This is a genomic window from Streptomyces sp. NPDC058701 (genome assembly GCF_042715295.1).
Lineage (GTDB): Bacteria > Actinomycetota > Actinomycetes > Streptomycetales > Streptomycetaceae > Streptomyces.
In genome coordinates this window covers 1-56,386 of the sequence record NZ_JBHXSY010000019.1, presented here as the reverse complement: position 1 = coordinate 56,386, position 56,386 = coordinate 1, and the positions used below count along the sequence as shown (strand labels likewise).

Genomic DNA, 56,386 nt, shown 5'->3' with positions numbered 1-56,386 from the left:
ACCACGTCGAGCAGTCGGGCGCGCAGATCCAGGCCCTCTTCAGCGCGGCCCGGCGGCGCTCGCACCGCAACACACTGCCCGCCTGAGCCGCCGCCGAGCCCGGTCCACCGTGGGGAATAACCTCCCGACGACGCCCTGTTGTCGGGGATCATGAAGGCCATCACGTACAGCTCATACGGAACTCCCGCCGAACTGCAGCTCGTTGACCTACCCCGGCCCAAGGTCGGACCGGGTGAGGTCCTCGTCCGCGTCAGGGCCGCCGGGGTCAACCCGGTCGACTGGAAGCTCGCCGCCGGATACCTCGACCCCATCCTGGAAGTCCGCCACCCCGTCATACCGGGCTGGGACGTCGCCGGGACCGTCGAGGCCGTCGGCGACGACACCTTCGACTACGCGGTGGGCGACGAGGTCTACGGCTACGTCCGCAAGGAGTGGGTCGAGCTCGGCACCTACGCCGAGCTGGTCTCCGCCCCCGTCCGCACGCTCGCCCGCAAGCCCCGCGAGCTGAGTTTCGAGCAGGCCGCCGGCATCCCGCTGGCCGGGCTCACCGCCTACCAGTCGCTGACCCGCGCGGGCCTCAAGGCGGGCGAGACCGTGCTCATCCACTCCGCGGCCGGCGGCACCGGCTCCTTCGGCGTGCAGATCGCCGTCGCCCTCGGCCTGCGCGTCATCGGCACGGCCGGCGCGCACAACCACGACTACCTGCGCTCGCTCGGCGCCGAGCCCGTCCTGTACGGGGAGGGCCTGGCCGACCGCGTCCGCGCGCTGGCCCCCGAAGGCGTCGACGCGGGCCTCGACTTCTACGGGGACGGTGTGATCGAGGTGCTCCAGTCGCTGGTCAAGGAGCGCCACCGGGTGGTGTCCATCGCCGACTACGAGGCCGCGGCCAAGGGCGCGCACCAGCTGTGGGTACGCCCGGACCACGCCGACCTCACCTTCCTCGCCGGGCTCGCCGACGCGGGGCGGCTCACGGTCAACGTCGAGCACGCCCTGCCGCTCGCGGAGGCGGCGCGGGCCTGGGAGCTGAGCGCCGCGGGCCGCACCCGCGGCAAGATCGTCCTCACGGTCTGACCGGTCACCGCGGCGGGGGCGGGACCGCACCCGCCCCGCCACGGCTCAGCAGGCCCGCCGCGCCTCAGCAGGCCCGTCCGGTCATGCGCCCGCCGGTGCGTGGCGGTTGGCGGGACGCGGCAGTCCGTAGTTCTCGCGCAGGGTGCGGCCGGTGTACTCGGTGCGGAAGAGCCCGCGGCGCTGGAGGATCGGCACGACCTGGTCGACGAAGTCGGTCAGGCCCGTGGGCAGCACGGGGGCCATGATGTTGAAGCCGTCGGCGGCGCCCTGGGTGAACCACTGCTCCAGCTGGTCGGCGACCTGCTCGGGGGTGCCGGCGAAGACCCGGTGGCCGCGTCCGGCACCGAGGCGGGCGATCAGTTCCCGCAGGGTGAGTCCGTCGCGGCGGGCCAGTTCGGCGACGAGGGTGAAGCGGCTCTTGTTGCCGTTGATGTCCCGCTCCTCGGGGAGCTCGGGCAGCGGGCCGTCGAGCGGGAGGTCCGACAGGTCGGTGCCGAGCATGCCGGAGAGCTGGGCGAGGCCGTACTCGGGCACCTGGAGGTCGGTGAGCTGCTGTTCCAGGGCCTTGGCCTCGGCCTCGGTGGACCCGATGACGGGCGCGATCCCGGGCAGGACGAGCAGGTCGCCCTCGGCGCGGCCGTACCGGGCGAGGCGGGACTTGAGGTCCTTGTAGAAGGTCTGGCCGTCGGCCAGGGTCTGCTGCGCGGTGAACACGGCCTCGGCGTACTGGGCGGCGAACTCCTTGCCGTCCTCCGAGGAACCGGCCTGGACGAGGAGCGGGTGACCCTGCGGGGAGCGCGGCACGTTGAGCGGGCCGGCGACCCCGAAGTGCTCGCCGCGGTGGGCGGCCGGGTGGAGCTTGTCGGTGTCGGCGTAGATTCCCCGCTCCTTGTCGAGGACGATCGCGTCGTCCTCCCAGCTGTCCCAGAGCTTGGTGGCGACGTCGAGGAACTCGCGGGCGCGCTCGTAGCGCAGCCTGTGCGCCAGGTGCTCGTCCCGGTTGAAGTTGCGGGCCTCGTCGACGGTGCCGGACGTGACGATGTTCCAGCCCGCCCGGCCGCCGCTGATGTGGTCGAGGGAGGCGAACTTCCGGGCGGTGTGGAAGGGCTCGTTGAAGGTGGTGGAGACGGTCGCGATGAGCCCGATGTGCTCGGTGACGGCGGCGATCGCGGAGAGCAGGGTCAGCGGCTCGAACCCGCCGAGGGCGTTGTAGCGGGCCTTGCCCCAGAGGGCGAGGCCGTCGGCGAAGAAGATCGAGTCGAGCCGGCCGCGCTCGGCGGTACGGGCCAGTTCCTGGAAGTAGCGCAGGTCCGTGACGCGTTCGGGGGTGCTGTCGGGGTGGCGCCAGGCGGCGTCGTGGTGGCCGGCGTTCATGAGGAAGGCGTTGAGGTGCAGGGTCCGGGGCGTGCTCATGGCGGGTCCTTGGGTTCGGGGGCGGGGCCTGCGGCTCCGCGGGTGGTGACGGCGGGGGCGGCCTCGGGGGCGGAGGCCGGGAGCGGAGCTCAGGAGGGGACGCGCCAGACGCTGAGACGGCGCTCGACGGTGACGAGCAGCTGGTTGAAGGCCACGCCGATGGCGGAGATGGTGACAATGCCCGCGTACATCTCGGGGATCGCGAAGTTGAACTGCGAGGCGTTGATCAGATAGCCGAGGCCCGCCTTGGCGCCGATCATCTCGGCGGCCACGAGGACCAGGATGGACACCGCCCCGGCGAGGCGGATGCCGGTGAAGACGGCCGGTACGGACGCCGGGAGGATCACTTTCTGGAAGAGCCTCGGGGTGGACAGGTCCATGGAGCGGGCCAGTTTGACGAGCGTGGGGTCGGCGTTGGACACCGCGCTGATGGTGTTGAGCAGGATCGGCCACACGCAGGCGTAGACGACGATCGAGACCTTGGAGGTCTCGCCGATGCCGAGCAGGAGCACGAAGACCGGCAGCAGGGCGAGGGCCGCGGTGTTGCGGAACACCTCCAGCAGCGGGCCCAGGAACGCGGCGACCGGCCGGTACCAGCCGATGAGCAGTCCGAGCGGGACGGCGACGGCGACGGCGATCCCGAAGCCGCCGAAGGAGCGGACCAGGCTGGCCGACACGTGCGTGCCGAGCTGGCCGTTGCCCAGCAGCTCCCACCAGGCGACGGCGACCTCGCTCACCGGCGGGAGGAAGGTGGCGTCCACCAGGCCCAGCCGGGGTGCCGTCTCCCACACGGTGAGGAGGGCGAGGAGGGCCGCCGACCGCAGGGCGGCGGCGCGGAGCCACCGCCCGAGGACCCGCACGGGGCGCCGGGCGGGGCGCGCCGCCGGGGCGGTCCGGTCGCGTGGAGCGGCGGGGGCGAGGGTCCCGGGTGCGGCGGTCCCGGGTGCGACCCCGGGCGCGGCGGTCCCGGGAGGAGCCGCGTCCGCGGGGACTGCCGGGGGCGCGGCGGCGCGTACCGCCGCCCCGGGCGCGGCGGGGGCGACGGCGGTGTCGGCCTGCGTGCTCATACGGTGGCCTCTTCCTTCTCCAGTTGCTGGGCGCGGGCCACTTCGTCGTGGAGCAGGCTCCAGACGTCGTGGCGGTAGCGGGCGAACTCCGGGCTGGAGCGCAGGTCCTCGCCCTGGAGGCCGGCGCCGCGGTCGCCGAAGGTGACCGGGACGACCTCCTTGACGCGGCCGGGGCGGGAGGTCATGACGGCCACGCGCTGCCCGAGGTAGACGGCCTCCTCGATGCCGTGGGTGATGAACACGACGGTCTTGCCGGTGCGCTGCCAGATGCGGCGCAGCTCGTCCTGAAGGGATTCGCGGGTCTGCGCGTCGAGGGCGGCGAACGGCTCGTCCATCAGCAGTACGTCCGGGTCGTAGGCGAGCGAGCGGGCGATCGCGACGCGCTGGCGCATGCCACCGGACAGTTCGTGCGGGTGCCGGTCCTCGAAGCCCGTGAGACCGACCAGGTCCAGGAACTCCCGTGCTCTGGCGTCGCGTTGGCGGCGCGGTACGCCGGTCGCCTCCAGGCCGAAGGCGACGTTCCCGAGCGCCGTCCGCCACGGGAGCAGTGCGTACTGCTGGAAGACGATCCCCCGGTCCAGCCCCGGGCCGGTGACCGGCTCGCCGTCCAGCAGGATGCGCCCGGACGTGGGCCGCGTCAGTCCGCCGAGGAGGTCCAGGAGGGTGGACTTGCCGCAGCCGCTGGGGCCCACGACGACCACGAACTCCCCCGCCCCGATCTCCAGGTCGATCCCTTCGAGGGCGGTGAACTCCCCCTCGCCGCGGTGCTTGTGCTTGGTCGGGAAGGTCTTGCCCACTCCCTCGAACACGATCTTCGCCATGCCGGTCAGCCCTTCCCGTACCCGTTGAACTCGTTGGTGTAGAGATCGGCGGCCTTGAGCCGGCCCGGCTCGATCTCGCCCCGCTCGCCGAGCCAGTCCAGCCAGAGCTGGAAGGACGTGTCGGATATCCGGCCACCCGTCTCGGCGACCCCGTACGAGTGCCAGTACCGCAGGGTGGCGGTGTCCTCGTTGCGGCCGCGCTTCTTGACGATCTCCGTCATCCGGGCGATGACCTCCTCGCGCGGGGTGGCGCGGGACCACTCGATGGCCTTGGCCACCCCTGTCGTGAAGGCCCGTACGGTGTCCGGGTTCTGCTTGATGAAGCGCTCCGTCATGATGTACGTCCCGGCGCTGAACGGGCCGAGCAGCTCGACGTCGGTGAACAGCGGGCGGATGCCGCCGGTCGCGAGGGCCTTGTCGCGCAGGACGCCGGTGAGCACCCCGACCTCGATCTGCTTCTGCCTCAGCGACTGCTCGGTGTTGACCGGCGGCACCACGAGCGGCTCGACCTTGCCGGCGTCGGCCTTGGAGAGGCCGCCCCGGCTCAGGTAGATGTCGAGCAGCGCCTGGTAGTGGGCGCCCAGGGTGTTCATGCCGACCTTTTTGCCGATCAGGTCCCGGGCCGAGCGGATCGGGCTGTCCTCCAGGACGTAGTAGCCGCCGTAGGAGTGCTGGTCGGACCCGTAGGAGGAGATGACGGCCTTGATCGGGGCCTTGCTGCTCGCGAGCTTGATGACCGCGCCGTTGAAGGCGCTGCCGAAGTGGGTCTGGCCGGTGGCGGCGGACTGGATGTCCTGCGGGCCGCTGATGGTGTTCCCGACCCACTCCAGCTTCAGGTCGCCGAGGTGGCCGAGATCCGCGGCGAGTTCGGGGAGCGTCACGGCGCCGACCGCCCCCTGGTACTTGAGGGTGGAGACCTGCGCGCCGGAGCCGCCGCCGTTCGCGGTGGCCGTGCCGCAGCTCACCGCGGCCGCCGAGATGCCGAGCAGGGCGAGGAACTGGCGTCGGGAGGTGGTGGTCGGGGTGGGGGCTGCCATGGCGGGTCCTTGTCGGTACGGGGTGCGGGGTGCGGAGCGGGGCTTCGGCGTCGTTACGGTGCGGTCGTCAGCGCGGCCCCGGCGCCGTGGGCGGCGCGCAGGGAGTCGGCGAACTCGTCGACCGCCTGGAAGAGGTCCAGCTCCGCCTCGGGCCGCAGCCGGTCCGGACCGTTCCCGCGCTCGACGGAGGAGTCCAGGACGAACCGGCCGGCGGTGACGTGCCGGGCGCCGAGGGCGGCGAGCACGGGGCGCAGGGCGTAGTCGATGGTCAGGACGTGGGCCAGGCTGCCGCCGGTGACCAGCGGCAGAACGGTCTTCCCGGCGAGGCCGTCCTGCGGGAGGAGGTCGAGGAAGGCCTTGAGGAGGCCGGTGTACGAGGCCTTGTAGACGGGGGTCGCGATGATCAGGCCGTCGGCCTGGGCGACGGCCTCGACGGCCCGGCGGATCCCGGGCTCGCCGCGGCGGGCGGAGAGGAGGTCGGCGGCGGGGAGTTCGCGCACGGAGAGGTGCGCGGTGTCGAAGCCGGCGTGGGAGAGGCGGCGGAGCACGTGGTCGGCGACGACGGCGGTGCGGGAGTTGACGGAGGGACTGCCGGTGATGGCGAGCAGCTGGGGCACGGGGGGCTCCTTGATCGTCGTACGGGAGCGGGCGGGGTTTTCGGGAGCGGGGTGTTCGGGAGCGGGGTGTTCGGGAGCGGGCGGGCGGCCGTCCGGACGGGCGCCGTCGGGCGGCGGGGTCAGTTCCCGTTCGGGGTGGTGGAGGCGCCGGAGGGGATGCCGAAGGCGGGGGCCGGGACCGCCTCGGGGCTGATCAGGCGCGAGGGCGCGCCGTCGGGGCCGACCGGGACGTCGCCGTCGATGGTGACGCGGCGCAGGGTGCGCTCGTGGTCGTCGGAGTCGTCCACGCCGTAGTGCTGGGTGGCGCGGTTGTCCCAGATCGCGACGTCGCCGGCGCGCCACTGCCATCGGACGGTGTTCTCGGGGCTCTCGATGTGGGCCTGGAAGAGGTCCTGGAGGGCGCGCGAGTCGCGGCCGGTGAGACCGCTGATGCGCTGGACGAAGTTGCCGAGGAGCAGGGAGCGCTCACCGGTCTCGGGGTGGACGCGGACCACCGGGTGCTCGGTGAGGAACGTCGTGGAGGTGAAGACCTCGCGGTACTGGGCCAGGGCCTCGGGGAGGGCGTCGGGCTTGAGGGCGGCGTAGTCGTACTCGTTGGTGTGCACGGCCCGCAGGCCGTCGGCGAGGGCCCGCAGCGGCTGGGGCAGGTGGTCGTAGGCGGCGGCGGTGTTGGCCCAGAGGGTGTTGCCGCCGTACGGGGGGATGGTGACGGCGCGCAGGATGGAGAAGGCCGGGTAGGCGGGGACGAACGTGACGTCGGTGTGCCACTGGTTGGCCCGGGCGCCGTGGTCGGAGTCGATGCCGAGGGCGTACCGGCCGTCGGCGGAGGGGACGGTGGGGTGGGCGACGGGGGCACCGAGCAGCTGGGCGAAGGCCTCGTGGCCGGCCTCGTCGAGGTGGTGCTGGTCGCGGAAGAACACCACCTTGTGGGCGAGGAGCGCGGCGCGGATCTCGGCGACGGTCGCCTCGGACAGGTCGCCGCCGAGGCGGACGCCGCCGATCTCGGCGCCGATGCGGCCGCCGATCCTGGTGACGGTGGTGGTCGCGGCGGTGTGGGTTGCGGTGGCCATGAAGACTCCTCGGGCAGGCCGCGGCATTTATTTCCGCAGCGGAAGAAATAGGCGTACGGGTCGGACGCACGGGTACGGCGCGACGTTCGGGGTGGGTGCGGTGCCGCGGCGGGAGGGACGGACCGCGGACGCGGAGGTCTTACCGGTACTGGTCCTCCCGGCGCGGAGCGGGCGCCGCGCCCCGCGCCGGACGCGGCTCACCGGCGGCGCGGGGTGCGCGGGACGGCGTGCCGACGACTACGGCGGGGAAGCGGTGCGGTGCTGACGCGGCGGCCCGCAGGCGCCGTGGGGCGCACACGCGGGGGGGCGGCGGAGCTCAGACTCGGCGCGGGGCCGGACAGCGGCCCGGACACTCGCCCGGCGCGGTACAGGGGCTGGGGGTGTGGAGCCGCGGGACGAGGTGCTCGATCGCGGACATGGCTCGGAGCCTGTCAGCGGCCGCGCCGCCGGTCAACCCCCGCCGGCGCCCTCTCCCGATCCACCGGCCGACTCCCCCACCACCCCCCGCACACCCCTCCCGACCTGCCCTTTCCTCACGACGCGAGGCCTCGACGCCCCTCCCCCGGCGGCTGAATCCCGTGGCCGGATTTCACGGTCCCGCAACGCGACCGCCACGCCCCCGCATCGCACCGCCCCACCCCGGCGCCCGGCCTCGGCACGGCAGGGGCCGAGCCGCGTGCGCACGGCACGGACCGGGGCGGGCGGGCACGGCAGGGGCCGGACCGCGTGCCCACGGCACGGGCGGGGCGTGCAGGCACGGCGCGGACCGGACCGCATCCCACGGCGCGGGCGGGGCGTGCGGGCACGGCGCGGACCGGACCGCGTGCCCACGGCACGGACGGGGCGGGCAGGCACGGCGCGGACCGGACCGCATCCCACGGCACGGACCGGGGCGGGCAGGCACGGCAGGAACCGGACCGCGTGCCCACGGCACGGGCGGGGCGTGCGGGCACGGCGCGGACCGGACCGCATCCCACGGCGCGGGCCGGGGCGGGCAGGCACGGCACGGACCGAGGCGGGCAGGCACGGCGCGGGCCGAGCGGGGCGGGCAGGCACGGCGCGGACCGGACCGCGTGCGCACGGCGCGGGCCGGGGCGGACCGCGTGCGCACGGCGCGGGCCGGGGCGGGGCGCGTGCGCACGGCGCGGGCCCCGACGCCCGGCCTCGGCACAGCGCGGGCCCCGGCCGCGGCGGCAGCGGCAGCGGCGGGGCGTCTTCAGGGGCTCCGGCATGATCAGGGGGACGCCCGCGCCCCCGAGGAGACCCCGTGACCCGTATGGCAGGTGACAGCCGGGCCGCCGCCAACGCCGCCACCGTGCTGCGGACGGTCCTGGACCACGGGCCGGTCGCGCGGAGCGGGATCACCGGGCTGTCCGGGCTCAGCCCCGCCGCCGTGTCCCGGCAGACCGCCGGGCTGCTCCGCGCCGGGCTGCTGCGGGAGTTGCCCGGCCCCGCCGACGGCGCGGGACGGCCGCGGATCCCGCTCGACCTGCACACCGGGGCCGTCGGCGGGCCGGTCGCCGCCGGGCTGCACATCGGGGTGCCCCAGTCCCTCTTCAGCCTCGTCGACCTCCGCGGCCGCCTGCTGGCCCGGCGGTCCTTCCCCCACCCGGACCCCCGCTCCCCCGGACTCGGCCGGGAGATCGCCGACCGGCTGGGCCGGTTCCTGCGCGAGTCCGACACCGGCCGGCCGCTCCTCGGGGTCGGCGCGGCCCTCGGCGGCTGGGTCCGCCCGGGCGGACCGGGCGGACCCGGCGGACCCGGCGGACCCGGCGCCGGGGTCGTCGTACGCCACGAGGCGCTGGGCTGGCGGGACCGGCCGCTCGGCGCCGAGCTGTCGCGGGCCCTGGGCCTGCCCGTGTCCGTCGACAACCACGCCCGCGCCGTCGCCCACGCCGAGATCCTCTTCGGCCGCCCGGAGGCCCGCCGCAGCCTCGTCCACCTCTTCATCGGCAACGTCGTCGACGCCGCCTTCGGCATCGAGGGCACCGTGCACCAGGGTCCGGGCGCGGCCGCGGGCGACGTCGCGCACCTCCCGGTGCCCGGTTCGGACGCGCCCTGCGCGTGCGGCCGTACGGGCTGTCTCCAGGCGACCGCCTCCGACACGGCGCTCGGCGCCGAGGCCGTGCGCCGCGGGATCGTCCCCGACCCGTCCGTCCCGATGCTCGTGGACGCGGCCGCCACCGGCGACCCGCGCGCCGACCGGCTGCTGCGCGAGCGCGCCCGCGACGTCGGCCGGGCCGCCGCCCTGCTCCTCGACGTGTTCAACCCGGCCGTCATGGTGGTGACCGAGCTGTCGAGCGTGCTGCACGACGGCTACCTCGACGAGATCCGCGACGCGGCCGCGGCCCTCGCCCGCGCGCCGGGAGACCCCGGGCGGATCGTCCCGCCGCACGCCGGTCCCGCCGTGCTCCCGGGGGCGGCGGCGACCGTCCTGCTCGGCCCGCTCTTTCGTGACCCCTCCCACCTCACATGAGAGGGGGAGATCACATCGGGTGGTCCTGGTTGTTCCCTGGGCGCCCCCCTAGCATTCGAGCCATGACGGTCCTGCCTGATGACGGGCTCTCCTTGGCCGCCGAATTCCCTGACGCGACGCATGAGCAGTGGCAGCGCCTGGTAGAGGGCGTGCTGCGCAAGTCGGGCAAGGAAGTTTCCGGCGAGGCAGCGGAAGACGCGTTGTCCACCACGCTCCAGGACGGGCTCACCACCCGCCCGCTGTACACCGCGCCCGAAACGGCTCCCGACACCGGCTTCCCCGGCTTCGCCCCCTTCGTACGGGGAGGCAGGGCCGAGGGGAACGCCGCGAACGGCTGGGACGTGCGCCAGCGACACCTGGGCACCGACCCCGTACGGGTGAACGAGGCGGTCCTCGCCGACCTGGAGAACGGGGTCACCTCCCTCTGGCTCGCCCTGGGTGACGGCGGCCTGCCCGCCGAGGCGCTCCCCCGCGCCTTGGAAGGCGTCTACCTCGACCTCGCGCCCGTCACCCTCGACGCCGGCGCCGACTACGCCCGGGCCGCCCGCGCGCTGCTGGACCTGTACGCGGCGCGCGAGGTGGCCCCCGCGGCCGCCCGCGCGAGCCTGGGCGCCGACCCGCTGGGCCACGAGGCCCGTACGGGTGAGGAGCTCGGCCTCGCCGACGCCGTCGAGCTGGCCCGGGAGGCCGCCGGCTACCCCGACGTGCGCGCCCTGACCGTGGACGCGCTGCCGTACCACGAGGCCGGCTGCTCGGCGGGCGAGGAGCTGGGCCTGTCCCTGGCCACCGGGGTCGCCTACCTGCGCGCCCTCACCGACGGCGGGCTGGACACCGAAGCGGCCCTCGGCCAGCTGGAGTTCCGCTACGCCGCCACCGCGGACCAGTTCCTCACCATCGCCAAGCTGCGTGCCGCCCGCCGCCTCTGGGCCCGGGTCGCCGAGGCCTGCGGGGCCGCGGAGGCGGGCGCCCAGCGCCAGCACGCCGTGACCTCGCCGGTGATGATGACCCGCCGCGACCCCTGGGTGAACATGCTGCGCACCACCGTCGCCTGCATGGCGGCGGGCGTCGGCGGCGCGGACGCGGTCACCGTGCTCCCCTTCGACCACGAGCTGGGCCTGCCGGACGCGTTCGCGCGCCGCATCGCCCGCAACACCTCCACCATCCTGCTGGAGGAGTCGCACCTGGCCCGCGTGATCGACCCGGCCGGCGGCTCCTACTACGTCGAGCGCCTCACCGACGAACTGGCGCACGCCGCCTGGGAGTTCTTCCAGACCGTGGAGAAGGCCGGCGGCCAGGCCGCCGCCCTGCGCTCCGGCCTGGTCGCCGACCGGATCGCCGCCACCTGGGCCGAGCGGTCCGAGAAGCTGGCCAAGCGCCGCGAGCCGATCACCGGCGTCAGCGAGTTCCCGCTGCTGTCGGAGAAGCCGGTCGTGCGCGAGCCCGCGCCCCCGGGGCCCGCCGGCGGCCTGCCCCGGGTCCGCCGCGACGAGGCGTACGAGGCGCTGCGCGCCCGCAGCGACGCCCACCTGGCCGCGACCGGCGCCCGGCCGCGGATCTTCCTCGCCGCGCTCGGCCCGGCCGCCGCGCACACCGCGCGCGCCACCTTCGCCTCGAACCTGTTCCAGGCGGGCGGCATCGAACCGGTGCACGACCCCGTGTCGGTGACGCCCGCAACGGCCGCGGCGGCCTACGCGGCGAGCGGCGCGGACGGCACCGCCGTGATCTGCTCCAGCGACGTACTGTACGAGGAGCAGGCCGAGGCGGTGGCCGCCGCCCTGCGCGAGGCGGGCGCCACGACGGTGTTCCTCGCCGGAAAGCCCGGTACCGCCGCGGAAGCGGTGGACGCGTACGTCTTCGCCGGCTGCGACGCGGTCGCCGTGCTGTCCTCCGTACTCGACCGGATGGGAGTCACGTCGTGAGCGGCATCCCCGATTTCTCCGAGCTGGCGCTGGACGGCGCCGGCCCCGCCGCCGGCTCCGAGGACCAGTGGCGCGCCTCCGTGAAGGAAGGCACCGGTACCGCCCCCGGCGACCTGCTGTGGGAGACGCCCGAGGGCATCGGCGTACAGCCGCTGTACACCGGGCGCGACCTGGAGGGCCTGGACTTCCTGCGGACCTACCCGGGCGTGGCCCCGTACCTGCGCGGCCCGTACCCGACGATGTACGTGAACCAGCCCTGGACGATCCGGCAGTACGCCGGCTTTTCCACGGCCGAGGAGTCGAACGCCTTCTACCGGCGCAACCTGGCCTCCGGCCAGAAGGGCCTGTCCGTCGCCTTCGACCTGCCGACGCACCGCGGCTACGACAGCGACCACCCGCGCGTGACCGGCGACGTCGGCATGGCGGGCGTGGCGATCGACTCGATCTACGACATGCGGCAGCTGTTCGACGGGATCCCGCTGGACAAGATGTCGGTGTCGATGACGATGAACGGCGCGGTGCTGCCCGTCCTCGCGCTGTACATCGTGGCGGCGGAGGAGCAGGGCGTCTCCCCCGACAAGCTCGCCGGGACCATCCAGAACGACATCCTCAAGGAGTTCATGGTCCGCAACACCTACATCTACCCGCCCAAGCCCTCGATGCGGATCATCTCCGACATCTTCGCGTTCACCTCGCAGAAGATGCCGCGGTACAACTCGATCTCCATCTCGGGCTACCACATCCAGGAGGCCGGGGCCACGGCCGACCTGGAGCTGGCGTACACCCTCGCCGACGGCGTGGAGTACCTGCGGGCGGGGCAGGCCGTCGGGCTGGACGTGGACGCGTTCGCGCCGCGCCTGTCGTTCTTCTGGGCGATCGGCATGAACTTCTTCATGGAGGTCGCGAAGCTGCGCGCCGCCCGCCTGCTGTGGGCGCGCCTGGTCAAGCAGTTCGACCCGAAGAACGCCAAGTCGCTGTCGCTGCGCACCCATTCCCAGACCTCGGGCTGGTCGCTGACCGCGCAGGACGTCTTCAACAACGTGACGCGCACCTGCATCGAGGCGATGGCCGCGACCCAGGGGCACACCCAGTCGCTGCACACCAACGCCCTCGACGAGGCGCTCGCCCTGCCGACGGACTTCTCGGCGCGCATCGCCCGCAACACGCAGCTGCTGCTCCAGCAGGAGTCGGGGACCTGCCGGTCCATCGACCCGTGGGGCGGCAGCGCGTACGTCGAGAAGCTGACGTACGACCTGGCGCGGCGGGCCTGGCAGCACATCGAGGAGGTCGAGGCGGCCGGCGGCATGGCGCAGGCCATCGACGCGGGCATCCCGAAGCTGCGCGTGGAGGAGGCCGCGGCCCGTACGCAGGCGCGGATCGACTCCGGGCGGCAGCCGGTGATCGGCGTCAACAAGTACCGGGTCGAGACCGACGAGCAGATCGACGTCCTCAAGGTCGACAACTCCTCCGTGCGCTCCCAGCAGATCGCCAAGCTGCGGCGGCTGCGCGAGGAGCGCGACGAGGCCGTCACCCAGGACACCCTGCGGGCGCTGACGAACGCGGCGGGCAGCGGCGAGGGCAACCTGCTGGCCCTCGCGGTGGACGCGGCGCGCGCCAAGGCGACCGTGGGCGAGATCTCCGACGCCCTGGAGAAGGTCTACGGGCGCCACGCCGGCCAGATCCGTACGATCTCGGGTGTGTACCGCATGGAAGCAGGCGAGTCCCCGTCCGTGGAGCGCACCCGTGCGCTCGTCGACCGGTTCGAGGAGGCGGAGGGACGGCGTCCGCGCATCCTGGTCGCCAAGATGGGCCAGGACGGCCACGACCGCGGCCAGAAGGTGATCGCCACGGCCTTCGCCGACCTGGGCTTCGACGTGGACGTCGGCCCGCTGTTCCAGACCCCGGCGGAGGTGGCCCGCCAGGCCGTCGAGGCGGACGTCCACGTGGTGGGCGTCTCGTCGCTGGCGGCCGGCCACCTGACCCTCGTACCGGCGCTGCGCGAGCAGCTGGCGGAGGAGGGCCGCGAGGACATCATGATCGTCGTCGGTGGGGTCATCCCGCCCGCGGACGTGCCCACCCTCCTGGAGATGGGCGCGACGGCGGTCTTCCCGCCCGGCACGGTCATCCCGGACGCGGCCCACGACCTGGTGACGCGGCTCGCCGCGGACCTCGGACACGAGCTGTAGGCGGGCGTCGATGCCGAAGATCGACATCGAGGCCTACGCGAAGGGGGTCCTCGACGGGAGGCGCGCGTTCGTCGCGCGCGCCATCACGCTCGTCGAGTCCACCCTGCCCGCCCACCGGGCGCTGGCCCAGACGCTCCTGACGGAGCTGCTGCCGCACGCGGGGCGCGCCCGCCGGATCGGCATCAGCGGGGTGCCGGGGGTGGGCAAGTCCACCTTCATCGACGCGTTCGGCACGATGCTCACGGCGCTGGGCCACCGGGTGGCGGTCCTGGCCGTGGACCCCTCCTCCACCCGTACGGGCGGCTCCATCCTCGGCGACAAGACCCGGATGGAACGCCTGGCCGTGGACCCGGCCGCCTTCGTCCGGCCCTCACCGTCGGCGGGAACGCTGGGCGGGGTCGCCAGGGCCACCCGCGAGTCGATGATCGTGATGGAGGCGGCGGGCTACGACGTGGTCCTCGTCGAGACGGTCGGCGTGGGGCAGTCGGAGACCACGGTCGCGGGCATGGTGGACTCCTTCCTCCTCCTGTCCCTGGCCCGTACGGGGGACCAGCTCCAGGGCATCAAGAAGGGCGTCCTGGAGCTCGCCGACGTCCTCGCGGTCAACAAGGCGGACGGCCCGCACGAACGCGAGGCGAAGTCCGCCGCCCGCGAACTGGCGGGCGCGCTGCGCCTCATGCACCCGGCGGACGCCGCGTGGACCCCGCCGGTCCTGACGTGCAGCGCCCGGGAGTCGGCGGGCCTGGACGAGGTGTGGAACCGCCTCGAACAGCACCGCACGCTGCTGGAGGCGGGGGGCCGGCTGGCGGCGAAGCGGGCGGCCCAGCAGGTGGAGTGGACCTGGTCGATGGTCCGCGACGAACTGCTGGCGCGGCTGCGCGCGGACCCGTCCGTACGGGAACTGGCGCCGGCCCTGGAGGCGTCGGTCCGCGAGGGCACGCTCACGGCCACCTCGGCGGCGGACCGCATCCTCGCGGCCTTCACGGGCCCCTGACGGGGCGCACATGCAGCCCCGCCGGCGTTTGAGGCGCGGGGTCCGGGGCGGAGCCCCGCGCAACGGCGCCGCGGCATCGCACAAGGGGGAGGCCACACCCAGCCCCGCCCACCTCAGAGACATGCGCGGGGCCGAATCCAGCCCCGCCGGCGTTCGAGGCGCGGGGTCCGGGGCGAAGCCCCGAAGGCCCGCCCCAGGCCCGGCGAGGGCAAGGGCTACGCCCCGACCAGCACCGACCCGGCGGAGCCCAGCGCCTGCCGCAGCAACCCGGTCCGCTCCACGGGATCCTGACTGCCCAGCAGCGCGGCCAGCACCGCGATCCGTGCCTGCCCCGCCCGCAGCGTCCCGGTCGGCACGGCGCCCGCGGCGACCAGGTCCACGGCCCCGCCGTGCGTGTAGATCTCGGTGACCGGCCCGGCCGCGACCCGCGTGGTCAGTGCGACCAGCACCCCGCGCCCGATGGCGGCCTTCACCGCGTGGACGATCTCCGGCGTCGCGTTGCCCGCGCCGGTCCCGAGCAGGACGATGCCCTGCGCCCCGGCGTCGACGGCCGCGTTCAGCAGCACCGGATCGCCATCCGCGTGGTGCATGACCATGTCGACCCGCGGCGGCACCTCCGGCATCGCGGGCAGCGGCAGCGGGACGGACCGCTGCGGCGGGCGCAGCGTGGTGACCTTCCCGAAGCCGACCTTCCCGAACAGCTCCGCCGAGGGGTCGGCGAACGCGTCCAGGGCGACGGTCTGCGTCTTCACCGTGCCCCGGGCGGCGTGCAGCCGGCCCGCGAAGGCGATCAGCACGCCGAGCCCCCGCGCGGTCGCGGCGGTCAGGAGCGCGTCGTACAGGTTCCCGGGGCCGTCCCCTTCGGCGGTGCCCATGGGGCGCTGCGAGCCGGTGAACACCACGGACCGCTCGTCGTGGTGGTGGAGGTCGACGAGGAACGCCGACTCCTCCAGGGTGTCGGTGCCGTGCGTGACGACGATCCCGTCGACCCCGGGGTCGGCGAGCACCTCGTGCACGGTGCGCAGCAGGGTGAGCTGATGGGCGGTGGTGAGCCGGGGGCTGTTCACGCTGAACAGGTCCACGAGCTCGACGGTGACGCCCTCGGGGAGCGGCGCGGTGGCGACGACCTCGCTCCCGTCGGCGTCCGCGGCGAAGCCGGAACCCTGCCAGCGGCTGGCTATCGTCCCGCCGGTGCTGATGACGACGATCCGTCCCATGGCCGTGGCCGTCCTTCCCTCACGCGTGCATGGCTCGTACAGGTGTACTGCAACCAGCAATGATAGAGAGATCTACGCGCAAGGCGATTGCTTCTTTCACCCCTCCTGTCACATTCGATGCGCGATAATTGCGCAATGGACGCCATTGATCGAGATATCTTGCGCGAGCTCCAGGCCGACGGACGCCTCAGTAACCAGGAGCTCGCCCAGCGGGTGGGCCTGACCCCCTCCCCCTGCATGCGCCGCGTGCGCCAGCTCGAACAGGACGGCGTGATCCAGGGCTACCGCGCGGTGATCTCCCCCGAGGCGGTGGGCCGCGGGTTCGAGGTGCTCGTCTCGGTGGAGGTACGCCGCGACCGCGAGGCGGTCGAGGCCTTCGAGGCGGCCCTCCAGGACCTCCCGGACGTGATCGAGGCGTACCGCCTCTTCGGGAGCCCCGGCTGCCTGCTGCGCATCGCGGTGGCGGACCTGCGCGCGTACGAACGCCTGTGGATCGAGCAGCTGACGGCCCTCTCCGGGGTCACCGAGGTCAACTCCCAGATCATCATGAAACGCATCAAGGAACCCACAGGTCTCCCCGTCTGACGCCGACAGCGCACGCGGGGCCCCGGCAGCCGGTGTGGCTCTCGGCCGTCCGCCCGACCGGCAGTTTCCCCGTAGACGTCCTGCCCGCCTCGCCGATGGCGGCACCGGGGAGAGCGCCCGCCCGCATTCCGGCCCCGATGGCCGCCGTGTCCGCCGCCCCGCGGGTCCGGTTGCGCCTCCGGCCTCACACGGCGGCGGGGTGCAGGGTCGCCTCCCCCATCACCTCGATGCCCGTGCGCTCGCCGGGGCGGGCGGCGGCCGGGCTGGGAACGCGGACGTCGATGGGCTCGCCCATGCCGTCCACGACGACGGTGACCATGGCGTCGTGGCCGTAGAAGCGCACGTCGGTCACCGTGCCGCTGGCTTCGGCCGCGCCCGGCTCGGTCAGTCGGAGCTGCTCGGGCCGGAGCAGCACCACGCCCTCGCGGAGACGGCCGGGCGGGTCCGTCAGGGGGATGCGGCCGAGCGCCGTGGCCGCCACGTCCTGGTCCGCGGTGCCGGTGACGAGTACCGCGTCACCGACGAAGGCGGCGACCCAGGGGTCGGCGGGACGGCTGTACACCGCGTGCGGCGTGTCGCACTGGGCCACGCGGCCGTCCCGGACGACGGCGACGAGGTCAGCGGTGGAAAGGGCCTCCTGCTGGTCGTGGGTGACGAGCAGGGCGGTGGCTCCGGTGGCGCGCAGGGCCGCGCGTACGTCGGCCCGCACGCCGGTGCGCAGTGCGGCGTCCAGAGCGTTGAACGGCTCGTCGAGCAGGACCAGGGCGGGTGCCGGTGCCAGCGCCCGGGCCAGGGCGATGCGCTGCTGCTGACCGCCGGACAGCTCGTGCGGCATGCGGTCGCCGTAGCCGGCCAGACCGACGAGTTCGAGCATCTCCTCCGTGCGGCGTCGGCGGGCGGCCCGGTCCAGGCCGGTCAGGCCGAAGGAGACGTTGCGGGCCACGCCGAGGTGCGGGAAGAGCGCTCCCTCCTGGGGCACGATGCCGATGCGGCGGCGTTCGGGCGGAAGGTGGACTCCAGGGCCGGACAGCGTGCGCCCGTCGAGGGTGACGGTGCCCGCGTCGGCGCGCAGGAAACCCGCGATGATGCGCAGCAGCGTGGTCTTGCCGCAGCCCGAGGGGCCGAGGACAGCGGTCAGTGCGCCGCGGGGGACGGTGAGGTCGAGGCCGTCGAGGACCGGCGCCGCAGCGGGGCCGTAGGCCTTGGCCAGTCCGGTGATCTGCAGGTCGGTCATGTGCGGTGCCTTCCGAGGAGGTAGGACGGGATGGCGGCCAGCAGGATCAGGGCGGCGGCGTACGGCGCCGCGGCGGCGAAGGATCCGGTGCCGGTTTCCGTCCACAGGCGGGTGGCCAGGGTGTCCATGCCGGTGGGGCGCAGCAGGAGGGTGGCGGGCAGTTCCTTCATGCACACGACGAAGGTGAGAGCGGCTCCGGCCGCGACCCCGGGGGCGGCCAGCGGGACGGTCACCTCGCGCAGCACGCGCAGCGGGGAGCGGCCCAGGGAGCGGGCGACGTCCTCCAGGACGGGCGGGGACTGGAGGACGGCCGCGCGGGTGCCGGCGACGGCGACGGGCAGGAAGAGGACGGCGTACGCACAGACCAGCAGCGGGAGTTCCTGGTAGACCGGTTCGGCGTAGCGGACCGCGAAGAAGACCAGGGACAGGGCCACGGTGATGCCCGGCAGGGCGTGGCCGGCGTAGGCCGACTGCTCCAGGAGCTGGGCCGTCCGGCCGCGGTACCGCGCGGCGATCACGCCGACCGGCAGGGCGAGCAGGGTGGTGAGCGCGGCTCCCGCGGCGGCGACGCCGAGGGTGGTGGCGGCGGTGTCGAGGAGCGTGGCCGGGTCCCAGGTCGCGGAGTTGCCGACGGCCAGCCAGTATCCGAGGGTCGCCAGCGGGGTGAGGACGGCGACGCCGGTGACGGCCGCGCACCAGGCCAGCGCGGGCACCCGCCAGCCGCCCAGCGCCGCGGGAACGGCGGGGCGCGCGGTGCCGCCGCCCGTTCTGGCGTGGCCGGCCCGGCCGCGGGTCCGCGCCTCGGCGGCGACCAGGGCGATCGTCAGCACCACGAGGACGATGCTGAGGGCGGCGGCGGGTGTGCGGTCGAAGCTGGCCCGGTAGGAGGTGTAGATGCCGCGGGTGAAGGTGTCGTACCGCATCAGCGATACGGCACCGAAGTCCGAGAAGACGTACAGCGCGACGAGTACCGCCCCACCGGCGGCCGCGGGCCGCAGCTGCGGCAGCGTCACCCGCAGGAAGGTCTTCAGCGGCCCGTGGCCCAGCGAGCGGGCGACCTCCTCCTGCGCCGGGTCGGTGCCGCGCAGTGCGGCGGTGACGGGCAGGTAGACGTACGGGAAGCTCACCAGCGTCAGCGCGAGGGCCGACCCGGTGAAGCCGGCCAGCTCCGGGAAGGCGGACAGCCAGGCGAAGGCGGCGACGTAGCTGGGCACGGCCAGCGGCAGGGTCACCAGCACCGACCAGGCCCGGGCGCCGGGCAGGTCGGTCCGTACGGTCAGCCAGGCCAGCGAGACGCCCAGGACCAGGCAGGCCGAGACGACCACGGCGGCCAGTCCGAGGCTGCGGCCGAGCAGTTGGGCGGTGCGCTCGTCGGCGATGACGTCCCAGGCGAAGGCCGGGCCGCGCTCCAGGGAGCGGACGGCGAGGTAGCCCAGGGGCAGCAGGGCGAACACCGCGGCGACGGCCGCGGGGACGAGCAGGATGGCGGGTGGACGGCGTCCGGCACGCCACCGCCCGGTCGGCGTGGTGGCGCCGTCCGGGCGGTGGGCAGTGGCGGGATCCGTCGGCGTCACGGGATCCGTGGAGGGCATGAGGGGTCAGACCATCCCGGCTTCCTGGAGCATCTTCAGGGTCTCCTGAAGGGATTCCAGCTTCCCGAGATCGATCTTCGGGGCGTCCAGGGAGGCGAGCGACGGAAGGCCCTTGACCGTGCTGGTCACGCCCGAGGCGAGCGGGTACTCCTTGGTGTCCTCGGCGAAGTACTTCTGCGCCTTTTCCGAAAGCAGGAAGTCGACGGCCTTCTGGGCGGCGGGGGCCTGGTCGCTTCCCTTCACGATGGCGACGCCGGCGGTGTTCACGAGACCGCCCGGGTCACCGCCGGGGAGGAAGTGGATCTTCGCCTTGACCTTGGCCTCGCCCTTCTCGGCGACCTGCTCGTACCAGTAGTAGTGGTTGACCAGCCCGAGCGAGACCTCGCCCTTGCCGACCGCCTCCAGCACCTTCAGGTTGTTGTCGTACACCTTCGGCTCGTTGGCCTTCAGGCCCTTCAGCCAGGTGCGGGTGGCGTCGTCGCCCTCCAGGACGCGCATGCCGGTGACGAAGGCCTGGAAGGAGGCGTTCGTCGGGACGTAGCCGACCTTCCCCTTCCACTCCGGCTTGACCAGATCGTGGACGGTGTCCGGCACCTTGGACACCTGTCCGGGGTGGTAGGCGAGGACGCGGACCCGCCCGGAGGTGCCCACCCAGTCACCCGCGGCACCGCGGAAACCGGGGTCCACCTTGCCGAGGGACGCCTCCGGAAGCTTCTCCAGCAGGCCCTTGGTCGACAGGGCCCCGAGAGCGCCGGCGTCCTGGGAGAAGAACAGCCCGGCCTTGGTCTTGCCGCCCTCCTCCTGGATCTGGGCGGCGAGTTCGGCGCTCTCGCCGTAGCGGACGGCGACCGTGGTGCCGACGGCCTTCTCCAGCTCGTCGAGGAGCGGCTTGACCAGCTTCTCGTTGCGGCCCGAGTAGATCACGAGCCCCGCGTCGTCCTCGTCGACGCCGCAGCCTGCGACCGCGGGGAGGAGAAGTGCCGCCGCGAAGAGCGCGGTCAAGCGTCGGACCAAGGGGCGTCGCATGGAAAGCCTTCCTACAGGGGCAGGGGAGAACCGGTAACGCCCATAAGTAAGGTAAAGCTAACCTAAAGGTCAAGAGTGACGCACACAACAATTCGCCCGCACCCACGCATCGGCGGAGCCGAGCCTACCGTTTAATTTTCTGTGGATCTTCCGTGAGTCATCTGTGACTTTCCTGTGACTATCGGGCGAGGTAAGGCTTTCCTAAAATGCGCCCGTGACAGTCCTTCCCGACCAACTCCCCGGCATCACGTCGGTCCCGTTCGCCCTCGGCCTCGCCGCCCACGGCGAGCGGACCGCCGTCATCACCGCCGACGGTCCGGTCAGCTATGCCGAGTTGGCCGTGCGCGTGGACAAGGCGGCCCGCCGCCTCGGCGGGGAACGCCGTCTGGTCCTGCTGGTCGGTTCCAACACCGTCGACGCCCTCGTCGTCCACCTCGCCGCCCTCGCTGCCGGGCACCCCGTCCTCCTGGTGCCGGGCGACCACCCCGAAGCCGTCCAGTCCCTGATCGACGCCTACGACCCCGACATCGTGGCCCGTCCCGAGGGCGGGGAGATGCTGCTCGACGAGCGCCGCGAAGTCTCGGCGCACGAGCTGCACCCGGACCTCGCCCTGCTGCTGAGCACCTCGGGCTCGACCGGTTCGCCGAAGCTCGTCCGGCTGTCGCACGAGAACCTCCAGACCAACGCCGAGTCCATCGCGCAGTACCTGGACATCCGGGACACCGACCGCGCCGCGACCACCCTGCCCCTGCACTACTGCTACGGCCTGTCCGTCGTGCACAGCCACCTCCTGCGCGGCGCCGGACTGATCCTGACCGACCTGTCGGTCGCCGACACCTGTTTCTGGAAGCTCTTCGAAGCCGGCCGGGGGACGGCCCTCGCCGGGGTTCCGTACACCTTCGACTTGCTCGACCGGGTCGGTTTCGCCGCCATGGAGCTGCCCCACCTGCGCTACGTCACCCAGGCGGGCGGCCGCCTGGCGCCCGACCGGGTCCGGCGGTACGCCGCACTCGGCCGCGCCGCCGGCTGGAAGCTCTTCGTGATGTACGGCCAGACCGAGGCGACGGCCCGCATGGCCTACCTGCCGCCGCACCTCGCCGAAACCCACCCCGAGGCGGCGGGAATCGCGATCCCCGGCGGCTCCTTCCGCCTTGAGCCGCTACCCGACAGCCCCGACGAGAACACCGGCGAACTGGTCTACTCCGGCCCCAACGTCATGCTCGGCTACGCCCGCACCCCCGACGACCTCGCGCTGGGCCGGACCGTCCACGAACTCCACACCGGCGACATCGCCCGCGGCACCCCCGACGGGCTGTACGAGATCGTCGGACGGCGCACCCGTTTCGCAAAGATCCTCGGCCTGCGCATCGACCCCGGACAGGTCGAAACCACGCTGGCCCGTCACGGCGTCACCGCCCTGTGTACCGGCGACGACGAGACCCTCGGTGTCGTGGCCGTCGGCGGCCACGACTCCGATGCCCGCCGGATAGCCGGGCTCGTGGCCCACGACTGCGGTCTGCCGGCCCGCGCGGTCCGCGTCCGTATCCTCGCCGACCTCCCGCGCCTGCCCACGGGCAAGCCCGACTATCGAGCGGTGCGCGAACTGACCCGTCGGGCGCCTGACACCGCCACCGGCCCCGCGGCCACGCCGGACGGCGCCCCCGAAAGCCTGCGCATGCTCTACGCGCGGCTCCTCGACCGCTCGGACGTGACGGACGACAGCTCCTTCGTCAGCCTGGGCGGTGATTCGCTCTCCTACGTCGAGATGTCGATCCAGCTCGAAGAGCGCCTCGGTCACCTGCCGCCCGGCTGGCACACGACGCCGATCCGGGATCTCACGGAGCCCGAGCGGCCGGACGCCTCCCGCAGGCGGACCCTGGAGACGAGCGTCGCGCTCCGCGCCCTGGCGATCTTCTGCATTGTCGGCTCGCACATCCAGGTGTTCGGCATCAAGGGCGGGGCGCACATCCTGCTCGCGGTCGCCGGATACAACTTCGCCCGCTTCCACCTCACCCCTGTCGAACGGCGCGTACGCGTACGCCGGGGCTGGACCAGCATCGCCCGCGTGGCGCTGCCGAGCATGGCCTGGATCGGCCTGATCCTGCTCCTGGGCGACGACTACACGTTCGCCAATCTGTTCCTGCTCGACAGCGTCATCGGCCCCGACGACCTCAAGACCGGTATGCACTTCTGGTTCATCGAGGCTCTCGTCTACATCCTGATCGCCGCCGTCGGCCTCCTGGGCCTGCCCGCGGTGGACCGGTGGGAACGCCGCTTCCCGTACGCCCTGCCCCTCACACTCGCCGGCCTCGGACTCCTCACCCGCTACGAACTCGTCGGCCTGCCGCACCGCGAGCACATCCCCGACGCCATCACCGTCTTCTGGCTGTTCGCGCTCGGCTGGGCGGCGGCGAAGGCCGCCACCGTGCGACAGCGCCTCCTGGTCACCGCCGCGGCCCTGGCCACCGTGCCGGGCTTCTTCCCCGGCGACCCCGGACGCGAGGCGATCATCGTCGCCGGATTCGCGCTGCTGGTCTGGGTACCCCGCCTCCCCAGCCGCGAGCGCCTCAACCACCTGGCCGGCCTCCTCGCGACCAGCTCTCTGTACATCTACCTGACCCACTGGCAGATCTTTCCGCTCATCGACGGATTCTCCCGCCACCTGGCGTTCCTCGCCTCACTCCTCTTCGGCATCGCCTACGCGGCCGGCGCCGCCCGTCTGATGAAAGCCCTGTCCGCACGGAGAAAGGCCCGCGGCGTCCTGACAGGGCGCGGATGCGGTCGGGGTCCCGCCGGCGGGTGAGGCCGGCGCGCGGCCGCGACCGGACCCCCGTCCCGGTCGCGGCCGCGTCGGCCCGGAGGTGTTGTACGGAGGTCAGCAGCCGCCGGAAGAGGCCGGAGCGCCGATCGTGAGGGTGGCCGGAGCCGCGCAGCAGCCTCCGCCGCTGGTTTCCTCGTCCGCCTGGGGCTGGTCGAAGAGGCCGGCGCCGCCGCAGACTCCGGTCTCCGGGAGGGTGAGCTCGACGCGCTCGGCGGCTTCCCGGTCGCCGGCGAGGGCGGCTGCGATGGAGCGGACCTGCTCGTAGCCGGTCATGGCCAGGAAGGTCGGGGCGCGGCCGTAGGACTTCACGCCGGCGAGGTAGACGTCCTTCTCCGGGTGCGAGAGCTCCGCTGCGCCGTGCGGGTAGACGGTGCCGCAGGAGTGCTGGTTCGGGTCGATCAGCGGGGCCAGCTCGGCCGGGGCCTGGAGGCGCTCGTCAAGGCCGAGGCGGAGCTCGTCGAGGAAGCTGAGGTCGGGGCGGAAGCCGGTGAGGACGATGACCTCGTCGACCGGGTCCAGGCGGCGGCCGTCCTCTGCGACGAGGACCGGGCGGCCGTCTGCGTCGCGCTCGACGGTGTCGGTGCGGAAGCCGGTGACCGCGTCGGCGTAGCCGCCGTCGACGGCGGCCTTCGCGGCGAGGCCGAGGGCGCCGCGGGCGGGCAGCTGGTCGGCGGTGCCGCCGCCGAAGGTGGAGCCGCTGATGCCGCGCCGCAGGATCCAGGTCGCATGGGTGCCGGCACCGTCCTCCGCCTCGGCGAGGTCGGCGAGGTAGGCCAGGGCGGTGAACGCGGAGGCGCCGGAGCCGATGACAGCGGTGCGCTTGCCCGCGTACCGGGTCCGGACGGCGGGGTCCTTCAGGTCGGGGACGCGGTAGGAGATCCGGTCGGAGGCGGCGCGCTCGCCGAGGGCGTGCAGGCCGCTGGCGCCGGCCGGGCTGGGGGTGGACCAGGTGCCGGAGGCGTCGATGACGGCGCGGGCGAAGATCCGCTCCTCGTGGCCCATGGGGTTGGTGAGGTGGATGACGAAGGGCTGGGTCTCCCGGTCGGCGTCGACGATGCGGTCGCGGCCGGTGCGGGAGACGCCGGTGACGGTGGCGTCGTAGCGGACGCGGTCACCGAGGATGTCGGCCAGGGGCTGGAGGTAGAGCTCGGCCCAGTCGCCACCGGAGGGGTAGGTGGCGCCGTCGGGCTTGACCCAGCCGGTGGGGGCGAGGAGTTTCTCGGCGGCGGGGTCGACGACCTCGGACCAGGTGGAGAAGAGCCGGACGTGGGACCACTCGCGCACGGCGGTCGCGGCGGCCGGGCCGGCCTCCAGGACCAGGGGCTCGATGTCCCGCTCGATGAGGCGGGCGGCCGCAGCGAGTCCGATCGGGCCGGCGCCGATCACGACGACGGGCAGGGTCTCGGTGGATGTGGTCACGGCAGGCTCCCCATTGATTTGATGCTTGTCGATGTCCTGACGCCTCTAGGGTGACTCCCGGATCGACTTTCGTCAACATAGACATCTGTCGAATTTCCACGGATGATGGGGGCATGACCACGAAGGTGTTGCCGCTGCTGGAGCCGGAGGCCGTGGCGGCGTGCTGCCCGCCTCTGACGGAGCGCCCGCTGACCGCCGAAGAGGCGGAGCGGACCGCAGTCATGTTCAAGGCCCTGGGTGACCCGGTGCGCCTGCGGTTGTTCTCCGCCGTCGCCTCCCACGAGGCCGGGGAGGCGTGCGTCTGCGACATCTCTGACGTCGGTGTCTCGCAGCCGACGGTCTCCCATCACCTGAAGAAGCTCAAGGAGGCGGGCCTGCTCTCCTCCGAGCGGCGCGGCACCTGGGTGTACTACCGGGTCGAGCCCGCCGTCCTCAGCGCCATGGGCGCCCTCCTCACGCGGGCGGGCGGGGCGTGAACTTCCGCATCGAGCCCCTGACGTGGGCGCACGCGGACCAGGTCCTGGCGATCTACCAAGCCGGGGTCGACGAGGGCAACGCCACCTTCGAGACCACCGCACCCGGCTGGGCCGCGTTCGACGCTGCCAGGCTCGCCGAGCACCGCTTCGCCGCGATCGGCCCCGACGGACAGGTCCTCGGCTGGGTGGCCGCGTCGAAGGTCTCCGACCGCTGCGCCTACGCGGGCGTGGTCGAGCACTCCGTGTACGTCCACCCCGGCGCCCGAGGCCGAGGCGTGGCCCGAGCCCTGCTGGACGCACTGATCACCTCGACCGAGGCGGCGGGCATCTGGACGATCCAGTCCGGGATCTTCCCCGAGAACGCCGCGAGCCTGGCCCTGCACCAGCGCGCCGGCTTCCGAGTCATCGGCACCCGCGAGCGCATCGGCCTCCACCGCGGCGTGTGGCGCGACGTCGCCCTGCTGGAACGACGTAGCCCGAAGATCGACTGACGGCAGGAGGCCTGGCGCTCCGCGCACGGTGAGCGCGCGGGACGGTATCGAGCGTGCGGGACGGTATTCAGAGGTCCGGACGAATCCGGGAGGAGAGCCCGGTCCGTTTCCCCGAAGGTGAGGCAGGTCCGTGGCGGGCAGGGCCCGCCACCGGGCAGGATGCCCACGATGAGCACCGACCCTCACCCCTCCCCGCTCCACTCGACGCTCTCGACGCCCCTGGTGTTCGGTGCCGGAGCGGCGATCGGCGTCCTCGGCGGGATGATCGGTCTGGGAGAGTCGAGTTCCGCCTGCCGCTCCTGATCGGTCTGTTCGGATTCGCGGCTCTCTCCGCGGTGATCCTGAACAAGGCGATGAGCCTGGTCGTGGTCCTGGTCGCACTTCCCGCCCGCATGGCGGCTGTCCCTGCCTCCGAGGTGGCCGCACACTGGCCCGTCGCGGCCAATCTCCTCATGGCCGCAGCCCTGGTGGTCACGCACACCACCCCCCTGGGGTCACTCGCGCTTCCCCCGGCGGCGCAGGTACCCCTCGGGGTGGTGGCCGGCTTCGGTATCGGGGTGGTCGCGGCGATCATGGGTGTGGCCGGCGGTGAGCTGCTGATCCCGACGATCGTCCTGCTGTTCGGGCTGGACATCAAGACAGCGGGAAGCATGTCCCTGCTGGTATCGCTGCCGACCATGCTGGTGGCCTTCGCCCGCTACAGCCGCGACGGCGGCTTCGCCGTGCTGGGCACCAACCGGCGATTCGCCGTGGTCATGGCCGCCGGCTCGATCGCCGGGGCAGTGCTGGGCGGGCTGCTGCTCGGCGTGTTCTCCGACCTGGTACTCATCCCCGCGCTCGCCGCCATCCTGCTCCTCTCCGCGGTCAAGCTCGCGCGTCACCCTTGAGCACCCGGAGGGTCACGCCCTCGACTCCACAGCCCCGATGCCGTACCGCCCCGGCGCCGGCGTATCGGTCGGCGCACTGAGGGGTGTGCATCGTGAAGTTGCAGGTCATGGACCTGGTGTGCGGGCATCTTTCCGTGCTCCCGCTGGTCGGCGGCCGGTGTCCACGGTGAAGATCGTCTGACTGGGTGGCCGGGGCGGTTTCTGGGTTCTGCTGCGTCTGGCGCGAGGGTCCGCCTACGATCCGTCGCCGTGCCTGTAGGCCACCGGATCGCGGGGAGGGAACAGGGATGTCCGAGCTGGATCGGATCACGGCTCGTCGGAGCGAGCTGGACACGCTTGCCGAGGAGTTGGGCAAGCGGCTTCGAGCGGTCTAGGCGGAGCGGGAGGAGCTGGTGATTGCCGAGCGGGTGCTGCACCGGCTGGCCGAACAGGACCGGGTCCAGGCGGAGGCCGTCGCGGTGGCTCCGGTGAAAGTGCAGGTGGCGGGCCGTGCGGTGCTGCTGATCCCGCACCGCGGCGATGACCCGTACGAGACGCAGCTGTGGGCGCTGGGCTGTACTGTGCGGCAGGGCCGGCCGGTCTTGGTTGGGCCACGGCCGGCCCTGCCGCTGTCGGCCAGAGCGTCCGCGAGCTCATCGACCAGATCCTCCGGGCCGTATGCCTCGGCGACGATCCGCGGATCGGGGACCTGCTCGTCGAACTGGCGGCGGTGGCCAACACCCATGCTCTCCTGCACCTTCGTCAGCAGCTGTACCAGGCGTATCTGTGTGCTGCTCACGCCGGACGTGATTCTGTCGCCCCCTGCGTCAGCACTCGGTTACCTGCGGGGCCGTTCGGACCAGCCGCCCTGGCACGGCAAGTCTCTCCGGGTGACGGTGACGGGAATGTCGGCGAACCGGAGGTCGGCCGGATGATTGATCCAGGGCGCTCTGCTCGTGCTGCACGCCGGGAACGCCCTCTCGGAAAATTGGGTCCGGGTCGGGCGTGACCGGCGGTGACTACGGCCCGATCGGCTGCGACCGACCAGGCGTTGGAGTGATTCTTGCCAGGCTGCCGCAAGAATACCGCTCCACCGGGGATGGTCACGGAGAAAGACGCAGGTCGGAAGCACCCGAATCCCAAGTGTGAAGGATGTGTACTCGGTGACGAATTACAAGTGGGTCGCGGAAGATGATCATTTGGTCTGCTTCGAGTCTACGAGCGGCAGTCAGCACGACACTCCCCTCCAGACCGCCGACAAGATGACGCGTCATCACGACGCGTCCCTCGCCCAGGCGACCTCAGAGATCAACGAGATTCTGGACAGGGTGCGTCGGGACAACAGCAACGAGGACGTGGAGCCCTGCCTCATTACCCTCCCTGAGGGCAAGATGATGCTCGTCTGGGCCAAGGTCAAGAAATCGGTGAGTCTGAGCAGCAGCCCGGAGGACATCGCCCGAATTCTGGGCGTGAAGGCGGAATCCATCTCCCGCTAGGGTCCGACAGTGCAGTGATCGGATTGTGGATCACGACATGGTGATACATCACCACGGATACTCCGATGACCGGTCGCGATTCGTGCGGCCGCTGCGGCCCCGGCCTGTAACTGATCTACGGGGCCGTGCCCACCGGCCTCACGGCCGCCGTCGCCGGTGACGGCACGTGGTACGCGATCCCGCTCGCCGCGCTGATCGCCATCCCTCTCCTGCCCTCTGCCGTGTGCGTTCAGGAGCCCAGCAGGCCGGCGATCTCGCGGGCGGCGTCACGGGCGGGGCGCCCGACGCCGATGAGGGTGGCGGACGCCGGGCCGGTCCAGTCGCCGTAGCCGAGCAGGTGCAGCCGCGGCTCGTCGACGGCCCGCGTGCCGACGGTCGCGATGTGTCCGCGGGCGCCGCGCAGGCGCAGGGCGGCGAGGTGGGCGAGGGCGGGTCGGAAACCGGTGCACCACATGACCGCGTCGACCTCGACGGTGGTTCCGTCGGCCCACTCGGCGCCGGTGGGGGTGAGCCGGGTGAACATCGGCTTCGCGTGGAGGAGTCCGGCGTCGCGGGCGGCGCGTACGGGCGGCACGGCGACGATGTCGCCGAGGTGGGCGACCCCACCGGTGTCGGTGCTGCCCGCGTCCAGCGCCTTGCGGCGGGCGGTGGCGGCGTCGAAGAGGGCCCGGCCGTCGATGTCGTCGGGCAGGTAGCGGGGCGGGCGCTGGGTGACCCAGGTCAGGTCGGTGCCGGCGTGGGCGAGGTCGGCGGCGATCTGGGCTCCGGAGTTGCCGCCGCCCACCACGATCACCCTCCGCCCGACGAACTCGGCCGGACTCACGTACTGCACGGTGTGAAGCTGACGGCCCCGGAAGTCGCGGCGGCCCGGAACAGCGGGCAGGAAGGGGCGGGTCCAGGTCCCGGTCGCGCTGATGACCGCACGGGCCCGCCAGTCGCCGGAGTCGGTCTCCACGCGCAGGTGCCCGCCGTCGCGGCGGACGGCCGAGACCCGCACGCCACGCTGGACGGGAAGCTCGTACCGCTTCTCGTAGTCGGCGAGGTACGAGACCGCGTGCGCCGCGTCCGGATACACCTGGCCGTCCTGGGCGGGCATGAAGCGGCCCGGCAGCGAGGAGTAGGCGGCCGGCGAGAACAGCCGCAGCGACTCCCAGGTGTGCTGCCAGGCTCCACCGGGTGCCGTCTGGGCGTCGAGGATGACGTGCTCGATGCCCGAGCGGCGCAGGTGGTAGCCGGCGGCGAGCCCGGACTGGCCGCCGCCGATCACCACCACGCCAGTGGAACGTGTCATGCCGCGGGCGCTCCGGTGTCGGTCTTGCCGCGCATGAAGATGACCGCGACCAGGGCCAAGCCCACCACGGCGCCCACGAGCTGCACACCGACGAACGCCGGGACCGACGCCGGGGCGATGCCCGCGAAGGTGTCCGTGAAGGCGCGGCCGACGGTGACGGCCGGGTTGGCGAAGGAGGTGGAGGAGGTGAACCAGTACGCGGCGCCGATGTACGAGGCCACGGCGACGGGCGCGAAGCGCAGGCGGTCCGTGCGGGCCAGACCGAAGATCAGCAGGATCAGTCCGGCGGTGGCCACGACCTCGCCGAGGAGGAGGTTGCCGGCGGAGCGGTCGTGGGTGGACCACTTCACCAGGGGCTCGCCGAACATCGCGTCGGCCAGGATCGCACCGGCGATGGCGCCGACGATCTGGGCGGGCACGTACACGGCCAGCTCGCGGGCGGTGACTCCGCCGCCGGTGCGGCGGGTGGCCCACCACTCGGCGAGGCTGACGACCGGGTTGAAGTGGGCGCCGGAGACCGGGCCGAGGAGGGCGATGAGAACACCGAGTCCGAAGACGGTTGCGGTGGAGTTGGCGAGCAGCTGCAGCGCGACGTCCTGGGTGAGCTTCGTCGCCTGGATGCCGGACCCGACGACGACCGCGACGAGTGCGGCCGTTCCGACGAGTTCGGCGGCGGCGCGGGCCACCAGCGGACTGGCGTGCGGACTGGTGGGCGGGCTCGCGCCGGGTGCGGGCTGGGGCGCGTCGGCGGGTATCGCGGTGACCGCTGCGGGTGCGGCGGCGACGGGCTCGGTGACGGACAACGGTTCTCCTCGGGCAGGTGAGGGGCGAAGCGGACTATGGGCAGGAGCGCTTGGTGTTCGCTTCGGACGTGGCACGCGCGGCCTGTGCGAGCCCGGCGAACTGACCGGCGATGGCCTCGATGACTTCCGGGCGGAGCCTGTAGTAGATGAAGCGGCCGCACGGTTCGGTCTCCACGACCCCGGCCTCTCTGAGCACCTTGAGGTGGTTGGAGAGGTTGGTCTGCTTGGCACCGGTCTCTTCCACGAGGTGCGTGGTGCACAGCGTCTCGCGGGAGAGCAGGGTCACGATCTGAAGCCTGAGGGGGTCTGCCAGGACTCGGATCAGTTCAGTGTCGACTGACGTCATCATGTGCTGATATTCTCACATCAGTTGGGGCTGACACCAGCCCGGCCTGACCCTATTGGCTCCTTTGAACGGGATCGCCATGTCCACCCCCTTCTCCTCGCCCCTCCTGCCGGACGCACGCCTGGCCGCGGGGGCCGCCCGTCTCGCCACCCGGTACGCCGGCCGTTCCGCGCCGGAAACCGTGCTGGGCCTGCTCGCAGACTCCTGTGGACACCTCGCCGAGCACGCCCGGGTCCGTACGCACCCGGTCGTGCTCGCGGAACGGCTGACCGCCGAGCGCCCGGACGCCCTCGCCCACACCCAGGGGCCGACGAGCGGCCGGACGAGGGTCCTGTCCGTGTGCAGCCACAACGCCGGCCGCTCCCAGACGGCCGCCGCCCTCCCCACCCACCGGGCGGGCGAACACGTCACCGTCTCCCCAGCGGGCACCCACCCCGCCGACGAGGTCGAGCCGCACATCGCCCAGGCCCTCACCGAGGCGGGCGCCGACCTCTCGGACGCCTCTCCCAAGCCGCTGACCGAAGACATCGTCGAGGCCGCCGACATCGTGATCACGACGGGCTTCGGCGACGCCCGCCCCGTCGTGCCCGACCGCCCCCACCTCGGCCGGCCCGTCGCCGACCCCGACGGTGCACCGATCGCCGTCGCCCGCGACATCCGCGACATTCGCGACGCCATCGACGCCCGCATCACCGAGCCCCTCACCCGGCTAACCCCCTGAACGTCCCCGGCCCACGCCCTTCTCCCCCGCAGCAGATCTCACCCCAAGGAAGAACAGATGTCCTCCGCTCCCGCCGCCTCCGTCCTGTTCGTCTGCATCCACAACGCGGGCCGCTCCCAGATGGCGGCCGGGTTCCTGCGCCACCTCGCAGGCGACCGCGTCGAGGTCCGCTCCGCCGGCTCCGTCCCCGGAGACCGGATCAACCCCTCCGCCGTCGCCGCCATGGCCGAGCTGGGCATCGACATCTCCGATCAGAAGCCGAAGGTCCTCACCCCCGAGGCCGCCCAGGCGTCCGACTACATCATCACCATGGGCTGCGGCGACGCCTGCCCCTACTTCCCCGGCAAGACCTACCTCGACTGGCAGCTGGAAGACCCGGCGGGGCAGGGCGTCGAGGCCGTCCGCCCCATCCGCGACGAGATCAGGGGCCTCATCGAGGGCCTGATCGCCGAAATCGACGCCAAGAAGCAGGCCTGACCCGTACCGACACGACCACCACCCGCCGGTGACGGCATACACAACGTCATCATCATCGGCTCCGGACCCGCCGGATACACCGCCGCCCTCTACACCGCCTGCGCGAACCTCGCGCCGCTCGTCTTCGGCGGAGCGGTCTTCGCGGGCGGTTCGCTGACGACCACCACAGCGATCGAGAACTTCCCCGGCTTCCGCGGACTGGTCGGAGTCTCCAAGCGGCAAGGGAAGTGGTCCGTCGCGCCCATCAAGGCCGGCAACGAGTACCTGGAGCACGGATCCCGACTCGGTCGCCCAGTGCCAGAAAGGGCGCCTCCCGCAGCAAGATCACAATCTGCTCCGGGACGCGCCTATCACGCACACTGGCCTAACCGCCAGGTCAGAGGCCCCTTCCAATGGGATCAAGGATCGCGACACACTCGACGTGGTGCGGGCAAAGCCACACATCAGAGCCCCCGTTTCGTCGATGCAAGGGAACTGCGTGCGTCAGAGGAGCGTCGCCGTCTCCCCGCATACGAGGCTACTGACCAGCTCAGGCGCATGATCCACTTCCTGTTCTAGGATGGCGAAGACCATCTCAGCGGCCCGACGGGCTTCCGCTCCACTTCCGTGGAACCGAAGGACATGCCCCCACCCGCACGAGTTACTTCGTGCTGCCTGGGGGCACTTCCTTGCTGTTCCGTGAGTCCGCGGCGTCGTTGGCCACCCGCACCCACCTTGAAGGACGCCTGGCCGAGCTCCTGAGCGAGAACTTCCTGCACAAGCACCGCCACCGGCCCCACCCTTCGGAGGTGCGCTCCTGGGAGCGGAGCATCCCGGCGCTCACCAACTCGCTCGTCGAAGCGGGGCTCGGGGAAGTCGAGGTGATGCTGGAGTACGCACTGCCCCTGACCAGCAAGCGCGCGGACGTGGTACTGGCCGGTGTTCATCCGGGCACCGGAGAGCCCTCGTACGTGGTGGTCGAGCTGAAGCAGTGGAGCGAGGCCCACCCGGAGGAGGACGATCCGCTGCTGTGCCGCATCGACGCCTACCCGGATCCGGTCCTCAACCCGATCGAGCAGGTGCGCGGCTACTGCGACTATCTGGTCTCGTTCAACGGAGCGCTTGAGCAGATCCCGGAGTCGGTCGCGGGAGTCGCCTACCTGCATAACGCGACAGACTTCGGGGTGGCCGGGCTCCGCGCCGTCACGGAGGATGATCGCGGCCGGATGTTCACCGGCGACCAGCGTGGTGCCTTCCTCGGCTACCTCCGTTCGAGGCTGGCGGCGAAGCCGGGTGCCGAGGCGGCCGACGCCCTCCTGCAGGGCAAGGTCCGGCCGTCACGGCAGCTCATGGCCGTGGCCGCCGAAGAAGTACGCGATCGAGAGCAGTTCGTGCTGCTGGACGAACAGCGGCTCGCCTACGAAACGGTCATGTCGGCAGTGCGCCAGGCTCGTCGGTCCAACAGCAAACAGGTCGTCGTCGTGGCCGGCGGGCCGGGTTCCGGCAAGAGCGTGATCGCCCTCTCCCTGCTTGGCGACCTCTACCGGCGCGGCGTGCCGGCCCTGCACGCCACCGGCTCGCAGTCCTTCACCAAGACGATGCGCAAGGTCGCCGGTGCCCGTAAGCCCGAGGTCCAACGGCTCTTCCGCTACTTCAACAGCTTCATGGAGGCTGAGCCGAACGATCTCGACGTGTTGGTGTGCGACGAGGCGCACCGGCTCCGCAAGACCTCCGCCAACCGCTACACCAAGGCGACGCTGCGGACCGGCCGACCGCAGGTCGCAGAGCTGATGGACGCCGCTCGGGTTCCGGTGTTCCTGCTGGACCAGCACCAGGTGGTGCGTCCGGGCGAGATGGGAACCGTGGAACAGATCCAGGAGGCCGCGGCCGAACTGGGTCTGGACTGCACGGTGGTGGAGCTCGACAGCCAGTTCCGGTGCGGTGGCAGTGATGCCTACCTGCAGTGGGTGGTGGATCTGCTGGGGCTCGAAGGAAACACGCCCACCGCGTGGGAGCCGGACGGCAAGGTACGGCTCCTGACTGCCGACGGCCCGCAGGAGCTGGAGGACTTCCTGACCGCCCGGAAGACCCAGGGCTACGGCGCTCGCATGTCCGCGGGCTACTGCTGGAAGTGGACGACGAAGATCAACTCCAGCATGCACGCCCTGCCCCCCGACGTGGTCATCGGCGACTGGGCCCGTCCGTGGAACCTCTTCGGCGACCGCGCCCTGCTCGGCGCTCCGCCTGCGCCTCTCTGGGCCACCGATCCGGCCGGGTTCGGACAGATCGGGTGCGTCTACACCGCGCAGGGCTTCGAGTACGACTGGTCAGGCGTGATCATGGGTCCGGATCTGGTCTGGCGTACCGATCGGTGGATGACGGACCGAAGCGCCTCCAAGGATCCATCCTTCACCAAGGACACTCCGGGCGACGACGTGGACCGCTTGATCCGCAACACCTACAAGGTGCTTCTGACCCGCGGCATGATTGGCACGATCGTTTACTCGACAGACCCGGAGACCCGCGAGAAGCTCCGCTCACTGATCCCTCCGGCGCTCTGACAAATCCACACCCCCGAGGCCGGTTCACCCGATAGCATGATCACGCTGCGCACCTTCCCGGAGGGTACGAGGCTGCGGTTTCTTGGTTCGCCCAATGAGCAGCGGGTGACGAATGGTTGTGCCCGTCGTGTGGTGACACACGACGCGAGCGTGGATGCCCGGTAGGGCGTCCCCCTGCCATTCCATCTCACTGCTTTGGAGTGGCCATGACCTCGGTCGAGTGCAAGTATGCGCGTCGTGAACGGATCCGCGAGATCCTGATCGAGATCGCCGCCGCAGTCGTTTCCAATCTCTTGGTGACGGCGATGGTGGCGATCGCGGGTCTGCTCTTCTAGCGCAGACCGGTGGCGGGCCCGGCGAGCCCGCCGCCTCACTTCTGACGACAGCTGTCGTCAGAACAGCGTCATGTCAGGGGCCTGCTGCCCCGCGGCCTTTTGACCTCTCCCCTTGTTCTTGCCTCGTCCTCGACCCCGGCCGGGCCGGGGCAGATGCGGCTTGCGTGCCTCGACCGGCAGATTCTTCCAGGTGGGACGCAAGCCGTGGATTTCGACCTTCCCGACGAGTCCCTTGAGATAGTCGCGGGTTTCCTTGTCCGTGGAGTAGAGCACCGTGGCACGACTGGCCCGGGTCATCAGCACGTGGTAGGCGTGCCGGACAAGGCGCGCGAAACCGTCGTCGTCGACGCTGCCGGCCTTCACCTTCGGGTCGAACGAACCCGGCTCTGCGACCCGCCTGATGCCCGGCTCCTCCGTCTTGAGTTCTTTGCCCCGTCGGAACACCCACCGGTTTCCTCGGCGCACCATGTCCTCGCCCATGATCACACCGCACCAGTCCCATTCGAGGCCCTGTGCGGTGTACACACAGCCGATCTGACCGAGGCCGTTCTCGTGCACGGACCAGATCTTCGACGGCGGTGCCTCGTCCTCACAGAAACTTTCACTGTCCGCGTTCCACGGCCGATGCCACTCACCGATGCGGACGTCGGCCTCCAGCCGTCGTTCCTTGCCGAGCGGCTTCGTCCACGGCCAGCAGTAGCCGGCGACCATGCGCGCGGACGCGCCGGCAAGTGCCTCCGTGCGAATGATCTGTTCGAGCTCCTCCGGAGTGTCCGCCACCTCGATGTGCATCAGTCCGTCGGGACGCCAATTCCCGGGCTCGTCGCTCGTGACTCCGAGCAGCGCCTTCACCCAACGGACGTAGGCGTCACTGCCGCCGCATCGGAACTGCTCCCTCAACTTGTACGAAATGACGAGCGCCTCGTGCCGTTCGGCCGCGTCCTGAATCAGATCGACGGTTCCGACCTCGTTCGGCCTCACGGACTGCCCCTCGTCCAGGAAGAACACCGTCAGGCGGGACGCCGCGAGGAGTTCGTCGACCTGTGGACCCGTGCCCTGGTCCTCGGGTTTCCAGAATCGGCTGGTCGACCGGTCTCTGAGACGGTGCGCCTCGTCGCAGATCAGCACGTCCAAGAGCGGGTCGGGTGGGGCGACGAAGCTACTGAAGTAGGTGAATGACTCCTTGAACTGGCGGTCCCCGTAGCCGACATGTTCTTGAAGGGCACCGTTGAAGGCTCGGCTGCCACTTGCATATTTGACCGTCCGGCCTTGGGCCTCCAGCTCTGCCTTGATCTGCAGACCGATCGCGCTCTTCCCCGTGCCCGCCCCACCCGTCACGAGAAAGACCACGCGCCGCCCGTCCGGCACCAGGGCGGGATGCCGAGGATCTGGCAGAACTCTGGAAGCAGTCTCCATAACTTGGTCCGCGACCTTCTTCTGCCGGCCGCGCAGAGTGAAGACGGTGTCGGCTCCGCGGGACCAGATCATGGCATCGAGCAACGGGGTGTTGCACAGGCCCATGCCCTGCAGCATCATCTCGGCCATGGAGGCCGCGCCTTCCTCCGCGAAGTTCGTTCGGAAGTCGGACAGCAACTGTTCGCGTCGGTCCCGCGTGTACACGCGGGCGTAGGACCCTGTCGGCGCGTCCACGTCGATCAGGGTACGGACGGATTCGTCGGTGGCGTTGTGCAGGTAGGCGAAACCACCGCACTCGAAGTCGGCGCCTTGGAACGGACCACGAGGACCTGTGAACGCCTCGTAGTTCGAACCCAATTGCAGCGCCGGATGCTTCTTCTCTCCCTTGATGCCCGGCACATGGAGAAGGCCCGCCGCCGCCCGTTCCACCCGGCTCACCGTCGACCAACGTTTCAGTTCGACCAACTGCACGGAAGGAACGTGGCGCTCTGGATGACGCCCCACCAAAACGACGTCGATGAGGCGGGGATCACCAGGGCAGACCGCCTCGTCGAGGGTGGCCGCACACTCGACGATCATCTCCACGTTCCCGCGCCCCGCCCCGACCAGGTCGTTCGCGAGGCTCACCAGACTCTCCGCCCACGCGGAACGCTCCGACTCCGAGGCATCGGCGCCGCGGAAGTACCGCCATCGCGCGGCAAGATGGGGAACCATCCGGTCCCGCGAGTCGAGAGTGAGCAGATCCTGCGCCGACAGTCTCAGAAGGAGCATGGACACGAGGTGGTTCCCCCAGGGCACGAGTGACTCGTGCGGGTGGGGGCATGTCCTGTTCAGGAAGCCCGTCGGGCCGCAATTCGGTTGTGGTGATCTTAGGTAAGACCTGGCCTTGCCGAGAAACGTCACCACGGCTGTCGGCCGGAACTACGGCGATCGTGGCTGGATCAAGGTGTCCGAGTCACGCAGCACCACCTGCGCCCCGTAGCCCTTCGGTCCCCCTCGGGCACTGAATGCACGTGCGCCTCAGGGCCCGGCAATCGAGACGAATCGCACGGGTTCGGCCACGACGGTGACCGCAGGGCCCAGGTCGGCCAGCCGGGCGGAGAGCGTCGCTTCCGCCAGCCTCGACGGCAGCGCCGCCGCGAACTTCAGGCCTCGTACGGCTCGCTCATCGACCGCTGGAAGGCAGAGCCGGTCCGCCGCTCCTGTGGTGAGACTCTCCAGGACGCCGGCGTCACGTCCTCACGCAGCCGGATCCAGTGATCATTGATGCGCTGGCCCGGTACCGCCACCTGATCGAGGGTGGCCGCCAGTGTGGCGTTGGCCCGGTGCCCCGCCCACGTCCACCAGCGCATGCGACCATCGGCATCCCGGATGACGAGCGTGCCTCTCGGATGTACTCGTTCCAGGAAATGCCCACGCGCTTCACTCAGAGACCGGACCGCCCGCTGGGTGAGTTTGACGGGCGGATCTGCGCCCAGCAGCACTTCGAGCACCGCCCGCGACACTTCGAACGATGCTCCGGCGCCGAATCCAGCGCTGCTCCACTTCGCTTTCCCTCCCCCGTCCACAGGTTCCGCGAAGCAGCGTTTTCGCCTCCAGTCGATGTACGTGACAAGCCAGCTCCGTCCGCCGAGCAACAGGCGGCGCGGCCCATTCACCCGCGCGGTGAGCAGGCTGGGATCGGTTCGACCGATCTCCGAGCGGCCGTGCAGCACAGTGAATTACGGAGGCGCAGTGAAAACTGCCGTGAGGTGCATGAAATGGCGGTGCCCAAAACACCGTTCGGCCTCGGGACCGATGAACAGGAGCCCCCGTCCATGTCCAGATATCCCTCGTCGACCAGGTGTCGCGCGATCGGTTCTGCAGCGCTACCGAAGGGTCCGAGACCGTTCCACCACTCCTGCCACAGGTTCTCGCCAACCCTGTGCTCCTGCAGACAGAGAGCAATCAATTGCTGCGCGACGATGTGTCGCGGCTCGGGAGGGGCGATCACGGGCTCGACCCATCCCCGCGACCACTGAAGCAGCAGCCCGGCCGCATCGAGTAGCCCGGATTCGTCCAGGGCCAGGAAGAGACAGTTTGTTCAAGCCCTTATTTTGGCAACGCAGAAGCAGGGGCACGTCAGCAAGATCGGGCCGACTCACGGTGCGCCACCCCAGCATCGGCGGCGAAGTGCCGCTCCGCACTTCACGATCACCGCTCAAGGACAGACGTGCGACTTCCTGGTCCTTCAGGAGCAGGACCGCGCAGATCACATAGCCACTGAGAGGGAACTAGCAGAAGCCAAGAAGCATTCATGGGGCACGCTCCCGCGGTTCGACTACTCCCCTGCCGATCGGCTACAGATCGTCCTCAGCGGCGGCCAGCCACATCGGGCCAGCGAGTGGGTTGACACAGCTGTGCGCCCCTTGAAGAGCAACTCGCCGAATCGTGCAGTAAGTCGGGCTCCGAGATGAAGCCGCGGAACGCAAGCGGCTGGCTGATCTGGAAGCAGCACGACAAAAGCGGCTGCAATGGGAAGCTGCGATGCGCCAAGCGCAGATCCACTACGCAGAGGCATTCCGCGTTCAGTACCTCGAAGCGCAAGAAAAGGCATGGCGGCACGGAGCGGGCCTGACCGAATACGTCAACGCTCTCCGCCGCCACGCAGCGACACTGCCCGCCGGACCGGAGAGTGATGGCGCCGAGGCCTGGATCGCTTGGGCCGACGGCCATGTACGACGCCTGAACCCACTCAGCGGGACGCTGGGCATGCCGGACTTCCCTGAACCTCGCGCCGATGATCTGAAGCCGTTCCTTCACGGCTTGAGCCCCTACGGCCCCGGCTGCTGAAAGTAGCCATCTGCGCCCATTCCTCGGCATCCAGCGGTGCTCGCAGACAGTTGCCGCTGCCATGGGCGGTGGCCACCCATGGCAGCGAACAGTCAAGGCTTCGTAATGCCAAGTCCCGGGATACAGACCTGCCGCCTGGCGTGACCTGCACGATCAGGGAGCTGGCGATCCGTCAGAACATGCGTCACGAGCGTCGAATTTGCGTCAAGACATCGCCCGTAACGCCCACAGTGCACATAATGCACACTGACAAACTTGCAGGTCAGGCTCCCTTGGCTACCGGCTCCAGGATGGCCACGCACTCCACGTGGTGCGTCATCGGGAAGAGGTCGAAGGCGCGCAGGGTGCGGACCTTGTAGCCCGCCTCCTTGAAGTAGCCCAGGTCGCGCGCCAGCGCCGCCGGGTCGCAGGCCACGTAGGCGATGCGGCGCGGGGTGAGGCCGGCCACCTGGCGGACCGTCTGCTTGCCGGCGCCCGCGCGGGGCGGGTCCAGGACGACCAGGTCGCACTCCGTGATCCCCGTCTTCGGGAGGATCTGCTCGACCTTGCCCTGCTCGATGCGGACCCGGGGGAAGTCCTCCAGGTTGTGCCGGGCGTCCTCCACCGCGCGCTTCGTCGACTCGATGCCGAGGACGGCGCCCGTCTCGCCGAGGCGCTCCGCCAGGGCTCCCGCGAAGATGCCGACGCCGCAGAACAGGTCGAGGGCCATCTCGCCCTTGCGCGGCATCAGGCCCTGCATGACGGCCTTGATCAGGGTGTCGGCGGCCTGGGGGTGGACCTGCCAGAAGCCGCCCATGCCCACGCGGTACGTACGGCCGTCCGCGCGCTCGCGCACGAAGGGGCGGCCGTGGACCCGGTGGACCCCGCCGTCCTTCTCCTCGACGCGCAGGACCGAGACCGGCTTGTCCAGCTCCACGAGCGGGAGGCGGCCGCCGGGCCGGGGGGTGAGGACCACCTGGCGGTCGCTCGAACCCGAGGCGGCGATGGCCTCGACCGTGGCCATCTGCGGCCAGTCCTGCTTCTCGATGCCCAGCTCGCTGACGCCGGGAGCGGCGATCATGCAGTGGTCGATGAGCTCGATGTCGTGCGAACGGTGCTTGCGCAGGCCCGCGTTGCCGTCCTCGTCGATCGCGAAGTGCACCCGGGTGCGCCACTGCGGGACCTCGCCCGCCGGCAGCTTGTCGCCCTCGGCCGGCATGACCGTGCCGTCCCAGCCGGCCTGCTCCGGGGTGAGTCCGGCGAGGCGCAGCAGCTGCTCGGCGACGACCTCGCCCTTGAGCCGCCGCTGGGCGCCGGGCTTGGCGTGCTGCCAGTCGCAGCCGCCGCACTTGCCGGGGCCGGCGTACGGGCAGGGGGCGGGGGTGCGGTCCTTGGAGGGGTCCAGGACGGTGATCGCGTCGGCGCGCAGGAAGCGCGAGTCGGCGTCGCCCTCGGTGACCTTGGCGACGACCCTCTCGCCGGGCAGGGTGTGGCGGACGAACAGGACCCGGCCCTCGGCGGTCCGGGCGATGCAGTGGCCGCCGTGCGCGACGGGACCGACCTCGACCTCGTACTCCTCCCCGACCAGTGACTGCTTCTCGTTCTGCTCGGTCATGGTGGGGAGACTCCAAAAATGAAAGGGAACGGCCGGACGACCGACCCACCAGTTTACGTGGATCCCGCCCGGCCGTTCGCCAACCCGTCCCGAACCTGGCCCCGCCCCAGACCCCGGGCCCAGACCCGGACCGTCCCGGCCGCCCCCGCCTACTTCGGCGGCGCCTTCGCCTTCGGCGGCCGCGGGGTGTCGACGGGTCCCCGTCGCACCGCGCCCGGGGCGTTCCAGTCCTGGCGCTTCTTGGCCCGCCGCTTGGCCAGCTCGGAGGACTCCAGCTGGTAGGGCACCGAGGTGACCATCACGCCGGGGGTGAAGAGCAGCCGCCCCTTGAGGCGCAGCGCGCTCTGGTTGTGCAGCAGGTGCTCGTACCAGCGGCCGACGACGTACTCGGGGATGTAGACGCTGACGGCGTCGCGCGGGTTCTCGCTGCGCAGGCCCTTCACGTACTCGACGACCGGCCGGGTGATCTCCCGGTACGGGGAGTCGAGGATCTTGAGGGGGACGTTGATCCCGCGCCGGTCCCACTCGGTGCGCAGCGCCTTGGTCTCGACCGGGTCGACGCTGATGCTGAGCGCCTCCAGGGTGTCCGAGCGGGTCAGCTTGGCGAAGGCCAGGGCGCGCAGCGTGGGCTTGTGGACCTTGGAGACCAGGACGATGGAGTGGACCCGCGAGGGCCGCACGCTGTCGTCGCTCGGTCCGTCGGCGGCGGCGATCTCCGCGGAGACGCGGTCGTAGTGCTTCCGGATCGCACTCATGGTGCCGTAGAAGATGACCATGCCGAGCAGGGCGACCCAGGCGCCGTGGGTGAACTTGGTCGCGAGGACGACGACCAGGACCATGCCGGTGAAGAAGGCGCCGAAGGTGTTGATGGCGCGGGAGCGGTGCATCCGGCGGCGGGCGGCCGGGTCGCGCTCCGACTTCAGGTGGCGGTTCCAGTGCCGGACCATGCCGATCTGGCTCAGGGTGAAGGAGACGAAGACGCCCACGATGTAGAGCTGGATCAGCTTGGTCGAGTCCGCGTCGTAGACCCACACGAGCAGGATCGCGGCGCCGGCGAGGAGCACGATGCCGTTGGAGAAGGCCAGCCGGTCGCCGCGGGTGTGCAGCTGGCGCGGCAGGTAGCGGTCCTGGGCGAGGATCGAGCCGAGCAGCGGGAACCCGTTGTACGCGGTGTTGGCGGCCAGGAAGAGGACCAGCGCGGTGGCGGCGGCGAGCAGGAGGAAGAGGAAGCTGCCGTTGCCGAACACGGCCTCGGCCACCTGGGAGATCACCGGGTGCTGGACGTAGTCGGGGCCGACCGGGACGCCGTTGTCGATCAGGTCGCTGGCGGGGTTCTCCGCCATCTTCACGTCGGTGGCCATGGCCAGGCCGATAATCCCGCAGAACATGGTGACGGCCAGGCCGCCCATGAGAGCGAGGGTCGTGGCCGCGTTCTTGCTCTTGGGCTTGCGGAAGGCGGGGACGCCGTTGCTGATGGCCTCGACGCCGGTCAGCGCGGCGCAGCCGGAGGAGAAGGCCCGCAACAGCAGGAAGACCAGCGCGAAGCCCGCCAGTCCCTCGTGTTCGGGTTTGATCTCCAGATCCGCAGTGGGTGCCCGCATCGTCTCGTCGAGGACGATGCCCTGGAAAGCGCCCCAGGCGATCATGATGAAAACCGCGCCGACGAAGATGTACGTCGGGATGGCGAAGAGTTTTCCGGACTCCTTGACGCCGCGCAGATTCATCAGCGTGAGGAGCACGATCATGATCGTCGCCGAGAGCACCTTGTGCTCGATGACGAAATCGACCGCTGAGCCGAGGTTCTCGACACCGGCGGAGATCGAGACCGCGACCGTCAGGACGTAGTCCACGAGCAGTGCGCTCGCCACGGTGAGGCCGGCCTTGGGCCCGAGGTTGGTGTTCGCCACCTCGTAGTCGCCGCCGCCGCTCGGGTAGGCGTGGACGTTCTGCCGGTAGGAGGCCACGACGGTGAACATGAGGACGACCACCGCGAGGGCGATCCAGGGACTGAAGTGGTACGCCGACACGCCCGCGATCGACAGGACCAGCAGCACCTCGCCCGGGGCGTACGCCACAGAGGAGAGCGGGTCGGAGGCGAAGACGGGAAGGGCGACCCGCTTGGGCAGGAGGGTTTCTCCGAGCCGGTCGCTGCGGAGCGCCCGGCCGATCAGGATCCGTTTGGGCACGTCGGTCAGTTTGGACACGGAGAGGATCGTAAGCGTTCGAAATCGGCCTGACGAACCCCCCACCCCCCACGTCGCGATCCCACCGCAATTCCTCCCCGACTGCGCCGCAAGAAGCCCCGCTCGTGACCGCCCGTGTGTAGCTTGGGCCATGGTCTGAGACCCTGTTATGCCAGAGCATGCAATGAGGCTGGAAACCAGCGAGCGCTGACAGCCGGAAGGACGGCCGTGCACATCGTCATCATGGGCTGCGGAAGAGTGGGCTCCGCCCTCGCGCAGACCCTGGAACAGCAGGGGCATACGGTCGCGGTCGTCGACCAGGACCCCACCTCATTCCGTCGGCTGGGAGCCGGATTCGGCGGCCGCCGCGTCACCGGTGTCGGCTTCGACCAGGACACTCTGCGGGAGGCCGGGATCGAGGACGCGGGCGCTTTCGCGGCCGTCTCCAGCGGTGACAATTCCAACATCATCGCGGCCCGCGTGGCCCGGGAGATGTTCGGCGTCGAGAACGTCGCCGCCCGCATCTACGACCCCAAGCGCGCCGAGGTCTACCAGCGCCTCGGCATCCCCACCGTCGCGACCGTGCGGTGGACCGCCGACCAGATGCTGCGCCGGCTGCTGCCGTCGGGCGCCGAGCCGCTGTGGCGCGACCCGAGCGGCGGCGTACAGCTCGCGGAGGTGCACACCTCCACGGCCTGGATCGGGCACAAGGTGAGCAAGCTGCAGGAGGAGACGGGCGTCCGCGTCGCGTTCCTCACCCGCTTGGGCGAGGCCGTGCTGCCGACGTCCGCGACGGTGCTCCAGGAAGGCGACCTCGTCCACGTGATGATGCGCACGGACGAGATCGACAAGGTCGAGGCGGCCTTCGCCGAGGGGCCTGAGGAGGCACACGCATGAGGGTCGCGATCGCCGGGGCGGGCGCGGTGGGCCGGTCCATCGCGGCCGAACTGCTGGAGAACGGCCACGAGGTGCTCCTCGTCGACAAGGCCCCGACCGCCATCTCGGTGGAGCGGGTCCCGCAGGCCGAGTGGCTGCTGGCCGACGCCTGTGAGATCACCTCGCTGGACGAGGCGGCGCTCCAGCGCTGCAACGTGGTCATCGCGGCGACCGGCGACGACAAGGTCAACCTCGTCGTCTCACTGCTCGCCAAGACCGAGTACGGGGTCCCCCGCGTGGTGGCCCGCGTCAACAACCCGAAGAACGAATGGCTCTTCAACGAGTCCTGGGGCGTGGACGTCGCCGTCTCCACACCGCGCCTGATGTCGGCGCTCGTCGAGGAGGCCGTCAGTGTCGGCGACCTCGTACGGCTGCTGCGCTTCAGCCACGGCGACGCCAACCTCGTCGAGCTGACCCTGCCGTCCGACTCCTCGGTCGCGGGCACCCAGATCAGCGAGATCAGCTGGCCCGAGGACACCTCGCTGGTCACGATCATCCGGGGCAACCGGGTCCTCACCCCGCACGGTGAGGAGACCCTGGAGCCCGGTGACGAGCTGCTGTTCGTGGCCGCCCAGGCCCGTGAGGAGCAGCTGGAGATCCTCCTCCAGGCCCGCCGCCCGTAGCTCCGCACGCCCGCGGGGGTACGACGTACGAAGGGGGCGGGACGACCGACCGGTCGTCCCGCCCCCTTCGCGTGTCCCGCGTGTCAGAGGCCGGGTTCCTTGGCCGCCGCCTTCGCCGCCTTGGCGGCCTTCTCGGCGCGCTCCTCGGCCTCCCACTCCTCGATCACGTTGATCGGCGGGGGCGCCTTGGCCAGGAAGACCCAGGTGAAGTACACCGCGAGCACCATCGGCGGCAGCTTCAGCGCGATCAGGACCCAGCCCAGCTGCGTCGCGTCGCCCCACCAGTACAGCGGGAAGAGGATCGCGTACTTGGCGAGGAAGATCAGGCCCCACGCCAGGCTGGCCTTGGTGTACGCCTTCTTGCGGCCGGGGTTGCGGGTGCGCCAGGACAGGTTCTCCTTGAAGACCGGCCCCAGCATCACGCCCAGCAGCGGGAAGCCGACCAGCGCCGAGATCGTGAAGGCCGCGCCCAGGCCGACGCCGTAGATCATGCCCGGCAGGTAGAAGCCCTTCGCGCTGCCCGTGAACAGGGCGAAGGCCACGCCGACGCCCACGCCGAAGACGCCGCTGAAGGCGTGCTTCACGGTGTCCTTGCGCAGCAGCCGCACGATCACCAGCAGGACCGCGACGGCGCCCGCCGCGATGGCGGACAGCTTCACGTCCTTGTTGATCGTGTAGATCATGACGAAGAGCAGCCCGGGGAGCATCGTCTCCACGGTGCCCCGGATGCCTCCGAAGGCGTCGAAGAGCGCCGCCTGCGTCACCGCCTTCTGGTCCTCGGAAGGGGCGGAGGAGGCGGGGTCTGGGGTGGTCGGTCTGTCGAAAGACGTCACCGGTTAGTGCTCCTGTCCGAGCGGTCGGAGTTCGTACTTCGGGTTGAAGAGCACCCGACGGCCATGGGACATGGCAATGCGTCCGGAGGCGATCATGCGGCGGCCCGGCTCGATTCCCACGATCGAGCGACGGCCGAGCCAGACCACGTCGAGCGCGGCGGAGCCGTCGAAGAGCTCCGCCTCCAGCGCGGGGACGCCCGCCCGGGGTCGCAGGGTGACCGTACGCAGCGTTCCGGTCACCTTGACTATCTGGCGGTCGGAACAGTCGCAGATCCGCAGGCACCCCGCGGCCTCTGCGTCCTCCTGCAGCTCCGCCGAATGCAGCTCCTCCTGCGAGGTGGACAGCCGCTCTATCATCCGGCGGAACCGGCCCGCGGGCCGGACCGGCTTCGCGGACTTCTCGGGACGCGGTTCAGCACTCATACAGGAAGCGTACCGGCGTCCCGGCTACCTCTCGAAGCGGTACCCCATGCCGGGTTCGGTGATGAAGTGGCGCGGGTGCGACGGGTCCGCCTCCAGTTTCCGGCGCAGCTGCGCCATGTACACGCGCAGGTAGTTCGTCTCGGTGCCGTACGAGGGTCCCCAGACCTCCCGGAGCAGCTGCTTCTGGCTGACGAGCTTGCCACCGTTGCGGACCAGCACCTCCAGCAGGTGCCACTCGGTGGGCGTGAGCCGGACGTCGCGTCCTTCCCGTACGGCCTTCTTGGCCGCCAGGTCCACCGTGAAGCCCGCGGTCTCCACGACCACCTCGTCCCCGCCGGCCCCGGCGGCGGGCTCGGCCCGGCGTACGGCGGCCCGCAGCCGGGCCAGCAGCTCGTCCATGCCGAAGGGCTTGGTGACGTAGTCGTCGGCACCCGCGTCCAGGGCCTCGACCTTCTCGTCGGAGCTGTGCCGGGCGGACAGGACCAGGATCGGCACCCGGGTCCAGCCGCGCAGGCCCCTGATCACCTCGACCCCGTCCATGTCGGGCAGGCCCAGGTCCAGGACGACCACGTCGGGGTGGCGGGCGGCCGCGAGCTCCAGGGCGCCCGCGCCGTCGACGGCCGCGTCGACCTCGTACTGGCGCGCCTTCAGGTTGATCACGAGGGCGCGCACGATCTGCGGCTCGTCTTCCACCACGAGCACCCGGGTCATCGGGGTCCTGCTTTCTGTCGTGTCCGGTCACGGTCGTCGCGACCGCGCTCCTGTTCGGGACGGGCGCCGGGATGGGCGCCGATGCCGGGGGCGTGCTCCCGGTGGTCGCCGGGGGCGTCCTCCTCCTCGTGGCCGGGCCGCACGCTCCGGCCCTCGCCGTCGACCGTGACGCGCGTCGGCCCGCCGCCCCGGTCCGCGGCGCGCAGGGTGAGCACCATCGTGAGTCCGCCTCCCGGGGTGTCCTCGGCGGCCAGGGTGCCGTCCATGGCCTCGGCGAAGCCGCGGGCGACCGCCAGCCCGAGGCCCACGCCCGCTCCGCGGGGGGCGTCGCCGTGCCGTTGGAACGGGGCGAAGATCCGGTCCTTGGCCTCGTCGGGAACGCCGGGGCCCCGGTCGACGACCCGTACCTCCACCCGGTCGCCGAGGAAGCTGGCCGCCACCAGCACCGGCTGGTCCGCCGGGCTGTACTTGACGGCGTTCTCGACGACGTTGGCCACGGTCCGCTCCAGCAGCCCCGGGTCCACCGCCACCATGGGCAGCGATTCGGGCACGTCCAGCAGCACGCTGTCCTCCGGTACGCCGCCCAGCGCCATCGGGACCACCTCGTCGAGGTCGATCTCGCGGATCAGCGGGGCGACGGTGCCGGTCTGGAGCCGGGACATGTCCAGCAGGTTGCCCACCAGGTGGTCGAGCCGGTCGGCGCCGGCCTCGATGCCCTCCAGCAGCTCGGCCCGGTCCTCCTCGGACCATTCCACGTCGTCGGAGCGCAGCGACGTCACCGAGGCCTTGATGGAGGCCAGCGGCGTGCGCAGGTCGTGGCTGACGGCGGCCAGCAGCGCGGTCCGGATCCGGTTGCCCTCGGCCATCCGGCGGGCCTCCTCGGCCTCGCCGACCAGCCGCTGCCGGTCCAGCACCACGGCGGCCTGGGCGGCGAAGGCGCCGAGCACCCGGCGGTCCTCGGCGGGCAGCACGCGTCCGGACAGGGCCAGCGCCATGTGGTCGCCGATCGGCATGTCGACGTCGGCGTCCTCGGGGCGGGCGGCCGGGTTCGGGCCGACGCTCCCGGCCCGGTTCCACGGCTCGACGTCGCCTGCCCGCTCCAGCAGGGCGACGGACTCCATGGCGAAGGTCTCGCGCACCCGCTCCAACAGCGCGTCCAGCCGGGTCTCGCCGCGCAGCACGCTGCCCGCGAGGAAGGAGAGGATCTCCGACTCGGCGCGCAGCCGCGCCGCCTGGTGGGTGCGCCGGGCGGCCAGGTCCACCACCGAGGCGACGGAGACGGCGACGCCGAAGAAGACGGCGATGGCCACGATGTTCTTGGGGTCGGAGATGGTGAACCGGTGCAGCGGCGGCGCGAAGAAGTAGTTCAGCAGCAGCGAGCCGAAGGCGGCCGAGGCCAGCGCTGGCCAGAGTCCGCCGAGCAGGGCGGCGGCGACCGTCAGCGCCAGGAAGAGCAGCATGTCGTTGGCCAGCCCCGGGTCCATGTCCACGTGGGTCAGCAGGACGCAGAGCAGGACGGGGAAGATCACGCCGACGACCCAGCCGGCCACGATCCGCGGCCGTCCGAGCCGGGCCGCCGAGCGGACCACTGGCAGGCCGCGCCCCTTGGCGACCTCCTCGTGCGTGACGATGTGGACGTCGAGGTCGGGACCCGAGTCGCGGGCCACGCTCGCGCCGACGCCGGGTCCGAAGACGTACTGCCAGGAACGGCGGCGGCTCGAGCCGAGCACGATCTGGGTGGCGTTGACCCCGCGGGCGAATTCCAGCAGGGCGTCGGGGATGTTGTCCCCGATCACGTGGTGAAACGTTCCGCCGAGGTCTTCGACCAGGGTCCGCTGGACCGCGAGCTCCTTCGGCGAGGCGGCGGTGAGCCCGTCGCTGCGGGCGATGTAGACGGCGAGGATCTCGCTGCCCGAGCCCTTGGCCGCCACCCGGGAGGCCCGCCGGATCAGCGTGCGGCCCTCGGGGCCGCCGGTGAGGCCGACGACGATCCGCTCCCGCGCCTGCCAGGTCGAGCGGATGTCGTGCTCGCCCCGGTACTGCTGGAGGTACTCGTCGGCCCGGTCGGCCACCCACAGCAGGGCCAGCTCGCGCAGGGCGGTGAGGTTCCCGGGGCGGAAGTAGTTGGACAGGGCCGCGTCGACCTTGTCGGACTTGTATATGTTGCCGTGCGCCATCCGCCGGCGCAGGGCCTGCGGCGACATGTCGACGAGCTCGATCTGGTCGGCCCGCCGGACCACCTCGTCCGGTACGGTCTCCCGCTGCCGGACCCCGGTGATCGACTCGACCACGTCCCCGAGCGACTCCAGGTGCTGGATGTTCACCGTGGTCACCACGTCGATCCCGGCCCGGAGCAGCTCCTCCACGTCCTGCCACCGCTTGGCGTTCCGCGAGCCCGGCACGTTGGTGTGCGCCAGCTCGTCCACGAGCGCCACGGCGGGCGAGCGGGCGAGCAGCGCGTCCACGTCCATCTCGGTGAAGGCGGCGCCACGGTGCCCCAGCTCCCTGCGCTCCACCGCTTCGAGGCCGTGCAGCATGACCTCGGTGCGCGGCCGGCCGTGGTGCTCGACGAAGCCGACGACGACGTCCCCGCCCCGCTCGACCCTGCGGTGGCCCTCGGAGAGCATCGCGTAGGTCTTGCCCACGCCGGGCGCCGCGCCGAGATAGATCCTGAGCTTGCCGCGTCCCATGCGTCCATTCTCTGGGACGTCCGCGCCGTTCACGCACCGACGGGGGGCCGCACGCCCATCCCTGACGCATCCCTGACGCACCCGTCGGGGCCCGGGAACGGCGGTGGGCCCCACCTCCCGGAGGAAGTGGGGCCCAGCGCCGAAGGCCGTCGTGCTCCCTGCGCCCGGCGCCCCGCGCGGGTACCTGCGCGGGGCGCCGGGCCGACGGACCTCGGTGATCTCCGGGGTCAGCGGACCTCGGTGATCTCCGGGCCGCGCTCCAGCTGGCCCATGCCGCCGCCGAAGCGGGAACCCTCCTGCTCCTCCGTCGTCGTCTGCACGCCGTCCGGCACCATCTGGGCGTCGTTCGGCAGCTTCAGGACGATCGGGTCGCGCGGGGCCATCGGACCGTCGCCGCGGACGACGACCGTGTCCCGGAAGATCTGCTCCAGCACGCCCGCCGACTCGGGGCGCACCGCGCCCTGGCCGGAGATGACGCCGCGCAGGAACCAGCGCGGTCCGTCGACGCCGACGAAGCGGACCAGCTGGGCTCCGGTCTGACCGTCGGGCAGCGGTACGGGCACCTGGGCGCGCAGCTCCCAGCCCAGCGGGCCCTCGGCCTCGTCGATGATGCCGCCCTGCTGGGTGATGCCCGTGGCGATCTCGTCGCGGACCTCGCCCCAGATGCCTTCCTTCTTGGGCGCCGCGAAGGCCTGCAGCTGCACGGCGCTGTCGCCCAGCACCACGGTCGCGGCCACGATCGCGTCACCGGCGACCTCGACGCGCAGCTCCATGCCCTCGACACCGGGTACGAGGATGCCGCCCAGGTCGACGCGTCCGTCGGCGGGGTCGCCGAGCACCTCGGTCGCGTCCCAGGGACCGTCGGGGCGCGGGGCGGGCGGCAGGTTCATCCGGCGCGGCGCGGCAGCGACGTCCTGACCCTCGGCCTCGTCCCGCTCATCAGCGCCCGTGGCGTCGACGACCTGCTCGGCCGCGCCGCCGTCCTGGACGGAGTCGTTCTTCTTGCGACGTCCGAACACGTCACTGTCCTTCCCGGTCGGTTACGACCGAAGCGTAGCCATTCCCACCCTGCTGACCAGCCCCGGATCCGGCCACGGCCGCATGACCGCCGGTGGAGCCGAAACCCCCCTCGGCCCGGGCCGAGCCGGGAAGTTCCGCCACCTCGTGGAAGCGCACCTTCTCGACCCGCTGGACAACCAGCTGGGCAATGCGGTCGAAACGCTCGAACCGGACGCTCTCGCGCGGGTCGAGATTGACCACGATCACCTTGATCTCCCCACGGTACCCGGCATCCACCGTCCCCGGGGCATTCACGAGCGCGAGCCCGCAGCGTGCGGCCAGGCCCGACCGCGGGTGCACGAACGCCGCGTACCCGTCGGGCAGGGCGATGGACACCCCGGTGGGCAGGACCGTCCGCTCGCCCGGCGCGAGCTCGGCGGCGGTGGTGGTCACGAGGTCGCAGCCGGCGTCGCCGGGGTGACCGTAGGCGGGGAGCGGCACCTCGGGGTCCACGCGCCGGATCAGCACGTCGACGTCGTGGCGGGGCTCGTAGTCGTTCTGGGACATCAGGGGTTCACCTCGAAGGCGCGTGCGCGCCTGACCTGGTCCGGGTCGGCCATGGCCGCCTGGATCTCCTCGGGCCGTCCGTTGTCGATGAAGTGGTCGACCTTCACCTCGATGAACAGGGCGTCGGCGCGCACGGCGACCTGGCCCCGCGGGCCGCCTATCCGGCCGACGGCGGTGCAGTAGATCTTCCGCCCGGCGACCGCGGTGACCTCGGCCTCCAGGTGCAGCACGGTGCCCACGGGCACGGGCCGCACGAAGTCGGTCTCCAGCCGTCCCGTCACCGCGATGACGCGCAGCAGCCAGTTCAGGGAGCCGAGCGTCTCGTCGAGCGCGGTGGCCAGCACTCCGCCGTGGGCGAGGCCGGGAGCGCCCTGGTGGGCGGCGCGTACGGTGAACTCGGCCGTGATGCGCACGCCCTCGCCCGCGCGGGCCTCCAGGTGGAGCCCGTGCGGCTGGCCCCCGCCACAGCCGAAGCAGTGCTCGTAGTGCGCACCGAGGAGTTCGCCGGGCGCCGGGGCGTCGGGGTGCCGGACCGGTGCGGCGGCGTCGGCCGGGGGCGTCAGCACTGTGTTTCGTCCACTCACAGCCGCAGACCTTACCCGCGCGGCCACCCGCCGGTCGCCTCGTGGCAGGCTTGGCCGCATGCAGCCCTCCCCCGCGCACCACGACGAACGCCTGACCGCCCCCCGCTCCTGGTGGGTCATCGCCGTACTGATCGGCCTGGCGTGCGCGCTGATGCTGCTGCCGCTGGGCTCGCTGGCGCTGCTGGCCGGCCTGGTCGGGGGCACGGCGCTGGCGGGGCTGGCGGTGAGCTCGTACGGCTCCGCGCGCGTGCGCGTGGTCAACGGCTCGCTGGCGGCGGGGGACGCGCGGATCCCGGTGGCGGCACTCGGGGAGCCCGAAATCCTGGACGCCGAGGAGTCGGCGGCCTGGCGCACGCACAAGGCCGACACCCGCGCCTTCATGTTCATGCGCAGCTACGTGCCCACCGCGGTCCGCGTCGAGGTGACCGACCCGGCGGATCCGACCCCGTACGTGTACGTCTCCACCCGGGAGCCGCAGGCGCTGGCCTCGGCGATCCGCGCGGCCAAGGGCTAGCCGCTCCCGCGCGGTTCCGGGGGGGGCGGGCCTCAGTCCTCCGGGGCGGGGGGCTCCAGTGCGGCCCTGATGGCCTCGGGAAGGGGCTGGGCGGGGGACTCCAGGGGCGGGAGCTGCGCCAGGGCGTCCCACGGCACGGCGCGCGCACGCAGGTCCGTACGCACCTTCTCGGCGACTTTCCGGGTGTCGCGGCGGTTCATGACCGCTCCGACGGCCGCGCCGACCATGAACGGGATGAGGTTCGGCAGGTTGCGGACCATCCGCTTGGTGATCTGCTGGCGCAGTTCGCGCTTCATCTGGCCGCCGAGGGCGGCGTTGAGCGTGGTCGGCTTGGTCAGGTCGACCCCGCGCTCCTCGGTCCACGCGGTCAGGTAGGCGAGGCTGCGTTCCTTGAGGTTGCCGGGCGGCCGCTGGCCGTAGACCTCGTGGAGCTCGGCGAGGAGCTTCAGTTCGATCGCCGCGACGCAGGTGACCTCGGCGGTCAGTTCGGCGATCATGGCGGGCGGTACGGGCAGCATCGCGGCCGCCCCGACGCCCGCGCCGACGGTGGAGGTGGCGTTGGCGGCGCCCGAGATCAGCTTGTCCGCGAGCTGTTCGGGGCCGAGGCCCGGGAACTGCGCGCGCAGCGTCGCGAGGTCCCGAACCGGAACGCGCGGTGCGTTCTCGATGATCCGGTCGGCGATGTACAGGGCGGCGCCCCTGACGCCTTCGCCGCCCCTGCGTACACCGTTCCGCACGGATTGCAGCCGACGGGCCCCGGACCGCTGCCGGGTTCCCTCGCCGGTTCCTGTGTCCGACGGCACCGCCGCGGCGGTGTCGGCGGGCACGGCTGTCGCCTCAAGGGCGGAGCCGCCGGGAGCCCCAGGACCCGTTTCCGGGCCCGTGATCGCCTCCTGCGTCTCCGCCGGTTCACCTGATTTCCGGAAGCGTCGCTTCCGGAACGGTGTGGAGCCAGCCACGGCCGTCGCCTCTCAGTCGCAGTCGCGACAGATCGGCTGGCCGTTCTTCTCACGCGCCAGCTGGCTGCGGTGGTGCACCAGGAAGCAGCTCATGCAGGTGAACTCGTCGGCCTGCTTGGGCAGAACCCGGACGGCCAGCTCCTCGTTGGAGAGGTCCGCACCGGGAAGCTCCAGGCTCTCGGCCGAGTCGAACTCGTCCATGTCCGAAGCCGAGGACGACTTGTCGTTACGCCGGGCCTTCAGCTCTTCAATGCTGTCGTTGTCGACGTCGTCGTCGGTCTTGCGTGGGGTGTCGTAGTCCGTTGCCATTGTTCGCTCTCCCCCTCTGGGTGTTAGCGGTGTCTCAGCGCACGTAACGCGCGAGAGGCCGGACTTGTGCCCGACCTGAGGCGGAGATTTTGCCTCACATCAAGGTCTGTTACTGAATCGACACCCAGCCGCCCACGTAGAGGTGCGATTGGCTGGGATGACGACCGGGACCGTACACGGTCCGGGGGCCGTCTTGCACAAACGCCACCCCGTGTATTTCCCGCCATCAGGGGGGCCGGAAACCCGGACTTCCCGGGCTTTCCGGCCGCCCCGGAGTCACTGAACGCACATGGGCGGACACCGGACACTGTGATCGATCACACAGGGCCCGCTGGCTGCACATGCCACGCGTTCAGCCGTCAGCGAACACGGGCTGGGGGTCTCACAAGGGAAGAGTGACACGCATCACGAGGCCACCGCCTTCCCGGGGTACCGCCTGGATCCTGCCGCCGTGTGCGCGCGCCACGGAGCGCGCGATGGAGAGGCCGAGCCCGACCCCCTTGTCGCTGCCCGTTCGCTCCGTACGCAGCCGCCTGAACGGCTCGAACAGGTTGTCCACCTCGTACGCGGGAACAACGGGACCCGTGTTCGATACCAGGAGCACCGCCTGGCCGGGCTGGGCCTCGGTCGTGACCTCGACCCAGCCGCCCTCCGGCACGTTGTACCGGACGGCGTTCTGCACCAGGTTCAGGGCGATCCGCTCCAGCAGCACGCCGTTGCCCTGGACGACGGCCAGTGCGCGCTCGCCGCGGATCTCCACGCCCTTCGCCTCGGCCTCCGCCCGGGCCTGGTCGAGGGCGCGCGAGGCGACCTCCGCCAGGTCCACGGGCTTGCGCTCGACGATCTGGTTCTCGCTCCGGGCCAGCAGCAGCAGGCCCTCGACCAGCTGCTCGCTGCGCTCGTTGGTGGCCAGGAGGGTCTTCCCGAGCTGCTGGAGCTCCACCGGGGCCCCCGGATCGGAGAGGTGCACCTCCAGCAGGGTCCGGTTGATCGCCAGCGGCGTGCGCAGCTCGTGCGAGGCGTTCGCCACGAAGCGCTGCTGCGCGGTGAAGGCCCGCTCCAGCCGGTCGAGCATCTCGTCGAAGGTGTCGGCCAGCTCCTTGAGCTCGTCGTCCGGCCCGTCCAGTTCGATCCGCCGGGTCAGGTCGGAGCCGACCACCCGGCGGGCGGTACGGGTGATCTTGCCCAGGGGCGAGAGCACCCGGCCGGCCATCGCGTAGCCGAAGGCGAAGGCGATGATGCTCAGGCCCAGCAGGGCCATCAGCGACCGGCTCAGCAGGTCGTCCAGCGCGTGCCGGCGCTGTTCCAGGACGCACTGGTTGATGGCGGCGTTGAACTGGCTGTGGGTCTGCTCGATGCCCACCACGCCCGGGCAGGTGTTGCTGGAGACCTTCACCTGCTCGCCGCCGACGATCTGGAACGGCAGCGCGTTGCCCTCCCGCAGGGCCTGCGCCGCCAACAGGTAGATGATCGACAGCAGCAGGATGCCGGCGATCAGGAACATCCCGCCGTAGAGCAGCGTGAGGCGTATGCGGATGGTCGGCCGCAGCCACGGGAAGGGACCCTCGGGCTGGCCGGGGTCCCAGGTCGGTTTCGGCGGCGCGGGCGGTGGCGCCGGACTGGCTGCCACGCGCATCAGATCCGGTATCCGGAACCGGGTACGGTCACGATGACCGGCGGCTCGCCCAGCTTGCGCCGCAGGGTCATGACCGTGACCCGCACGACGTTGGTGAAGGGGTCCGTGTTCTCGTCCCAGGCCTTCTCCAGGAGCTGCTCCGCGGAGACGACGGTCCCCTCGCTGCGCATGAGGACCTCCAGCACCGCGAACTCCTTGGGCGCCAGCTGCACCTCCCTGCCCTCGCGGAACACCTCGCGCCGGTTCGGGTCCAGCTTGATCCCGGCCCGCTCCAGCACGGGCGGCAGGGCGACGGTCGTACGCCGCCCGAGCGCCCGCACGCGGGCGGTCAGCTCGGTGAAGGCGAAGGGCTTGGGGAGGTAGTCGTCCGCCCCGAGCTCCAGCCCCTCCACGCGGTCGCTGACGTCGCCGGACGCCGTCAGCATCAGCACGCGGGTGGGCATGCCGAGCTCGACGATCTTCCGGCAGACGTCGTCGCCGTGCACGAGCGGGAGGTCCCGGTCGAGCACGACCACGTCGTAGTCGTTCACTCCGACGCGCTCAAGGGCTGCGGCGCCGTCGTACACGACGTCCACGGCCATGGCCTCCCGGCGCAGTCCGGTGGCCACCGCATCGGCGAGCAGCTGCTCGTCCTCGACGACGAGTACGCGCACGTCGTTTCCTTCCTCCGAGCCCAGAAGGGCACACGTGTGTTGCGTCGCCCATCCTGCCCGTTTCGGCGGTAAACCGGCTGTAAGGCGTCGCGTGCAGGGGGGCACGGAGGGGCGGGCGGGACGGAAGTGAGGATTCCCCGTCCCCCCGAGGTTTCTGGGCGCTCGGGGCCGGGGAAGACGTGAGGACACCCCAATCCACTCCCTGACGGCGCACTGCCACGTGCCGCCGCCGACCCACGAAGAGGGGGCGAACCATGGACGCATTCACCGCTGGTCTCCTGCAGCGCATCCGAACCACGCAAACCGACCTCCGACAGGCCCGCGAAGCGGGCGACGACTTCCTGGCGGAAGTGGAACAGGCGGAGCTGGAGGACCTCCAGCGACTGGCCGCCGAGCACGGCGTCCCGGTGACCGTCGCCGAGCACGGGGTCCCGGCCACGGCCGCCGTGCCCGCCTGCTGAGCCGCACCCCCGCCGGACATGACGGGACCCCGGCCGCCCGAGGGCGGCCGGGGTCCCGTCATGTCCGGGCCCGGGCACCGCAGCCGGCGGCCCCGGCCGAGACGGCAGCAGGAGCCGACGGTTCGGCCGGCGGTCAGTCGTGCCAGGCCCCGGCCTCGTCCAGGAGGGGCTGGAGCGAGGCGAAGACCGCGGGAGTGGCCGCCAGGGCCAGCTCCCCCGAGGCCGGCTTCCCCGGGCGGCCGCCGGTCACCGCGCCCGCCTCCCGGGCGATCAGGTCCCCGGCCGCCAGGTCCCACGGGTTCAGCCCGCGCTCGTAGTAGCCGTCCAGCCGCCCGGCGGCCACGTCGCACAGGTCCACAGCGGCCGACCCGCCCCGCCGGATGTCCCGCACCAGGGGGATGATCCGCTGCCCGACCTTCGCCTGCTGGGCCCGCCGCGGCTGGAGGTACGCGAAGCCCGTCGCCACCAGCGCCTGGTCCAGCGGGGCCGCCGGCCGGCAGGCGAGCCGCCGGGCGCCGAGCCAGGCCCCGCCGCCGAGCAGCGCGTGGAACGTCTCCCCGCGCAGCGGCACCTCGACGACCCCCGCCACGGTCTCGCCCCGGTACTCGGCCGCGATCGACACGCTCCAGGCGGGCAGGCCGTACAGGTAGTTCACCGTGCCGTCCAGCGGGTCGACGACCCAGCGGACACCGCTCGTCCCCGCGACGTCCGCGCCCTCCTCGCCCAGCAGCCCGTCCTGGGGCCGCCGCTCGGCGAGGATGCCGGTGATCAGCTTCTCCGCCGCGATGTCCATCTCCGTGACCACGTCGATGGGGCTGCTCTTGGTCGCCGCCACCGCCAGATCGGCCGGCCTGCCGTCGCGCAGCAGTTCTCCGGCCCTCCGCGCGGCCTCCAGGCCCACGTCCAGCAGTTCGGCCTTCAGCTCTTCGGAGATCATGCGTCCGCCCTCTCCAGTCCACGGTGCGGGTGTGCGTACGGGCCGTCGGCTCCGCGTACGGGTCCTACGGGTACGGGCTGTCGGCGCCCGCGGCCGCCGGCCGGGGCGCGCGCGCCGGG

52 protein-coding genes and 2 pseudogenes (1 of these 54 cut by a window edge) are annotated in these 56,386 nt (G+C 71.6%); 24 read left to right on the top strand and 30 right to left on the bottom strand.

From position 1 onward, the window contains the following. Both ACFWW8_RS21365 and ACFWW8_RS21360 read left to right on the top strand, forming a co-directional pair. On the top strand, positions 1–86 hold the final stretch of the coding sequence (locus ACFWW8_RS21365) for a DUF2470 domain-containing protein (protein WP_386530578.1). The gene continues 649 nt to the left of window position 1, outside the view; only the last 86 of its 735 coding nucleotides appear in the window; the start codon falls outside the window, past its left edge; it ends in the stop codon at positions 84–86. Positions 87–150: 64 nt separating this feature from the next. After that, a complete protein-coding gene (locus tag ACFWW8_RS21360) occupies positions 151–1,071 on the top strand; it encodes an NADP-dependent oxidoreductase (protein WP_386530515.1) in 921 nt (306 codons plus the stop codon). Positions 1,072–1,152: 81 nt separating this feature from the next. On the opposite strand, the gene ACFWW8_RS21355 is transcribed toward ACFWW8_RS21360, so the two are convergent. From ACFWW8_RS21355 to ACFWW8_RS21330, 6 genes are all read right to left on the bottom strand, one after another. Beyond that, positions 1,153–2,484, bottom strand: coding sequence for an LLM class flavin-dependent oxidoreductase (locus tag ACFWW8_RS21355; RefSeq protein ID WP_386530514.1), 1,332 nt, complete (start codon positions 2,482–2,484; stop codon positions 1,153–1,155). Positions 2,485–2,573: 89 nt separating this feature from the next. After that, complete coding sequence (locus ACFWW8_RS21350; protein WP_386530513.1) at positions 2,574–3,551, bottom strand: ABC transporter permease; 978 nt, start codon at positions 3,549–3,551, stop codon at positions 2,574–2,576. Beyond that, complete coding sequence (locus ACFWW8_RS21345) at positions 3,548–4,372, bottom strand: ABC transporter ATP-binding protein (RefSeq protein WP_386530512.1); 825 nt, start codon at positions 4,370–4,372, stop codon at positions 3,548–3,550. Before ACFWW8_RS21345 ends, ACFWW8_RS21350 begins: the two co-directional genes overlap by 4 nt. Before the next feature lie 5 nt (positions 4,373–4,377). Then, positions 4,378–5,409 (bottom strand): ABC transporter substrate-binding protein, encoded by a 1,032-nt coding sequence (locus ACFWW8_RS21340; RefSeq protein WP_386530511.1) that lies wholly within the window; start codon positions 5,407–5,409, stop codon positions 4,378–4,380. 53 nt (positions 5,410–5,462) lie between these two features. Then, the gene (gene ssuE, locus ACFWW8_RS21335; RefSeq protein WP_386530510.1) at positions 5,463–6,026 is read right to left on the bottom strand and encodes an NADPH-dependent FMN reductase; all 564 of its coding nucleotides are present in this window, start codon (positions 6,024–6,026) and stop codon (positions 5,463–5,465) included. 119 nt (positions 6,027–6,145) lie between these two features. Beyond that, a complete protein-coding gene (locus ACFWW8_RS21330; RefSeq protein ID WP_386530509.1) occupies positions 6,146–7,096 on the bottom strand; it encodes a TauD/TfdA dioxygenase family protein in 951 nt (316 codons plus the stop codon). Positions 7,097–8,372: 1,276 nt separating this feature from the next. Between ACFWW8_RS21330 and ACFWW8_RS21325 the strand changes: the two genes are divergently transcribed. From ACFWW8_RS21325 to meaB, 4 genes are all read left to right on the top strand, one after another. Then, positions 8,373–9,572 carry an ROK family protein gene (locus ACFWW8_RS21325; protein WP_386530577.1) on the top strand — a complete coding sequence of 400 codons (1,200 nt, stop codon included), beginning with the start codon at positions 8,373–8,375 and terminating at the stop codon, positions 9,570–9,572. A gap of 62 nt (positions 9,573–9,634) precedes the next feature. Beyond that, positions 9,635–11,491, top strand: coding sequence for a methylmalonyl-CoA mutase family protein (locus tag ACFWW8_RS21320; RefSeq protein ID WP_386530508.1), 1,857 nt, complete (start codon positions 9,635–9,637; stop codon positions 11,489–11,491). Then, the gene (gene scpA, locus ACFWW8_RS21315) at positions 11,488–13,677 is read left to right on the top strand and encodes a methylmalonyl-CoA mutase (RefSeq protein ID WP_386530507.1); all 2,190 of its coding nucleotides are present in this window, start codon (positions 11,488–11,490) and stop codon (positions 13,675–13,677) included. Before ACFWW8_RS21320 ends, scpA begins: the two co-directional genes overlap by 4 nt. A gap of 10 nt (positions 13,678–13,687) precedes the next feature. Next, a complete protein-coding gene (meaB, locus tag ACFWW8_RS21310) occupies positions 13,688–14,671 on the top strand; it encodes a methylmalonyl Co-A mutase-associated GTPase MeaB (protein ID WP_386530506.1) in 984 nt (327 codons plus the stop codon). Positions 14,672–14,886: 215 nt separating this feature from the next. Here meaB and ACFWW8_RS21305 read toward each other — a convergent pair whose 3' ends face one another. Continuing rightward, on the bottom strand, positions 14,887–15,888 hold the full coding sequence (locus tag ACFWW8_RS21305; RefSeq protein WP_386530505.1) for an asparaginase: 1,002 nt from the start codon (positions 15,886–15,888) through the stop codon (positions 14,887–14,889). A gap of 135 nt (positions 15,889–16,023) precedes the next feature. Here ACFWW8_RS21305 and ACFWW8_RS21300 point away from each other — a divergent pair, with 135 nt between their 5' ends. Further along, on the top strand, positions 16,024–16,473 hold the full coding sequence (locus tag ACFWW8_RS21300) for an Lrp/AsnC family transcriptional regulator (RefSeq protein ID WP_386530504.1): 450 nt from the start codon (positions 16,024–16,026) through the stop codon (positions 16,471–16,473). A 184-nt stretch (positions 16,474–16,657) separates the two neighbouring features. Here the strand turns inward: ACFWW8_RS21300 and ACFWW8_RS21295 are convergent, their stop codons facing one another. Genes ACFWW8_RS21295 through ACFWW8_RS21285 form a run of 3 tightly spaced genes read right to left on the bottom strand, consistent with a single transcriptional unit; the run spans position 16,658 to position 20,325 of the window. Then, positions 16,658–17,707 carry an ABC transporter ATP-binding protein gene (locus tag ACFWW8_RS21295; RefSeq protein ID WP_386530503.1) on the bottom strand — a complete coding sequence of 350 codons (1,050 nt, stop codon included), beginning with the start codon at positions 17,705–17,707 and terminating at the stop codon, positions 16,658–16,660. Beyond that, complete coding sequence (locus ACFWW8_RS21290; protein WP_386530502.1) at positions 17,704–19,299, bottom strand: ABC transporter permease; 1,596 nt, start codon at positions 19,297–19,299, stop codon at positions 17,704–17,706. Before ACFWW8_RS21290 ends, ACFWW8_RS21295 begins: the two co-directional genes overlap by 4 nt. 6 nt (positions 19,300–19,305) lie before the next feature. After that, positions 19,306–20,325 (bottom strand): iron ABC transporter substrate-binding protein, encoded by a 1,020-nt coding sequence (locus ACFWW8_RS21285; protein ID WP_386530501.1) that lies wholly within the window; start codon positions 20,323–20,325, stop codon positions 19,306–19,308. A gap of 214 nt (positions 20,326–20,539) precedes the next feature. Between ACFWW8_RS21285 and ACFWW8_RS21280 the strand changes: the two genes are divergently transcribed. Further along, a complete protein-coding gene (locus ACFWW8_RS21280; RefSeq protein ID WP_386530500.1) occupies positions 20,540–23,128 on the top strand; it encodes an AMP-binding protein in 2,589 nt (862 codons plus the stop codon). A 72-nt stretch (positions 23,129–23,200) separates the two neighbouring features. Here the strand turns inward: ACFWW8_RS21280 and ACFWW8_RS21275 are convergent, their stop codons facing one another. Continuing rightward, positions 23,201–24,565, bottom strand: coding sequence for an NAD(P)-binding domain-containing protein (locus ACFWW8_RS21275; RefSeq protein ID WP_386530499.1), 1,365 nt, complete (start codon positions 24,563–24,565; stop codon positions 23,201–23,203). Between the two features lie 113 nt (positions 24,566–24,678). Between ACFWW8_RS21275 and ACFWW8_RS21270 the strand changes: the two genes are divergently transcribed. The 6 genes from ACFWW8_RS21270 to ACFWW8_RS21245 all read left to right on the top strand — a co-directional run bounded on the left by ACFWW8_RS21270 (position 24,679) and on the right by ACFWW8_RS21245 (position 27,894). Next, the gene (locus ACFWW8_RS21270) at positions 24,679–25,041 is read left to right on the top strand and encodes an ArsR/SmtB family transcription factor (protein WP_386530498.1); all 363 of its coding nucleotides are present in this window, start codon (positions 24,679–24,681) and stop codon (positions 25,039–25,041) included. Then, entirely contained in the window at positions 25,038–25,532 is a 495-nt protein-coding gene (locus ACFWW8_RS21265; RefSeq protein ID WP_386530497.1) for a GNAT family N-acetyltransferase, read from the top strand. The genes ACFWW8_RS21270 and ACFWW8_RS21265 overlap by 4 nt, the downstream gene beginning before the upstream one ends. A 168-nt stretch (positions 25,533–25,700) precedes the next feature. Beyond that, positions 25,701–25,835, top strand: coding sequence for a hypothetical protein (locus ACFWW8_RS21260; protein WP_386530496.1), 135 nt, complete (start codon positions 25,701–25,703; stop codon positions 25,833–25,835). 32 nt (positions 25,836–25,867) lie between these two features. Beyond that, complete coding sequence (locus tag ACFWW8_RS21255) at positions 25,868–26,419, top strand: TSUP family transporter (protein ID WP_386530495.1); 552 nt, start codon at positions 25,868–25,870, stop codon at positions 26,417–26,419. A gap of 392 nt (positions 26,420–26,811) precedes the next feature. After that, positions 26,812–27,333, top strand: coding sequence for a hypothetical protein (locus tag ACFWW8_RS21250; protein WP_386530494.1), 522 nt, complete (start codon positions 26,812–26,814; stop codon positions 27,331–27,333). Positions 27,334–27,561: 228 nt separating this feature from the next. Beyond that, positions 27,562–27,894 (top strand): hypothetical protein, encoded by a 333-nt coding sequence (locus ACFWW8_RS21245; protein ID WP_386530493.1) that lies wholly within the window; start codon positions 27,562–27,564, stop codon positions 27,892–27,894. Between the two features lie 229 nt (positions 27,895–28,123). Here ACFWW8_RS21245 and ACFWW8_RS21240 read toward each other — a convergent pair whose 3' ends face one another. From ACFWW8_RS21240 to ACFWW8_RS21230, 3 genes are read right to left on the bottom strand one after another with little or no spacing between them, the layout of a single operon-like run. Continuing rightward, positions 28,124–29,185, bottom strand: coding sequence for an ArsO family NAD(P)H-dependent flavin-containing monooxygenase (locus tag ACFWW8_RS21240; protein WP_386530492.1), 1,062 nt, complete (start codon positions 29,183–29,185; stop codon positions 28,124–28,126). Continuing rightward, positions 29,182–29,988, bottom strand: coding sequence for an aquaporin (locus tag ACFWW8_RS21235; RefSeq protein ID WP_386530491.1), 807 nt, complete (start codon positions 29,986–29,988; stop codon positions 29,182–29,184). Before ACFWW8_RS21235 ends, ACFWW8_RS21240 begins: the two co-directional genes overlap by 4 nt. A 34-nt stretch (positions 29,989–30,022) precedes the next feature. After that, a complete protein-coding gene (locus tag ACFWW8_RS21230; RefSeq protein ID WP_386530490.1) occupies positions 30,023–30,337 on the bottom strand; it encodes an ArsR/SmtB family transcription factor in 315 nt (104 codons plus the stop codon). 76 nt (positions 30,338–30,413) lie between these two features. Between ACFWW8_RS21230 and ACFWW8_RS21225 the strand changes: the two genes are divergently transcribed. From ACFWW8_RS21225 to ACFWW8_RS21205, 5 genes and pseudogenes are all read left to right on the top strand, one after another. Further along, positions 30,414–31,055, top strand: coding sequence for a low molecular weight phosphatase family protein (locus ACFWW8_RS21225; protein ID WP_386530489.1), 642 nt, complete (start codon positions 30,414–30,416; stop codon positions 31,053–31,055). A gap of 57 nt (positions 31,056–31,112) precedes the next feature. Beyond that, complete coding sequence (locus ACFWW8_RS21220) at positions 31,113–31,532, top strand: arsenate reductase ArsC (RefSeq protein ID WP_386530488.1); 420 nt, start codon at positions 31,113–31,115, stop codon at positions 31,530–31,532. Positions 31,533–31,568: 36 nt separating this feature from the next. Further along, a pseudogene (locus ACFWW8_RS21215) lies at positions 31,569–31,739 on the top strand (thioredoxin-disulfide reductase); the annotation flags it as partial. A 461-nt stretch (positions 31,740–32,200) separates the two neighbouring features. Next, entirely contained in the window at positions 32,201–34,072 is a 1,872-nt protein-coding gene (locus ACFWW8_RS21210) for a DNA/RNA helicase domain-containing protein (RefSeq protein ID WP_386530487.1), read from the top strand. A gap of 206 nt (positions 34,073–34,278) precedes the next feature. After that, a complete protein-coding gene (locus ACFWW8_RS21205) occupies positions 34,279–34,407 on the top strand; it encodes a DUF6408 family protein (RefSeq protein WP_386530486.1) in 129 nt (42 codons plus the stop codon). 57 nt (positions 34,408–34,464) lie between these two features. Here the strand turns inward: ACFWW8_RS21205 and ACFWW8_RS21200 are convergent, their stop codons facing one another. Together ACFWW8_RS21200 and ACFWW8_RS21195 are read right to left on the bottom strand one after the other, a co-directional pair. Then, on the bottom strand, positions 34,465–36,594 hold the full coding sequence (locus ACFWW8_RS21200; protein ID WP_386530576.1) for a DUF2075 domain-containing protein: 2,130 nt from the start codon (positions 36,592–36,594) through the stop codon (positions 34,465–34,467). Between the two features lie 249 nt (positions 36,595–36,843). Beyond that, positions 36,844–37,903: pseudogene (locus ACFWW8_RS21195) on the bottom strand (ATP-dependent helicase); the annotation flags it as partial. Between the two features lie 446 nt (positions 37,904–38,349). Here ACFWW8_RS21195 and ACFWW8_RS21190 point away from each other — a divergent pair. Next, positions 38,350–38,655 carry a hypothetical protein gene (locus tag ACFWW8_RS21190; protein WP_386530485.1) on the top strand — a complete coding sequence of 102 codons (306 nt, stop codon included), beginning with the start codon at positions 38,350–38,352 and terminating at the stop codon, positions 38,653–38,655. Between the two features lie 262 nt (positions 38,656–38,917). On the opposite strand, the gene ACFWW8_RS21185 is transcribed toward ACFWW8_RS21190, so the two are convergent. Beyond that, positions 38,918–40,249 carry a class I SAM-dependent RNA methyltransferase gene (locus tag ACFWW8_RS21185; protein WP_386530484.1) on the bottom strand — a complete coding sequence of 444 codons (1,332 nt, stop codon included), beginning with the start codon at positions 40,247–40,249 and terminating at the stop codon, positions 38,918–38,920. 149 nt (positions 40,250–40,398) lie between these two features. Continuing rightward, the gene (locus ACFWW8_RS21180; protein WP_386530483.1) at positions 40,399–42,453 is read right to left on the bottom strand and encodes an APC family permease; all 2,055 of its coding nucleotides are present in this window, start codon (positions 42,451–42,453) and stop codon (positions 40,399–40,401) included. Positions 42,454–42,660: 207 nt separating this feature from the next. Between ACFWW8_RS21180 and ACFWW8_RS21175 the strand changes: the two genes are divergently transcribed. Further along, on the top strand, positions 42,661–43,329 hold the full coding sequence (locus ACFWW8_RS21175) for a potassium channel family protein (protein WP_386530482.1): 669 nt from the start codon (positions 42,661–42,663) through the stop codon (positions 43,327–43,329). Further along, positions 43,326–43,991 (top strand): potassium channel family protein, encoded by a 666-nt coding sequence (locus ACFWW8_RS21170; protein ID WP_386530481.1) that lies wholly within the window; start codon positions 43,326–43,328, stop codon positions 43,989–43,991. Before ACFWW8_RS21175 ends, ACFWW8_RS21170 begins: the two co-directional genes overlap by 4 nt. Positions 43,992–44,074: 83 nt before the next feature. Here ACFWW8_RS21170 and ACFWW8_RS21165 read toward each other — a convergent pair whose 3' ends face one another. From ACFWW8_RS21165 to ACFWW8_RS21135, 7 genes are all read right to left on the bottom strand, one after another. Then, a complete protein-coding gene (locus tag ACFWW8_RS21165) occupies positions 44,075–44,824 on the bottom strand; it encodes a DUF3159 domain-containing protein (protein WP_386530480.1) in 750 nt (249 codons plus the stop codon). Between the two features lie 3 nt (positions 44,825–44,827). Next, the gene (locus tag ACFWW8_RS21160) at positions 44,828–45,247 is read right to left on the bottom strand and encodes an OB-fold nucleic acid binding domain-containing protein (RefSeq protein ID WP_386530479.1); all 420 of its coding nucleotides are present in this window, start codon (positions 45,245–45,247) and stop codon (positions 44,828–44,830) included. Positions 45,248–45,271: 24 nt separating this feature from the next. Beyond that, a complete protein-coding gene (locus ACFWW8_RS21155) occupies positions 45,272–45,958 on the bottom strand; it encodes a response regulator (protein WP_386530478.1) in 687 nt (228 codons plus the stop codon). Then, entirely contained in the window at positions 45,955–48,648 is a 2,694-nt protein-coding gene (locus ACFWW8_RS21150; protein WP_386530477.1) for a DUF4118 domain-containing protein, read from the bottom strand. Before ACFWW8_RS21150 ends, ACFWW8_RS21155 begins: the two co-directional genes overlap by 4 nt. 227 nt (positions 48,649–48,875) lie before the next feature. Continuing rightward, a complete protein-coding gene (locus ACFWW8_RS21145) occupies positions 48,876–49,667 on the bottom strand; it encodes a DUF3710 domain-containing protein (protein ID WP_386530476.1) in 792 nt (263 codons plus the stop codon). A gap of 1 nt (position 49,668) precedes the next feature. After that, complete coding sequence (dut, locus tag ACFWW8_RS21140; protein ID WP_386530475.1) at positions 49,669–50,214, bottom strand: dUTP diphosphatase; 546 nt, start codon at positions 50,212–50,214, stop codon at positions 49,669–49,671. Continuing rightward, a complete protein-coding gene (locus tag ACFWW8_RS21135; protein ID WP_386530474.1) occupies positions 50,214–50,798 on the bottom strand; it encodes a PaaI family thioesterase in 585 nt (194 codons plus the stop codon). The genes dut and ACFWW8_RS21135 overlap by 1 nt, the downstream gene beginning before the upstream one ends. 58 nt (positions 50,799–50,856) lie before the next feature. On the opposite strand from ACFWW8_RS21135, the gene ACFWW8_RS21130 reads away from it, so the two are divergent. Beyond that, complete coding sequence (locus ACFWW8_RS21130) at positions 50,857–51,312, top strand: DUF3093 domain-containing protein (protein ID WP_386530473.1); 456 nt, start codon at positions 50,857–50,859, stop codon at positions 51,310–51,312. A 32-nt stretch (positions 51,313–51,344) separates the two neighbouring features. Here ACFWW8_RS21130 and ACFWW8_RS21125 read toward each other — a convergent pair whose 3' ends face one another. The 4 genes from ACFWW8_RS21125 to ACFWW8_RS21110 all read right to left on the bottom strand — a co-directional run bounded on the left by ACFWW8_RS21125 (position 51,345) and on the right by ACFWW8_RS21110 (position 54,869). Continuing rightward, complete coding sequence (locus ACFWW8_RS21125) at positions 51,345–52,271, bottom strand: hypothetical protein (RefSeq protein WP_386530472.1); 927 nt, start codon at positions 52,269–52,271, stop codon at positions 51,345–51,347. A gap of 12 nt (positions 52,272–52,283) precedes the next feature. Further along, positions 52,284–52,580, bottom strand: a complete 297-nt coding sequence (locus ACFWW8_RS21120; protein WP_267723728.1) for a DUF4193 domain-containing protein — start codon at positions 52,578–52,580, stop codon at positions 52,284–52,286. Positions 52,581–52,962: 382 nt separating this feature from the next. Beyond that, positions 52,963–54,210 carry a sensor histidine kinase gene (locus tag ACFWW8_RS21115; RefSeq protein ID WP_386530471.1) on the bottom strand — a complete coding sequence of 416 codons (1,248 nt, stop codon included), beginning with the start codon at positions 54,208–54,210 and terminating at the stop codon, positions 52,963–52,965. 5 nt (positions 54,211–54,215) lie between these two features. Further along, on the bottom strand, positions 54,216–54,869 hold the full coding sequence (locus ACFWW8_RS21110; protein ID WP_030036265.1) for a response regulator transcription factor: 654 nt from the start codon (positions 54,867–54,869) through the stop codon (positions 54,216–54,218). 254 nt (positions 54,870–55,123) lie between these two features. On the opposite strand from ACFWW8_RS21110, the gene ACFWW8_RS21105 reads away from it, so the two are divergent. Continuing rightward, complete coding sequence (locus ACFWW8_RS21105) at positions 55,124–55,330, top strand: hypothetical protein (protein WP_386530470.1); 207 nt, start codon at positions 55,124–55,126, stop codon at positions 55,328–55,330. A 133-nt stretch (positions 55,331–55,463) separates the two neighbouring features. On the opposite strand, the gene ACFWW8_RS21100 is transcribed toward ACFWW8_RS21105, so the two are convergent. Beyond that, positions 55,464–56,267 carry an inositol monophosphatase family protein gene (locus tag ACFWW8_RS21100; RefSeq protein WP_386530469.1) on the bottom strand — a complete coding sequence of 268 codons (804 nt, stop codon included), beginning with the start codon at positions 56,265–56,267 and terminating at the stop codon, positions 55,464–55,466. Positions 56,268–56,386 lie beyond the last annotated feature (119 nt).

Excerpts from the sequence above, each read along its gene's own strand:
- ACFWW8_RS21360 (WP_386530515.1), top strand. The coding sequence starts at position 151 with ATGAAGGCCATCACGTACAGCTCATACGGAACTCCCGCCGAACTGCAG.
- ACFWW8_RS21355 (WP_386530514.1), bottom strand. The coding sequence starts at position 2,484 with ATGAGCACGCCCCGGACCCTGCACCTCAACGCCTTCCTCATGAACGCC.
- ACFWW8_RS21350 (WP_386530513.1), bottom strand. The coding sequence starts at position 3,551 with ATGAGCACGCAGGCCGACACCGCCGTCGCCCCCGCCGCGCCCGGGGCG.
- ACFWW8_RS21345 (WP_386530512.1), bottom strand. The coding sequence starts at position 4,372 with ATGGCGAAGATCGTGTTCGAGGGAGTGGGCAAGACCTTCCCGACCAAG.
- ACFWW8_RS21340 (WP_386530511.1), bottom strand. The coding sequence starts at position 5,409 with ATGGCAGCCCCCACCCCGACCACCACCTCCCGACGCCAGTTCCTCGCC.
- ACFWW8_RS21330 (WP_386530509.1), bottom strand. The coding sequence starts at position 7,096 with ATGGCCACCGCAACCCACACCGCCGCGACCACCACCGTCACCAGGATC.
- ACFWW8_RS21325 (WP_386530577.1), top strand. The coding sequence starts at position 8,373 with ATGGCAGGTGACAGCCGGGCCGCCGCCAACGCCGCCACCGTGCTGCGG.
- ACFWW8_RS21320 (WP_386530508.1), top strand. The coding sequence starts at position 9,635 with ATGACGGTCCTGCCTGATGACGGGCTCTCCTTGGCCGCCGAATTCCCT.
- meaB (WP_386530506.1), top strand. The coding sequence starts at position 13,688 with ATGCCGAAGATCGACATCGAGGCCTACGCGAAGGGGGTCCTCGACGGG.
- ACFWW8_RS21305 (WP_386530505.1), bottom strand. The coding sequence starts at position 15,888 with ATGGGACGGATCGTCGTCATCAGCACCGGCGGGACGATAGCCAGCCGC.
- ACFWW8_RS21300 (WP_386530504.1), top strand. The coding sequence starts at position 16,024 with ATGGACGCCATTGATCGAGATATCTTGCGCGAGCTCCAGGCCGACGGA.
- ACFWW8_RS21295 (WP_386530503.1), bottom strand. The coding sequence starts at position 17,707 with ATGACCGACCTGCAGATCACCGGACTGGCCAAGGCCTACGGCCCCGCT.
- ACFWW8_RS21290 (WP_386530502.1), bottom strand. The coding sequence starts at position 19,299 with ATGCCCTCCACGGATCCCGTGACGCCGACGGATCCCGCCACTGCCCAC.
- ACFWW8_RS21285 (WP_386530501.1), bottom strand. The coding sequence starts at position 20,325 with ATGCGACGCCCCTTGGTCCGACGCTTGACCGCGCTCTTCGCGGCGGCA.
- ACFWW8_RS21270 (WP_386530498.1), top strand. The coding sequence starts at position 24,679 with ATGACCACGAAGGTGTTGCCGCTGCTGGAGCCGGAGGCCGTGGCGGCG.
- ACFWW8_RS21260 (WP_386530496.1), top strand. The coding sequence starts at position 25,701 with ATGAGCACCGACCCTCACCCCTCCCCGCTCCACTCGACGCTCTCGACG.
- ACFWW8_RS21240 (WP_386530492.1), bottom strand. The coding sequence starts at position 29,185 with ATGACACGTTCCACTGGCGTGGTGGTGATCGGCGGCGGCCAGTCCGGG.
- ACFWW8_RS21230 (WP_386530490.1), bottom strand. The coding sequence starts at position 30,337 with ATGATGACGTCAGTCGACACTGAACTGATCCGAGTCCTGGCAGACCCC.
- ACFWW8_RS21225 (WP_386530489.1), top strand. The coding sequence starts at position 30,414 with ATGTCCACCCCCTTCTCCTCGCCCCTCCTGCCGGACGCACGCCTGGCC.
- ACFWW8_RS21220 (WP_386530488.1), top strand. The coding sequence starts at position 31,113 with ATGTCCTCCGCTCCCGCCGCCTCCGTCCTGTTCGTCTGCATCCACAAC.
- ACFWW8_RS21205 (WP_386530486.1), top strand. The coding sequence starts at position 34,279 with ATGACCTCGGTCGAGTGCAAGTATGCGCGTCGTGAACGGATCCGCGAG.
- ACFWW8_RS21200 (WP_386530576.1), bottom strand. The coding sequence starts at position 36,594 with ATGCTCCTTCTGAGACTGTCGGCGCAGGATCTGCTCACTCTCGACTCG.
- ACFWW8_RS21190 (WP_386530485.1), top strand. The coding sequence starts at position 38,350 with ATGCGCCAAGCGCAGATCCACTACGCAGAGGCATTCCGCGTTCAGTAC.
- ACFWW8_RS21185 (WP_386530484.1), bottom strand. The coding sequence starts at position 40,249 with ATGACCGAGCAGAACGAGAAGCAGTCACTGGTCGGGGAGGAGTACGAG.
- ACFWW8_RS21170 (WP_386530481.1), top strand. The coding sequence starts at position 43,326 with ATGAGGGTCGCGATCGCCGGGGCGGGCGCGGTGGGCCGGTCCATCGCG.
- ACFWW8_RS21160 (WP_386530479.1), bottom strand. The coding sequence starts at position 45,247 with ATGAGTGCTGAACCGCGTCCCGAGAAGTCCGCGAAGCCGGTCCGGCCC.
- ACFWW8_RS21155 (WP_386530478.1), bottom strand. The coding sequence starts at position 45,958 with ATGACCCGGGTGCTCGTGGTGGAAGACGAGCCGCAGATCGTGCGCGCC.
- ACFWW8_RS21150 (WP_386530477.1), bottom strand. The coding sequence starts at position 48,648 with ATGGGACGCGGCAAGCTCAGGATCTATCTCGGCGCGGCGCCCGGCGTG.
- dut (WP_386530475.1), bottom strand. The coding sequence starts at position 50,214 with ATGTCCCAGAACGACTACGAGCCCCGCCACGACGTCGACGTGCTGATC.
- ACFWW8_RS21130 (WP_386530473.1), top strand. The coding sequence starts at position 50,857 with ATGCAGCCCTCCCCCGCGCACCACGACGAACGCCTGACCGCCCCCCGC.
- ACFWW8_RS21120 (WP_267723728.1), bottom strand. The coding sequence starts at position 52,580 with ATGGCAACGGACTACGACACCCCACGCAAGACCGACGACGACGTCGAC.
- ACFWW8_RS21105 (WP_386530470.1), top strand. The coding sequence starts at position 55,124 with ATGGACGCATTCACCGCTGGTCTCCTGCAGCGCATCCGAACCACGCAA.
- ACFWW8_RS21100 (WP_386530469.1), bottom strand. The coding sequence starts at position 56,267 with ATGATCTCCGAAGAGCTGAAGGCCGAACTGCTGGACGTGGGCCTGGAG.